This is a genomic window from Rhodopirellula islandica, from assembly GCF_001027925.1.
GTDB classification, from domain to species: Bacteria; Planctomycetota; Planctomycetia; order Pirellulales; family Pirellulaceae; genus Rhodopirellula; species Rhodopirellula islandica.
In genome coordinates, this window is the sequence record NZ_LECT01000005.1 from 1 (window position 1) to 47,237 (window position 47,237).

32 protein-coding genes and 1 pseudogene are annotated in these 47,237 nt (G+C 57.5%); 22 read left to right on the forward strand and 11 right to left on the reverse strand.

Translation table 11 applies throughout. From position 1 onward, the window contains the following. A partial coding sequence (locus RISK_RS32865; protein ID WP_236695930.1) for a hypothetical protein occupies positions 1–274 on the forward strand: 274 nt, incomplete at its 5' end. A gap of 365 nt (positions 275–639) precedes the next feature. Here RISK_RS32865 and RISK_RS01210 read toward each other — a convergent pair. Beyond that, positions 640–1,962: a DUF1552 domain-containing protein gene (locus tag RISK_RS01210; RefSeq protein ID WP_047812437.1), complete on the reverse strand. Its 1,323-nt coding sequence runs from the start codon at positions 1,960–1,962 to the stop codon at positions 640–642. After that, the gene (locus RISK_RS01215) at positions 1,959–5,066 is read right to left on the reverse strand and encodes a DUF1592 domain-containing protein (RefSeq protein ID WP_053061015.1); all 3,108 of its coding nucleotides are present in this window, start codon (positions 5,064–5,066) and stop codon (positions 1,959–1,961) included. Before RISK_RS01215 ends, RISK_RS01210 begins: the two co-directional genes overlap by 4 nt. A 272-nt stretch (positions 5,067–5,338) precedes the next feature. On the opposite strand from RISK_RS01215, the gene RISK_RS01220 reads away from it, so the two are divergent. From RISK_RS01220 to RISK_RS01315, 19 genes and pseudogenes are all read left to right on the forward strand, one after another. Continuing rightward, entirely contained in the window at positions 5,339–6,043 is a 705-nt protein-coding gene (locus tag RISK_RS01220; RefSeq protein WP_047812438.1) for a tetratricopeptide repeat protein, read from the forward strand. Beyond that, the gene (locus RISK_RS01225; protein ID WP_007326182.1) at positions 6,040–6,309 is read left to right on the forward strand and encodes a WXG100 family type VII secretion target; all 270 of its coding nucleotides are present in this window, start codon (positions 6,040–6,042) and stop codon (positions 6,307–6,309) included. The genes RISK_RS01220 and RISK_RS01225 overlap by 4 nt, the downstream gene beginning before the upstream one ends. 746 nt (positions 6,310–7,055) lie before the next feature. Then, a complete protein-coding gene (locus RISK_RS01230) occupies positions 7,056–8,111 on the forward strand; it encodes a sugar phosphate isomerase/epimerase family protein (protein ID WP_047812439.1) in 1,056 nt (351 codons plus the stop codon). Positions 8,112–8,331: 220 nt separating this feature from the next. Beyond that, on the forward strand, positions 8,332–9,465 hold the full coding sequence (locus RISK_RS01235) for a Gfo/Idh/MocA family protein (RefSeq protein WP_047812440.1): 1,134 nt from the start codon (positions 8,332–8,334) through the stop codon (positions 9,463–9,465). After that, positions 9,462–10,907, forward strand: coding sequence for an FAD-binding oxidoreductase (locus tag RISK_RS01240; protein WP_047812441.1), 1,446 nt, complete (start codon positions 9,462–9,464; stop codon positions 10,905–10,907). Before RISK_RS01235 ends, RISK_RS01240 begins: the two co-directional genes overlap by 4 nt. Then, positions 10,900–12,144 carry an FAD-binding oxidoreductase gene (locus tag RISK_RS01245; RefSeq protein ID WP_047812442.1) on the forward strand — a complete coding sequence of 415 codons (1,245 nt, stop codon included), beginning with the start codon at positions 10,900–10,902 and terminating at the stop codon, positions 12,142–12,144. Before RISK_RS01240 ends, RISK_RS01245 begins: the two co-directional genes overlap by 8 nt. A 5-nt stretch (positions 12,145–12,149) precedes the next feature. Next, positions 12,150–13,460, forward strand: coding sequence for a (Fe-S)-binding protein (locus tag RISK_RS01250; RefSeq protein ID WP_047812443.1), 1,311 nt, complete (start codon positions 12,150–12,152; stop codon positions 13,458–13,460). A 44-nt stretch (positions 13,461–13,504) separates the two neighbouring features. Further along, the gene (locus RISK_RS01255; protein ID WP_047812444.1) at positions 13,505–13,903 is read left to right on the forward strand and encodes a hypothetical protein; all 399 of its coding nucleotides are present in this window, start codon (positions 13,505–13,507) and stop codon (positions 13,901–13,903) included. Between the two features lie 572 nt (positions 13,904–14,475). After that, entirely contained in the window at positions 14,476–15,696 is a 1,221-nt protein-coding gene (locus RISK_RS01260) for a DUF1559 domain-containing protein (protein WP_047812463.1), read from the forward strand. Positions 15,697–15,825: 129 nt separating this feature from the next. Continuing rightward, positions 15,826–15,993 (forward strand): hypothetical protein, encoded by a 168-nt coding sequence (locus RISK_RS32055; RefSeq protein WP_160311384.1) that lies wholly within the window; start codon positions 15,826–15,828, stop codon positions 15,991–15,993. 566 nt (positions 15,994–16,559) lie between these two features. Next, on the forward strand, positions 16,560–19,721 hold the full coding sequence (locus tag RISK_RS01265; RefSeq protein WP_150122457.1) for an FG-GAP-like repeat-containing protein: 3,162 nt from the start codon (positions 16,560–16,562) through the stop codon (positions 19,719–19,721). 53 nt (positions 19,722–19,774) lie between these two features. Further along, on the forward strand, positions 19,775–21,643 hold the full coding sequence (locus RISK_RS01275; protein WP_160311385.1) for a tetratricopeptide repeat protein: 1,869 nt from the start codon (positions 19,775–19,777) through the stop codon (positions 21,641–21,643). Positions 21,644–22,584: 941 nt separating this feature from the next. Further along, the gene (locus RISK_RS01280) at positions 22,585–24,153 is read left to right on the forward strand and encodes an RHS repeat domain-containing protein (RefSeq protein ID WP_047812448.1); all 1,569 of its coding nucleotides are present in this window, start codon (positions 22,585–22,587) and stop codon (positions 24,151–24,153) included. 291 nt (positions 24,154–24,444) lie between these two features. Continuing rightward, positions 24,445–24,981 carry a hypothetical protein gene (locus RISK_RS01285; protein WP_047812449.1) on the forward strand — a complete coding sequence of 179 codons (537 nt, stop codon included), beginning with the start codon at positions 24,445–24,447 and terminating at the stop codon, positions 24,979–24,981. 195 nt (positions 24,982–25,176) lie between these two features. After that, positions 25,177–25,518 (forward strand): hypothetical protein, encoded by a 342-nt coding sequence (locus RISK_RS31250; RefSeq protein ID WP_150122459.1) that lies wholly within the window; start codon positions 25,177–25,179, stop codon positions 25,516–25,518. Between the two features lie 664 nt (positions 25,519–26,182). Beyond that, on the forward strand, positions 26,183–26,683 hold the full coding sequence (locus RISK_RS31255; RefSeq protein WP_150122460.1) for a hypothetical protein: 501 nt from the start codon (positions 26,183–26,185) through the stop codon (positions 26,681–26,683). 299 nt (positions 26,684–26,982) lie between these two features. Next, on the forward strand, positions 26,983–27,747 hold the full coding sequence (locus RISK_RS01300; RefSeq protein ID WP_047812452.1) for an RHS repeat-associated core domain-containing protein: 765 nt from the start codon (positions 26,983–26,985) through the stop codon (positions 27,745–27,747). 539 nt (positions 27,748–28,286) lie between these two features. Continuing rightward, positions 28,287–28,979, forward strand: a pseudogene (locus tag RISK_RS01310) (transposase); the annotation flags it as partial. Between the two features lie 1,156 nt (positions 28,980–30,135). Further along, positions 30,136–31,596 (forward strand): DEAD/DEAH box helicase, encoded by a 1,461-nt coding sequence (locus RISK_RS01315; RefSeq protein ID WP_047812465.1) that lies wholly within the window; start codon positions 30,136–30,138, stop codon positions 31,594–31,596. 193 nt (positions 31,597–31,789) lie between these two features. Here the strand turns inward: RISK_RS01315 and RISK_RS01320 are convergent, their stop codons facing one another. From RISK_RS01320 to RISK_RS01350, 7 genes are all read right to left on the reverse strand, one after another. Further along, positions 31,790–34,480: a prenyltransferase/squalene oxidase repeat-containing protein gene (locus RISK_RS01320; protein ID WP_236695934.1), complete on the reverse strand. Its 2,691-nt coding sequence runs from the start codon at positions 34,478–34,480 to the stop codon at positions 31,790–31,792. A 58-nt stretch (positions 34,481–34,538) separates the two neighbouring features. Then, positions 34,539–34,961, reverse strand: coding sequence for an ExbD/TolR family protein (locus RISK_RS01325; RefSeq protein WP_047812455.1), 423 nt, complete (start codon positions 34,959–34,961; stop codon positions 34,539–34,541). Positions 34,962–34,967: 6 nt separating this feature from the next. Continuing rightward, positions 34,968–35,885: a MotA/TolQ/ExbB proton channel family protein gene (locus tag RISK_RS01330; protein WP_047812456.1), complete on the reverse strand. Its 918-nt coding sequence runs from the start codon at positions 35,883–35,885 to the stop codon at positions 34,968–34,970. A gap of 38 nt (positions 35,886–35,923) precedes the next feature. Next, on the reverse strand, positions 35,924–39,265 hold the full coding sequence (locus RISK_RS01335) for a tetratricopeptide repeat protein (protein ID WP_047812457.1): 3,342 nt from the start codon (positions 39,263–39,265) through the stop codon (positions 35,924–35,926). A 51-nt stretch (positions 39,266–39,316) separates the two neighbouring features. Continuing rightward, the gene (locus RISK_RS01340; RefSeq protein ID WP_047812458.1) at positions 39,317–39,763 is read right to left on the reverse strand and encodes a DUF1844 domain-containing protein; all 447 of its coding nucleotides are present in this window, start codon (positions 39,761–39,763) and stop codon (positions 39,317–39,319) included. Between the two features lie 38 nt (positions 39,764–39,801). Beyond that, positions 39,802–41,457 carry a CTP synthase gene (locus tag RISK_RS01345; RefSeq protein ID WP_047812459.1) on the reverse strand — a complete coding sequence of 552 codons (1,656 nt, stop codon included), beginning with the start codon at positions 41,455–41,457 and terminating at the stop codon, positions 39,802–39,804. A 211-nt stretch (positions 41,458–41,668) separates the two neighbouring features. Beyond that, entirely contained in the window at positions 41,669–42,349 is a 681-nt protein-coding gene (locus RISK_RS01350) for a hypothetical protein (protein WP_047812466.1), read from the reverse strand. Positions 42,350–42,841: 492 nt separating this feature from the next. Between RISK_RS01350 and RISK_RS30570 the strand changes: the two genes are divergently transcribed. After that, the gene (locus RISK_RS30570) at positions 42,842–43,036 is read left to right on the forward strand and encodes a hypothetical protein (RefSeq protein ID WP_236695933.1); all 195 of its coding nucleotides are present in this window, start codon (positions 42,842–42,844) and stop codon (positions 43,034–43,036) included. 252 nt (positions 43,037–43,288) lie between these two features. Here RISK_RS30570 and RISK_RS01365 read toward each other — a convergent pair whose 3' ends face one another. Continuing rightward, on the reverse strand, positions 43,289–44,695 hold the full coding sequence (locus RISK_RS01365) for an outer membrane protein assembly factor BamB family protein (RefSeq protein ID WP_047812467.1): 1,407 nt from the start codon (positions 44,693–44,695) through the stop codon (positions 43,289–43,291). 244 nt (positions 44,696–44,939) lie between these two features. Here RISK_RS01365 and RISK_RS01370 point away from each other — a divergent pair, with 244 nt between their 5' ends. Next, positions 44,940–45,536 carry a hypothetical protein gene (locus RISK_RS01370; RefSeq protein ID WP_047812468.1) on the forward strand — a complete coding sequence of 199 codons (597 nt, stop codon included), beginning with the start codon at positions 44,940–44,942 and terminating at the stop codon, positions 45,534–45,536. Positions 45,537–46,047: 511 nt separating this feature from the next. Here RISK_RS01370 and RISK_RS01375 read toward each other — a convergent pair. Next, positions 46,048–46,956: a hydroxypyruvate isomerase family protein gene (locus tag RISK_RS01375; RefSeq protein ID WP_047812461.1), complete on the reverse strand. Its 909-nt coding sequence runs from the start codon at positions 46,954–46,956 to the stop codon at positions 46,048–46,050. Positions 46,957–47,237: the final 281 nt, after the last annotated feature.

The following is a 47,237-nucleotide window of genomic DNA, read 5'->3' on the forward strand; positions in this document are numbered from 1 at the left end:
CGCGAACCGGAGGAGCATTCGGCGGCAATCATCGCCCCGGATGGGGCCGGCGTTCTTAGCTCGGGGCGGAAGCCCCGAGACCGATGACGAAACCCAAGAAACCGCCCCGGACGGGGCTGGCGTGGGGCTTGCCGCGTGGGCCTCGCTGACGCGTCGGGTTTCCATTTCGGCAGGCTTGGAAGCCCATCGTACGGGGCGCGAACCGGGGATCGTTCGGCGACGGAACGGCAAACATCTGTCGTCGCTCTGCGACTTGGGGTTTGTCTCCGGTTGATCGAACAACCGCGGAGCGGTGACAGTTGTCAGCCTCGGGTTTTCAACCCGAGGTCTCGAGCGTTACCCCACACGCTCGGCAAGCCGCGGAGCGGCGACAGGCGAGCTGGGATGGATTGAAAAAGTGAAATTGGAAATTGTAAATTGATAAATCCGGGTGGTTGGGGCGGTGACGAGACGCGAACCGGAGGAGCGTTCGGCGGCAATCATCGCCCCGGATGGGGCCGGCGTTCTTAGCTCGGGGCGGAAGCCCCGAGACCGATGACGAAACATGAGAGGCCGCCCCGGACGGGGCCGGCGTGGGGCTTGCCGCGTGGGCCTCGCTCACGCGTCGGGCTACCAAGGCCTTTCGATTCTTTCAGCGGCCTACAGTCTGGCGAGCCGTTTTTCTGCGTCGCCGAAGTCATCGAGTTCGACTCCCATGCGATCCATGATCGACAGGTACATGCTGCACAGTTTGCGGTCGTCGTCGGATTCTTCGAGGTAATCCAGGACGCGTCCGGTTTCCAAATTGCCTGACAACCCACCGGTCAGCAGCACGGGCAGTTTGCTGGAATCGTGAGCGTTGCCTGACCACATGCTGGACAGGAACAGCAGGCATGAATGGTCCAGCACGGTGGCGTCCCCTTCCGGCATCGCGTCCAGTTTTCCAGCCAAGTACGCGTATTGGCTGCAGTAGTACCGCGAGATTCGCTCGTAGGCATCGGAGCGATCGCTGTGCGAGGCGGAGTGGTGCGTCGATTTCACGTCCAGGAATGGGTAGAACAAACCGGACAAGTCACGGTTGAGCAGCAGCGTTGCCACACGGGCTTTGTCCGTTTGGAATCCCAACGCCACGATGTCGCACATCAATCGCATGTGCTCACGAATGTCCTCGGGCAAGCCATCGTCCGGGCGTTTCATCGCGTGGATCGGTTTGCCCTGATCTTTGGCGCGGTCGCTGGCTTTGGAGTGAGCCGCTCGCATCGATGCGGCGCGTCGCTCGACTTCGCGAACGCTGCTCAAAAACTCCTCCAGTTTGGCGCGGTCGGCAGAGCTGACTTGTCGACGCAGGGAGGCCGCGTCTTCGCCGACCCGGTCCAGAATGCTCTCGTTGCGACGACTGCCTTGATTGTCAAACAATGCATCGAAGGCGAGTGACGGGTAGACTTCCATGGGCACCGGCGACGTCGCGTTTTGCCACGAGATGTGCGAACTGTAAGCCATCGAGAAGTTGGTTTCGTGGTAACCCGTCACGGGCTGTTCGCAGCCGAGCACCAAGCTGGGGACCGCGGTTTGATCTTGGAAGTGGTTGGCCAGCATTTGGTCCATGCTGATGCCGCCGCGAAGCTCCGAGCCTTTTTTTAGCGAAGCTCCCGAGAGGATGTTGCCCGTTTGTCCCGGGTGAATACCAACGCCGGTTGCGTTCTCATTGAACAATCCGGTGATGAAATTCATCTTGTGTTTGAGCGGTTCCATGGGAGCCAGGCTCTTGCCCAGTTCCATGTCTGTGCCGGCACCTTTGGCCCACCAGTGATCGGCGTTGATCCCGCAGCCCATGAACAACGCCGCAAAACGCTGAGGGGTTTCGGCGGCATCGTTCCCAACCATCGTTTCGCGGCCCCAGACCGGGATCGATTCCAACCAAGGCAATGCCATGGCAACGCCGGCACCACGCAGCAGTGTTCGTCGGTTGACAGCAGGGTTCATGGGGAAGGTTCCGTTTCAGAGGAAGGGGCGGAGTCGACGGAGGCAAGTTGAACGCGTTTGTTGCGGAACGCGGGGCTGGTCACGATCGTTTCGATCATGGATGAAAAGCGGTGCTCGTTGGCTTGCAGATTCGATTTCATCTCGGCCACCAGGGATTCATCCGAAAGTTGCAGCGATCGTCCGAGAGCGTACGCCAGCAACTTGCGGCACAGGTGTTCGACAAAGTCGTCTTCGCGATCGCGGCGGATGTAATCTCGCAGACCTTGGATGCCGTCACCTTGGCCGCCATCAGGAAACACGACGCTGGCGTCGATCGAACGTCCACCCAGGTCGGCGTCTCGCATTTCACCGACGGGGCCGTAGCCTTCGAAGACCAGTCCCATCGAGTCGATTCGTTCGTGGCACCCGGCGCAGCTGGGGTGTTCGCGATGCCGCGCAAGGGCCTCGCGAATCGTCAGGTCGCCCAGTTTGGATTCGTCTTCGGGAAGCTCAGGGACTTCGGCCGGAGGAGCCGGGACGTGCTCGCCGAGCATGCGCTGCACGACCCAGTTGCCCCGCTGCACGGGGCTGGTTCTCAGACCCGGTGAATTGCGAGTCAGGAAGACTCCCATCGGTAGCAAGCCACCGCGTCCAAACTGGTTCGCGTTGGGAAGTTGAATCCAGCCATCGGTGGAGGCGGAGGCTTTCAACAGCGAGTCGAATTGCTGTTCCTCGACCCCGTAGTGCATCGCCAATTCGCGATTGACGAAGGTGTGATCTGCATACAACAAATCAAGCACCGATCCATCGCGTTCGATCACGTCGGTGAAGAAACGCAGGGGTTCTTCCAGCATGGATTGCCGTAGGTCGTCGGTGAACGTCGGGAACCGTTCTCGGTCAACGCCGTTGTGCTGGTCAAAGCGGCGGAAGTTCAACCAGTTGCCCATGAATTCGCGAAGGAAGCCTTGGCTGCGATCGTCCTGCAACATGCGGCGCGTCTGTTCGATCAGGACGCCAGGGTCTTGCAGCTGATCCTTCGACGCCAGCGCCATCAGCGTTTCATCCGGCATGCTTGACCATAGGAAGTAGCTCAAGCGATTGGCCAGCGAGAATGAGTCCAGCGGTTCAACGCCGGTGGGCAATTTGGGGTTGTCCTGGGCTGACGTGTTCGGGGCCGACGTGTTTGGGCCAGATTGGGCTGGACGGGATTGAGTTGGGTCGACGCGATAGCAGAAGTGCGGCGACATCAAGATTCGCACGATGCAGTCGCGAATGGATTCCTCGTGATCCAGTTCGCCTTCGGTTCGCAAGTATTGATAGAACGCGAGCAGTGAATCTTGGTCGGTTTGCTCGAGTGGGCGGCGGTAGGCTCGTTCAGCAAACTGCAGCATCGCTTCGAGTTGGACCGGTTCCGATTCTTCGCGAATTTTTTCGAGCGAACGGAAGGTTTTGGAGAGGTCGTCGAAGTAACGCCGAATCGCGGCCAAGGCCTTGGGGCTGGCCCCGACCCGTTCCGCTTTTTCGGCGTAGGTGTCGCGTAGGCCACGGACCTTTTCTTCGGCGATGCAGTCCTTGTCTTCAGCACGGTACCGGTCGAAAACTCGGTCTCGCATGAAAGCGGAGTCCGTGCGGTCAAACCAAATGAAGCCCGCATATTGACGCATCGGAGCGGAGGTGACGAAGTCCAGTTCCAGCCAGAGACGATCGAGCATTTCTCGCTGGGCATCCGTGAGCATCAAGTCGCAAAGCGGTTCGTCGTCGCGAAAGTACCCCATTTGGCTATGGAACCCGGCACTCAAGAAACGTCCCTTGAGCTTCTTCTCGTTCTTTTGATCCAGGTACACGCGAGCCCGCTCGGAGACCAAGAACTGATCCGGAAAGACGTTGCAGAATCGATCCAGCTCTTTTGCATAGGTCGCTTGTTCGGATTCCGATTCCGGGATCTGCATGGATGCGACGACGGCGTCCTTGGCGGGCAGGTCAAGCTGACTTGGGTCAAAGGTCTTCATCAACTCCGGCAGTGGCGGAAGTTGATCTGCTGCGAAGCGTCGTCGATTGGCAATGAATTGACGGTTCTTCCAAAGCACCAACGATTGCGAGCCCGAATTCATCTCGGGCGCGGTCAGGTTGGGCACGTCCGGGATCAACGCTTGGCGAAGCGACTCGATGAAGGTCGCCATGGTTTCACAATGTTGTCGGGCTTCTGAATCAGAAGCGTTCGATTGGGCAACTTCATGCCAAATCGTTCTCAAGGCGAAGATCGGGCCGATGGACGCTTGGTTCAGCTCGTTTGTTTCTTCGCTTTGCAACCGGTCTTCGTTCAGCAAGTTGCTCAACAGCTGACAGTAACGAACGCTGACGCCCTGTTGGGACGCCAGTTCCTCAAGTGAATGCTGTGTCGGCGATTGGTGGTGTTTCCAAACCACGAACAAGTGGTCCGAGACACGGGTGTTTTGTTGACGATAGAAATCGATGATGCGATTGACGCAAAACTTGTCGCGATCGGTTTCGGTGATCACGGGATGCGGTGCGAATTCGAGTCCTGCGGGCGTGATCGCCATGTGCTCGGAGACGCGTCGAGCCGCCTGCAGGTACTTCTTGAGCAGCGCGGGTGACATCGTCAGTGATTCACCAGAGTTGTCGAACCCGGCTTCGTTGGCGGGATCGATGGGGAAGTCGGCTGCGGGACGAATGTCGACGCCGGTGAGGTCACGGATGGTGCGGTCGTATTCTGCGCTGCTGAGTCGCCGCGCCAGCACCATCCCCGGGTCACCGCTGGTTCGCTTGGCTTCCGCTGCTTTCAGGGATTCGATCCAAGCGATCACCGCGTCTCGCTGCTCGGCGTTTGGTTGGATGTCCGAGTCTTCGGGTGGCATGTCACCCACTTCCAAGCGGTCCAAGACGACTGCCCAGTGGCGGAATCGTTTCACGACATCGTCGATGTTTTGGTCGACGCTGAGGTCCAGGTCGCCTTCGGCGGATTGGTCGTCGTGACACTGCAAGCAGTTCTGCTGCAGGAACGGTTGGACCGTGTCTTGGAACACAGTTTCCAGTGAGTCGGAGCCCACGGCGCTGACACAGAAATTGCCAACAAGAAGGGTCAGGGCGAATCGCATGAAATGCATGGCCGCGTCGTTGTAGGAGGGAACGCGAATCGGAGCATGAGGGGGCGGGGGGGACCGCGGCGGGTTCGGTCGAGGTTCGGCAACCAACGATCGAGCCGTCTATCATAACTCATTCCTTTCACGAGCGAGTGGGCAATCCAAGTGGGGGTTGAGATTTTGCAATCTTGGTCCCCTTCACCCATAATGAATGGTCTCTTCTGAGCCACTGGCGGTGCATCGCCGCTGTGTTGGTTACGCCCTTGCCTCATGATTCTCTTCCGCGAGCGATTTCAATGACCGCCGTTCCCACCAATGAAGGAAGCGAATCGGCGACCGTGTCGACGCGTCGCCAGCAACTCGAGCACCATCTGAAAACTTGTCCCACGGATCGCGAGGGGTACCTGGAACTGGCCACGATCTATCGCGAAGAACATCGTCCCTTGCAGGCGGCGAAAGTCTTGCGTCAGGCACATGAGTTGTTTCCGGACGACATGTCAATGTTGTGGGAATTGGAAGAAGCCCAATTGGCTCGGTCGGTCCAGCAGTTGGTGGAGGTGCGAGATTTGGCGACTCGGTTGGGGAATTCCTCCGCCGATCATGAGCTGGATCGTGCGACCACGGACTGGGCCAATTGTCGGCTGAAGGTTTGCCGGGCCCGACTCGCGCGGGATCCTTCGCTGACCTACCTGCACATGGTCCTGGGCGAAGCCCTGTACGACCTGGAACGATACGAGGAAGCGATGGAGGAGTTGGAACCGCTGGTGGATTCTGAAACCCATTCGCCCGGTGCCTACCTGTTGATGGGGCGTTGTCAGTTGTTGCTCAGTCAAGACATGGCGGCGATGAAGTCGCTGCGTCAGGCATCGATCCGGCGTGCGGTGGTCGGGCCTGCGAAAACTCGATCGGCGGCGCTCCGGTTGCTCATTGATTTGGCCGAGCGTCATGGTTTGCATGCCAGTTTGCAATTTTATCAACAATCTCTCCAGGCGATTTCATGAATCAAGCCATCGGTGACCCGGATCAAATTCGCCAGTTCGCATCTCAATTGGCTCGATTCGCGGAGGAGCTGCGGCAACGCGGGACAGGGCTGTCGGCTCAAATGAACCAGCTCGAACAAAGCTGGCGAGACGACCAGCAGAGAAAATTCAATCAAGAATTTCAGGATCAACTGCGGCAACTGCAGCGTTTGGTGCAGGCCACCGACGAGCATGTGCCCTATCTGATGCGGAAAGCAGATCAGTTGGACGCCTACCTGGGACGCTGATCCCGCGATCGCGTTTCCGTCGCTCTGCGACTGCGGGGCGGAGGCGTCGCGTGAGGGAACCGCGGAGCGGTGAAATTTGCCAGCCTCGGGTTTCAACCCGAGGTCTCGGGTGGCGTTCCCGAAACCGGACAGCCACGGCGTGGCGACAGGTGTTGGGAGCGCGTGTCCGGCTGTCGTCGCTCCGCGACTGGGATGATTGTCGGGCGTCGGCGGGCCTTGGGTTGAAACCCAAGGCTGGCGGCTTCCGTCGCTCCGCGACTGGGGTGCGTTTCGATGTCAAACCCATGCTCATTGGGCAGTCATCGCTCTGTGACTGTGGGGTGGAGGCGTCGCGTGAGGGAACCGCGGAGCGGTGGCAGTCGCTAGCCTCGGGTTTCAACCCGAGGTCTTGGATGGCGTTCCCGAACCAGGACAGCCAGGGAGTGGCGACAGGTGTTGGGAACGCGTGTCCGGCTGTCGTCGCTCCGCGACTGGGATGATTGTCGGGGGTCGGCGGGCCTTGGGTTGAAACCCAAGGCTGGCGGCTTCCGTCGCTCCGCGACTGGTTTGCTTTGCGATTAAAAAACAAGGGTTCTTGCAACGAGCGGTCGCAATGTCCACCCTAGGGAAGCGGGAAAGCAGAAATCTCACGCCCCATTCGTCCAAATGACCCTTCAGGCCACTTGGTGAATCGGTCGATACTTCCCGTCTGAACTTGCGATTCAACCTGATAGCGACCCCACTCTGATCAAAGGCACTTCCCAACGATGAGCCAGCACCCGAACTCGTTTCCAAAATTGCACAACGCTGCTTGGCCCGGAGTGGTCGGCAAGGGCGACGACGATGCCAACCCCATCATTCCCTTGGATGAAATGCTTGACCTGACCGCTGCGGCGGAAGTGGACGGGCGGAAATTCGACGGCGTCGATCTGTTTCTGTTCTCGCCTCACGTGTCCATCGACGCGGACGATGCGGAACTGGAAGCCTTGGCCGAAAAGGTTCGCAGCCGATCGCTGAACATCGGCACCGTGGTCGCTCCCGTTTGGGAACCCACCGGCGGCGGAAGCGCTGGCGGCAGTCCTGAAGAAGTCGAAGCGTTCTTGAAGCAAGTTCGCAAGGGCTGCGAGATCGGCAAGAAGTTGCGTGAACTCGGCGTCCGTCCGTATGGATGCATTCGCTTGGACAGCGCGATGGGTGTGGCGGATTGGGTCAAGGATCCTGAGGCCAACCAAAGCAAGATCGCCGACACGTTCAAAGCCGCATCGGATATCGCCGAAGAGTACGACGAACGCCTCGCCGCGGAAGGTGAAATCTGCTGGGGTGGCATGCAGTCTTGGAAGAAGATGGTTGACTTGCTTGAGCGAGTCGGTCATCCCGAGCGATTTGGTTTCCAAGCGGACATGGCTCACACGTTGCTGTACCTGCTTGGTTACAACGCACCGGAAGATGCGATTTTGCCGCAAGACTTTGATTGGGCCGACAAAGAGAAAAAGGCGGCGGCATTGAAAGAGTTGACGCATGCCTTGCGGCCATGGACGATCGACTTTCACGTCGCACAAAATGACGCGACCGTGCACGGCACTGGCAGCCACGACAAAACGGGACGGCACTGCTTGCCCAACGATCCCAACGGCAAATTGGACATCGCCACCGACGCGGGCCACTGGTTGCGTGACGAGCACGGGGACGTGTTGCAGACCTGCAAGCACATTTGCTGGGACGGGTGCATGTTCCCCAACGACGTCATGCACAAGCCTGAGACCTGGAACGAAATCCTGGCAGCGATGCTGAGCGTGCAAGACGCTCACGGCTGGAACGAGTGATTCGAGGTGGTCCCTCGCTCACGCGTCGGGTTGTGGTTTTTTCACGCGTCGGGTTGTGGTTTTTCGTGTGAATCACTTGATCAAGCGACGGCTTTCGCCACTCTGCCAAGAGTTTCATGTCGCTTGCGAAAATGGATTGTCTTCCTGCCGAACTAACTTTTGTGGCGGAAGGGCGTCTGCCCTCCATCTACATCAATCTCCTTCTTCCCCTCAATAACGAATGAAACCTCTGAACATTGGCCTGATCGGCTGCGGCTTCATGGGCCGAACGCACACCAACGGGTACCGCCAAGCTCCGCGTTTCTTTGACCTGGAATACCATCCCGTCTTGAAGGCCGTTTGCGCTCGCAACGAAGAGAAGGCCAAAGCCTTCGCGGAACAGCAGGGTTACGAGTCGGTGGAAACCGATTGGCGCAAACTGCTCGAACGCGATGACATCGACGCGGTTGACGTTTGCACGCCCAACAACTTGCACAAAGAGATCTCGATCGCCGCTGCCGAAGCCGGCAAGATGGTTCTGTGCGAAAAGCCCTTGGCGATGAACACCGCCGAAGGCATCGAAATGTGCGAAGCGGTTGAGAAGGCCGGCGTTCGCAACATGGTTTGGTACAACTATCGTCGTGTCCCCGCCGTGACGTTGGCCAAGCAATTGATTGACGAAGGTCGGCTTGGCAAGATCTTCCATTACCGTGCCAACTTCTTGCAGGACTGGACGATCAACGCCGACGTTCCTCAAGGCGGTGCGGCAACCTGGCGTTTGGATGCGGAAGCCGCTGGCAGCGGCGTGACCGGTGACTTGTTGGCTCACTGCATCGACACCGCTCTGTGGCTCAACGGCAGCATCCAAGATGTTTCGGCCATGACGGAAACGTTCGTCAAGGAACGGGTTCACGCGGAAACCGGCAAGAAGACTCCGGTCAAAATTGACGACGCGTGCTCCTTCCTTTGTCACTTTGACAATGGTTCGCTCGGGTTGTTCGAGTCGACTCGTTATGCTCGCGGTCACAAGGCGTTGAACACGTTGGAAATCAACGGTGAGTTCGGCTCCCTGCGTTGGGACCTGCACGACTTGCATCGCTTGGAATTCTTCGACCACAACGACGACAGCATTGTCCGCGGTTGGCGCAGCATCCATGTCAGTGATGGCGATCACCCTTACATGGCCAACTGGTGGGTTCCAGGGTTGCAGATCGGCTATGAGCACACCTTTGTGCACCAAGTGGCCGACTTCTTGAAGTCGTTGGAATCGGACCAGCCCGCTGCGCCGACTTTCCGCGATGCACTGGAAACCCAGCGTGTTTGCGATGCCGTGTTGGACAGTGCCGCGACCCGCAGCTGGAAAGACGTGAAGTGAATTCCGTCGACCTGGCTGGTTTAGCAGAGTTGTTTCCCGCCGATCGGTTTCGGACCGACTCAGCGGCTCAGGCGGCCTTCGAATCAGACGGGTTGCTCGCTTATACCGCTCGACCTCGCGGGGTGGTCTTTCCCGAGACCGCTGACGAGGTCGTTTCCGCGGTGCGTTGGTGTTACGAGCATCACGTGCCGGTGGTCGCTCGAGGCAGTGGCACGGGCCTCTCCGGAGGCGCGATGCCGCATCGCGACGGGATTGTGATTGCGCTGAATCGGCTGAACCGAATCTTGCACGTTGACCCCGTCGAACGAACCGCGACGGTCCAGTGCGGGGTGGTGAACCTCGCCGTTTCCCAAGCCGCTCGGCCGCATGGTTTGTACTTCGCGCCGGATCCTTCCAGCCAATCCGTGTGCACGATCGGTGGCAACATCGCGTTCAATTCCGGGGGTGCTCACTGCCTGAAATATGGCATGACCGCCGGGCACACCTTGGCGATGGATGTGGTGCTGGGCGATGGGACCGTGACCAGTATCGGTGGGTCGTCGTTGGAGCATGCTGGCCCGGACACCACAGGTTTCTTCTGTGGCAACGAAGGCATGCTGGGGATCGCTTTGCAAGCGACGTTGCGATTGCTGCCGTTGCCGGAAGTCTTTCACACCGTTTTGGTGGGGTACGACGACATCCGGGCGGCCGGGAATGCCGTCGGGGCGATCATCGCTGCGAATCTATTGCCGGGTGCGATGGAAATCATGGACGCGATGTCGATTCGCGCCGCCGAAGCCGCGGTGGCCTGTGGCTATCCCAAGAACGCCAACAGTGTGTTGATCGTGGAGCTGGAAGGTTCTGCGGAACGCGTCGCGATGGAAAGGGAAATTCTGGCCGACGTGATCGACAGCACTCACCCGTCCGCGGTCGAGATCGCTGCCAACGACGCCGAGCGACTGGCGATATGGAAAGGCCGCAAATCGGTGTTCTCAGCGGCGGGGCGATTGAGCCCTGACTTCCTGGTTCAGGATGGCGTTGTGCCGCGGCGGCGATTGGGAGAAGCCCTCGAGCGAATCGAGGCGATGAGCCGCGAATGTGGCGTGCCCGTTGCAAATGTTTTTCATGCGGGCGATGGCAACTTGCACCCGCTGATCATGTACGACGGGAAGATTCCCGGTGCCTTTGACAAGGCCAATGAGTTCGCTCATTCAATCCTTCGGTTGTGTATCGAAATGGGCGGTTCCATCACGGGCGAGCACGGCGTTGGAGTCGAGAAACGGGGTGTCTTCGCCGAGATGTTTGACGAACCCACGATTGATTTGATGCACCGCGTGCGAGCGGAAATGGACCCTCACGAGATTTGCAATCGAGGCAAGATGTTTCCGGATGCCGAGTCCCCTGCCCTGTCCACCTCCGGGTTGCATCCCTTGGAAAAAGCGGGAGTGATCTTCCGTGAGTGAATCCGAATCCACTTCCACATCTGCCATGCCAGCCAGCATCGAAGCTCCCGAATCCGTGAGTCACTGGGTCGAACTGATCCGCGATTGGAATGCTTCGTCGGCCGGGGAGCGTTTGATTCCGGTCGGTCGATGCAGCAAGCCTGGGTTGTCGCTTGCCAACCTTGGACAGGATTCTGGCTCGAAGATCGATTCACCAGCGAGTTCGCTGCGGCGAGTTTCCACGCGAAATTTGTCTGGGATCCTTCAGCACGACCCTTCCGAGTTCACTATCTCGGTCGCCTCAGGAACGCCGCTCAAAGAAGTCATCGCTGCGCTCGCGAAGCACGGTCAAACCCTGCCCTTCGATCCACCCCGAGCAGGAATGGGAGCGACGATTGGTGGCTGCGTCGCCTCGGGATGGAGCGGTCCCGGTCGCTGGCGATACGGAGGCCTACGCGACTTCATCTTGGCCGCTTCGTTCCTGGATGGATTGGGCAACGAAGTTCACACCGGCGCCCCTGTGGTCAAGAACGCAGCCGGGTTCGACTTTCCCAAGTTGATGGTCGGAAGCCTCGGTCGATTGGGGGTGTTGACGCGATTGACGTTCAAGGTCTTTCCCCAGTCCGTCGATCCGCAAACGTGGGCCGTCAAATGTGGCGACCTCGCCATGGCCACCCGGCACATGCAAACCTTGACCCGACTGCCGATTGAGTTGGACGCGATCGAGTTGTGCCAGCCCGGCATGACCGATCCAGAAGACTGGTGCATTGTATTGCGAGTGCCCGGACCGCCGTCGGTGGCGAAGTCCATCATGGATCGTGTACGGGAGACAGTGGGTCAGGCGGGGTCACTTGAGTTGTCGGAAGAGCATGCCCAAAAATCATGGTCGAAGTTGCTGGATGTCCCCGGAGAAGTGTCGGTTCGTATTCCGATCACGCCGCGGCAAATTGAAACGGCGGTTCAGTCGTTTCCCCAAGAGTTGACGCAACGAGGGTGGAAGATGCATTTCGGTCTGGCGGGCAATGTCATGTTCGTGACGGGGGCGGGTGACCTGACGGTGTTGGATGCTTGGTTGATGCAGCATTCCTTGGCTGGCTTGGTTCTCGACCCAGGCGAAACAAACCCACTTGGAACTCAGATCGGAATGTGGCGGCACGACGAAGTGGTCGTGCGCGTGTCTCGCGCGATCGATCCGCATCGATGCTTTGCACCGTTTCAGTTTGGCGAGCCAAAGCACACACAACGCACGGAGGCCTAATCGCCATGCAGCATGACATTCCCTTGGAAAGTTCTGGACCCAACGCGGATGCGATGGCGGAAGCCGTCAGCACCTGCATTCGTTGTGGTTTTTGCTTGTCGGCCTGTCCGACCTATGACGTGTTGCAACGTGAATCGGATTCGCCGCGGGGACGCATCATTCTGATGAAAGAGGTGTTGGAAGGTTCGATGTCGGCCGACGAAGCGGCGCCTCACCTGGACGCTTGTTTGGGTTGCTTGGCGTGTGAGCCCGCTTGTCCTTCCGGGGTGTCGTACCGACACCTGCTGAGTCCTTATCGTTCGCTCGTTCGAGAACGCATTTCTGTCGCTTGGCCACAAAGGTTGCAGCGCTGGTTGACTGCTCAAACGTTGCCTTACCCCAAGCGGTTTCGCTTCGCGGCGCGGATGGGATTGATAGGCAAAACGTTCTCTGCCTTGGTTCCATCGGTCCTGCGTCCGATGTTGGATTTGCTGCCAGAAACCTTGCCTGCTGCAAAGGAACTGCAGTCTCGTTACGCACCGCTGGGTGACCAAGTCGGCCGTGTCGCGTTGCTGGCCGGATGCGCCCAACAGGTCCTGGCACCTTCAATCAATGAAGCCACGATCCATGTGCTGCGGCACATTGGTTTGGAAGTGGTGGTGCCAACCGAACAGAGTTGCTGTGGTTCGCTGGCTTGGCATGTCGGCGACGGTGATCGAGCGGCCAAGTTCGCTCGCAACAACGTGCGTGCGTTTTCCAGTGACTCTCAGCCGATCGATGCGATTGTCACCAACGCCGCCGGTTGCGGATCGGGCATGCAAGAGTACGGCATGATCTTGCGTGGCACGGACATCGAGTCGCAGGCGATGGCATTGGCCAACACGGTGAAAGACGTTTCGGTGGTGGTGTGCGAGCATGCGGATCGGTTGCGTTTGCGACGGCCTGGGTTGGTTCACGAGGGCGAGGCCGTGGTGCGGGTGGCCTATCACGACGCGTGTCATCTGGCCAACGCCCAAGGCGTGCGAGTGCAACCACGTGAGTTGCTTCGCCGGGTCCCGGATGTGGAGCTGGTGGATGTTGCGGAGGCACACTTGTGTTGTGGCTCAGCGGGAACTTACAACTTGGATCAACCCGAAACCGCGGATGAACTTGGACGTCGGAAAGCCAAGGCGGTGATGGCGACGGGTGCCCCGATTGTGGTCAGTGGCAACATCGGTTGTTTGACGCAGTTGCAGACGCATCTGAATTCAATGGCGACCGAAGCTCATCCGGCCCCGCGGGTGATGCACACGATGGAATTCTTGAGTGCGTGCTTGGACGAGTCCCCGCTGAATTGAATCCCATTCTGATTCCCAAATAACCCCGAATCCCAGCGGCCACGATGAGTGCAAACGAATTGTCTTTGAACGAATTGGAAGCGTTGGCCCGTCAGGAGAACGTCCACGGGAAGACCGTCGACTGTTTGCTCGCACTGCAGTCCGACGACGAGGAAGTCCGGACTTGGGCGAGCGAGGTTCTGTCGGGATCGGTCGAGCCAAGTGCGGATGAAGAAGAGGAGATGGCAGGCCTGCTGGAGTCGGTTTTGTACGACGGCGAAGAAGGCAACCGCTGGGATGCTTTGGCGGTGGACCAGCTTTACTGGACCGCCACGATGCTCGGGCGTTTAAGCCAGTTGGACCCCTCGACCTGGAAGGTTCTGCGAGAACTTGCCGAATCCCAGTCCACCACGCTCGCCGCTGCCGCCAAACGTGCCCAATCGGTCATCGAGCGCTTGGGGTGAGTGACGATTGCTCGAATCAGTGAGCCTGGTTGAGGAAGGCTTGGGACGTGGAGTCCGGCAATGCTCTCCACAACGATGGAGGTTTGCACCCTGTCATCGACGGTATTGGGGCAGACTCATTCACCTTAAGCGTTTGCAATTCCCAAGACGCTGAAGTCCGAGATGAGCCCGTCTGCGGTTGCTTGCCGGAAGTCACCGCTCGATCGTCACCTGGCAAAATTTCATTTTGCCCATCCTGAGAGTGGGGTGTCGAGACGCTTGGATCCAGGCATTTCCCAGCTGGAACCGCCAATGATGCCGTGGCGAATGTCGTCTCAAGCCATCGCCCAATTTCCATTTCCCGTTGAGCCAGCCCATTTCGAAATGACGGGGGTGGAGCTTGAAGCCAACCGTCTCGCGACGAGATCAAAGCACGCCTAAGGGTGCTCGTTTGTTCTTAGTTGTGTCTTAATGTTGATTATATTGACGCTCAGGTTTTGCGTCTATATGTTATTGATTCGGGGGGTGCGGCCGGTATTTCGGGCACTTTCTCGTGTTTCTTAGACGTGACATATTTTCCCAAGGACTCAATGATGAAGACGAAATGTCGAAGCTCAAGTGGTTTCACGTTGGTGGAGTTGCTGGTGGTGATTGCAATTATCGGCGTGTTGGTGGGATTGCTGCTTCCGGCTGTTCAAGCCGCTCGCGAAGCAGCACGCAGGATGAGCTGCAGTAACAATTTCAAGCAAATTGGTTTGGCATCGCACAACTACCACTCTGCCTATGACCAACTGCCACGGCACTCGACTGGCACCTGGCGCGATGATGCTCCCAATGCGTGGACACCTTATGACACTCACAACTCGGGCTCATTGAGTGCGATGGTTGGTTTGCTTCCGTTCATGGAACAGCAAGCTTTGTGGGAGATGATCAGCAACCCATCGCAACAGCGAGTCGATGGTGGAGTTCAAACGCCGCCGTGGCCCGCCATGGGGCCCGCACCACGGATCAATGGTGGACGCAACCAATACATCCCTTGGATGACAGAAACGCCCGCGTTGCGATGTCCCAGTGACCCAGGGGTGGGACTTCCTGCAGGTGGTCGTTCGAACTACGCCTTTTGCATCGGTGATGCGTTTCAGGGGACGCCGTTCACTCGTCCGATTCGTTGGAGTAACTCGGGAGGCAGTCCCTTTGACGAGATTTCAGGAAGCAAGACCACTCAAGGTCGCTATGCCCGCGGCATGTACACGCACCGGACCGATCGGAAATTTCGTGACGTCTTGGATGGCTTGTCCAACACCATCGCAATGGGTGAGATGATGACGGACCTTGGCGACAACGACAATCGAACCACGCTCAACCGAACCTTGGACACCGTGGAGCAAAATGTTTCGATTTGCAAGGAGACGGGGCATATCGATCCGCAACGACCTTCTTTTTGGTGTGATGGAGTCGATTGTCCCGCACCGACAGGACCCGGTGCGTTGCACAGTCCGAACGATATCTACAATCGTGGGATGATGTGGATGATTTCGCTGCCGACCTCCAGCTGCATGTTCACCAACCTTCCGCCCAACTCGGAACTGTGCGTGGATCGCTGGACCGAAGGTGGTGGTTCGATCAGTGCCAGCAGCCGACATCAAGGCGGCGTGCACGTCTTGATGGGCGACGGAGCTGTCAGGTTCATCACGGACTCGATTGAAGCTGGGAACAGCCAAGCGGGACCTGTCAACGCTGGCCAACGCAGTCCCTATGGATTGTGGGGCGGCCTGGGAACTCGCGGGAACAAAGAGACCGTGTCGCTCGAGTAGTCCGTTTTTTGCTGCACTGAATCATCAAAATGTCCAGGGAGTTCGACTCCCTGTGCGGTTGCCATTTGGAATCGAGTGTTCCAAATGGCTTTTTACTTTCCGACGCTCCCCTTTTTATGAATGATTGAAATGAAATCGTTGAGTTTGAGTTTTGTAGTGTTCTCGATGCTTCTGTTCACGGTTGGTTGCGGTGAGTCCAGTACCGTCATCCAGCCTGCTGACGATGCACCAATGACTGAGACGGACCAAGAAATGGAATCGGATGACTACGAGAATGAAATGAAGAAGATGCAGTAGTTCAGCTTGCGTCGACGGTGCCTTGTATGTTTCTGATCAACACTGCTTCCTTGTTGGAGGACATTGCTCTTCCCAAGTCAGGCCTGCTGCTTTCTGGCCGCTCTTTCTGGAGAGGTCGAGCAGTTGATCGGCACCGTCTTTCAGCTGAGTTCCGCATGATGCACCTCCCCCAGAACGAAGTTTTGGGGGAGGTCGAGCGACCCCGTTCAGGCGTCCGTGCGGGAGGGAGCCCCAGTATGGGAAGCGGCGCGAATTGCCCTCCCCCGGAAATCTCGCTGAACGCTCGCTTTCCGACCCCTCCCAACTTCGTCGGGCGGGGTTCTCAAAACGCTGCTGGCACCGCATTTAAAAACTGCACGACCTCTTCACGGGCGGGCGTCTTCAGTTCACTGCTGGATCGGCACTTCAAAGCCGCCCGACCGCTGCGCAGGCGGGGTTTGCAAGATGGGCGAGCAAGGTATTTCAAAGCCGCCCGACCGCTGAATGGGTGCAGTGTGAGTGTGCGGGCGAATCAGGAACAGCGAGGCGGTCGTCGTGACCAGCGAGGGTGGTGGGCGGTCTGTCGCATGGTCTCGTTTTGTTTTGCGTGCCTGGGTGCTGCGATCGGCTGTCAGCCAAACGTCTCGCCACCTGACGCCCCACTTCGAGCGGAGTCCAAAGCAGAAGTATCCGCGAGTTTGCAGCGGGAGGTTTCGCATCCCAAAACGACCGAACGGCAGGACGCCCAATCCGACCCGCCTGATCGCCAAGCCTCTTTGGACGAATTGAATCGGATCTTAGATGGTTCTGTGGTCCACGACGCTGATCGGAATTCAGACAGCGCTGTGTTTGAAATCGTCGAGAAGTCGCTGGATCAGTTTCCAAACGATTCGGCGGTTCTGTATTTTTCCGCACTGGTTCAATATCATCGCCTGGGGCTGGTTGACGAAGCCATCCAGACACTGCGGCGAATCCAATTGGATGAACCGGAAGTGGGACCGGCGGCGTTGGGGATGCGATCCGATTGGCTCGCCCAAACGGGCCACTATGAGGAGGCGATTGCCGGCTATCGGAATCTGCTGGATCGCTTTCCTGAGGCGACCGAGGCACACCGTCAGTTGGCGGCCTTGTTGAATCGATTGGGGCGACGTCACGAAGCGGCGCGATACCTTCGCAATCTGGTGCGTTTAGGGGACGTTCGACAGGCTGAGCTGGCTTCTTTGCTTTCCATTCAAGATCCGTCGCTGACTTCAGCAGTGAACGGAAACCAGCCATCCAGCGAAGGTCTGTCGGGTTGGGTTGGGCCCATTTCCCAGGCTCATCGGTCGATGGCTTCTCACCAGCCACACTTGGCGGTTGATTCACTTGCGAGTTTGATTGGTGACTCAGAAGCACAAGCTTCGATCGGGTCAGGATGGGATGCCGCCTTGGCGCTGCTTGGCCGCGCTGCCGTGGACGCGAACGACAAGGAAAATCTTCGTTTGTGGTGGGAGCACCTCAATCCAGATCAGCTTCTTTGGGCGGATCATTGGTTTGCATTGAGCAGGCTTGTCAACGATCAATTGCGTGACACCGATTTGGCGATCCAGCTGATGGTGGAAGCCATCCATCGTGATCCAACCGATCGAGTCGCTCTCGGCTTGCTTGCAAACTGGATGAACCAAACGCAGAGATATGATGTCGAGGACGAGATCACACAGCGAATGGAACGGCTGAAAAGAACCGTGGTGCTGGGCAACCGAATCGGCGGTCAGGGGGCAAGTTCTCCGCAGAATGCTTCCGAGTCATTGGCGGCTTCGATGCTGCAACTTGCCGAGCACTTGGACCAAATTGGACGAGAGCTGGAGGCCAATGCGTGGCGAATGATCGCGGTGACGCAAGGATCCAAGGTGGAGAAGGCAAGTGTCGGGGCTCTTCAAGAACGTTATCAAGCCTTGCAAAAGAGCCGGTCTGGATTCCCAACGGTCAGTGACAATACCTTTGGGCTGCGAAGTGACGATCCGATCGCTACCCATCAGCGAGCGATCGAGAAGCTTTCGGAAATGCTCGAAAAGACGAAGTCCGTTGGTCCTGCCCGGCCGGTCGAGACCGACCCATCGGCAGATCCGGAAGTTGTCGTTCGGTTCGTTGATCGAGCACGCGAATGGAAGGTCGATTTTCGCTATCGGAATGCGGATCCACCCCGTCCACAAGATTTGAGCATCTTTCAACAGTTTGGTGGCGCCGTGTGTGCGACCGATTTCGATCGTGATGGATGGATCGATCTGTTCTTGGGCCAGGGTGGCTGTCATCCGAACGATGCAGCGACCACAGAGGTGTCAGCAGAATCCTCCAACCGGCTATTCCGGTCGCTCGCTGGCGCCTTCCAGGATTGTTCCGAGGTCGCTTCGGTCGAGGATCAGAGGTTCACAATGGCAGTTGCGGCCGGTGATTTGAATCAGGATGGATGGCCGGATTTGCTGGTCAGTAATTTCGGAAACAACGAATGTTTCATCAACAATGCAGACGGGACGTTCTCGCATTCGGAGGATCCTGCTTGGAACAGTCATCACGCCTGGTCTTCCGGCCACGCGATCGCCGACCTCACTGGGAATGGGATCCCGGATGTCTTTGAAATTCGGTACTTGAATGACCCTCGCGTTTTCGAGACGCTGCCAACGAATGAGCATGGGCGAGCGATCGATTACCGTGGACCGGAATCTTACCAGGCAGCGGGGGACGTTTTGTATGTGCGGTCACCCACAGGTCACTGGGACACGCGAACACTGGGGCTTGAGGAAGGTGCTGCGCCCAGTTTGGGCGTGGTGGTGGGTGACTTTGACAATCAACCTGGCAATGAGATTTTTGTTGCCAATGACACGGAGCCCAATCGATTTTGGAAACGTGGTCCTGCGCGAGGGGGGGATGGTTTCACCGGGAAAAAACAAATGCAATGGAACAACTTCGCGAAGCTTCGTGGTTGTGCGTTCTCTTCGCTCGGTGGCAGCGGAGCGTCCATGGGAATCGCTACCGCGGACTTTGATCAAAACGGCCGGATTGACTTTCATATCACCAACTTCCTCCATGAACCTGCTCACCTCTATTTGCAGAACGCAGACAGCTTCTTCAGTGACCATGTGACCGCGAGTGGACTTGCGAGGGACAGCATTCCGGTGCTCGGATTTGGAACCGTCGCGTTCGATTTTGAGAACGATGGGGATGAGGATATCGCGGTGCTCAACGGGCATATCGAAAATCTGGAGTATCGGGGGATGCCTCACAAAATGCCGGCTCAATTGTTCGTTCAGGAATCGACTCAATTCCAGAGTTTGGATGTCGACAACGACTGGGCGAAGCCCTCGATTGGGCGAGGGCTCATACGAACGGATTTGAACCGAGACGGGTTGGTGGACATGGTGGCGACTTTTCAAGATCGCCCCGTTTCACTCCTCGAAAATCAAACGATCTCTCATTCTGAGCGTGACTGGTTGAATGTTCGATTGGTCGGAGTCGAGAGCGAGCGCTCCGCCGTCGGTGCCAGACTCACGGTCGAGTATGACGGAGGGCGACAATTTCGGTGGCTGACTAGCGGTGGTGGGTACGCGTGCCAAGACGAGCCAACACTCTTTGTTGGCGGGATTCCACAAGGGCTCGGTGTTGATCTGATCGTCGCATGGCCATCGGGACTCAAGGAGACGTTCAAGAATGTCGAAACCAATCAGGTTTTGCTTGTCGTCGAAGGACAAGCCAGGTTGACGACCCTCCCGTGAATCCAATGCTGCCTGCTAAATTTCATCGGTGTTTGCACTCGCTTTGGTTCACAATGTCAGTGGCTTTGATTGCTGGCAGCAGCGTCGGTTGCGGACAAAAAAAAGCGGTGGATCCGAGTGGTTCGCCGACATCGAATTGGCAGGATTGGCTGTCCTCTGAGTCAGCGACGTCGGTCGCTCCGAGCACCTCGCATGACTGGGGAACTTTGCCCGCCGGGATGATCGGCTCGGATGCTTGCATTGAATGCCATCCGAAACAGGCGGAGGCTTTCAGTCAAACGACGCATGCCAAATCGGCGCGACGAATCCAGCGTGAGGAACTCCCATTGGGCAGTGACTTCGTCGATGGCAAATCTGGACGCCTGTATGAAGCTGAGATGACCGACGAGGGAATGCGGCATCGAGAATCCGTTTTGGGAACCGATGGAGAGTTGATTGCCCAGGATTCTGTCGACTTGGTTTTGGAACTTGGGTCTGGCACTCACGCCCACACCTACCTCGGAAAACGAGACGGGTATTGGATCGAATCTCCACTGACGTGGTATCAGCAGACAAGTCAGTGGGGACTTTCACCGGGATTCGATGGCGAGGATTCTGCCATGTTCGATCGTGTCGTCACCACCACCTGTGTTTTTTGTCACGTCGGAGAAGTGCGTGCTGACAAAGTTCAGCCAAGTCAATTTTCAATCACTCACGCCAGCATTGCCTGCGAGCGTTGCCATGGATCGGGAGTGCAACACGTTGCCGATCAAAAGAGCGACGAGAACCTCTCACCGTCTGAGATGAACATTGTTCATCCCGGCAAAATCGCTCGGGAAAATCGCGATGCCATCTGTAGCCAGTGTCATTTGCAAGGGATCGTTTCAAGCTCGTCGAGCGACTTTGATCGCTGGGACTTTCATCCCGGCGAGTTGCTCTCGGAGCATGTCACCGAATTTCAACTTGATGAGGGGGAAGAGAGTTTTCGGATTGTCGGCCATACCGAACAACTGCATCAAAGTGAGTGCTACCTGCAAACGGAGGTGCTGTCTTGCGTGACCTGTCACCATCCTCACCCAGTCTCCGGTGAAGCCGTCGCGTACCGGGATCTCTGTATCGGATGCCACGCGTCCCCTGCCTCGTGCGATGTGCCGCTTTCGGTTCGAATTGAAACACAGCAGGATCAGTGTCAGGCATGCCACATGCCTAAACGGCCAACCAACGTGACACATGCCGCGTTGCATGATCATCGAATCGCGGTTCACGACGAATCCTTCCTGCTCGCTGAGCTTTCTGTTCCAAAGTCAGCCTCGGCCCCGGCATCTGAAAAGCCCCGTCTGGTGGCGATTTCGGCAACGGACCACTTGGAGGAAACCGAGCGTGAACGCCGTCGCTTGCTGGCCTTTCACTCGCTCGCGAGTAGTGGCGGATTGCCAGGGTCGATGAAGGATGATTTCAAAGTTGCGCAGCGGGAGTTGGTCGAGCTGTTCAAGTCGGGTGTCAACGACGCGAGTGTTCGAACCACTCTCGCCAATTCGTACTTTGCCGCAGGGAAGTGGTCGACCGCGGAGAATTTGGCTCGGTCGGTTGTCGAATCGGAGTCCGTGGGGTCGCACACTTACGTCGGTGCGGTGGATGTGTTGGCACGGGTTGCATTGAGGTTGCAGGACAACGAAGCAGCGAAGTCCTGGTACCGTGAACTGACTCAAATGCGTCGGGTCTCTGGTGACCACTTCATGCTTGGGGTTTGTGAACTCAATGCCAATCGGATTGAGCCAGCGATTCTTGCGTTTGAGCAGGCACTTCGAATTGACTCGACGCTCCTTGTCGCTCATGAGTACCTCGCTCAGATATTCCAGGCGGAGAACCGGATGGATCGCAGTCGGTTGCACCAGCAAGCTGCTCGACGACTGCGTGCTATTTCGCTCGATCAACAACCTTGATCAGTCTGAACCTCCTCCCACACGCGTGCTCCCGCCGCCAAACGAGCCCGCTCGGTCGTCGAACGAATGCGCAATTGAGCATGGCCCCACCTCGCAAGGAGGTCGTGCAGTTTTTAAGTGCCGTGTTGCCAAGCATTTATCATTGCCCTCCCTCTGGGAGGGTCGGGCGAAGCGAGGGGAGGGGCGAGCATCGGAACCAGCGCGTAACCCTGGGCTGCGAAATGTTTGCTATTGGCGTTCTGATCACGAATGCAATTTTCTTCCGGCTTCTGCCTTTCTTCATCCCGGTAGGGATTTCAGATGGTAGCCGGGGGTTGCTGCGTAGCAGCGTACCCCCGGAAAGCGAGCTCCCATAAAACTCTTCATCCCGCCGTGGCCAAAGGCCACGGCGGGATGAAGAGTGGCGGCGTGGGGGGCGTGTCCATCGGTGGCGCTATCGCTTACCGACGGCTACCATCTGAAATCCCTGCCGGGATGAAAACTTGCGCAAACGCATGGCCGCCACAAGCTCAAAGAGTTAGCAGCCCAGCGTAACCCTCCCCGGTCCGAAGCGGGCTGACCTTCCCAAGAGAGGGTGGAGGAAAACTGCTCCACCTCCAAGTTCTGAGAAGCACTGAGTGCTCGGTAAAAAGAAGGTTGGAATGATTCAAAGGAGCGTTCAGTGAGGTCTCGCTTTTGCCGGCATCGACTGGGGCGAAGAACTCGCGTCCAATCGAGCTCGATGGGCTCAATGGCGGTCGAGTAGCCGTAGGGAATGGTTTGCGATGGCCTAGTGCTCCTGGAGCTCTTTTTTACCAGTTTTTCCTTGCTCTTCGGATCCACGCCATGCATAAATGCAGTCGAGCAGGCGGCTCACTCAGACTGACAGAATGTCTGCGGCACTTGGTTCTTCTCTTCGGAGGCTGATTCAGGGACCGCACTCGATTGGAAAGGATCGATGAGTGACAGCCGACGGACTGACCGAGCAGTACCTTTACGACGATGACCTGACCGATGGAGTCGGCCTGGACAACGCCACCGGCGTGACACCTCTGATCGGCAGCGCCGCGGTCTCGCTGGCCGATGCCCTGACCAAGCTGGCTGGCACCACGGCCAACGGTGGAGCCGGTGTGTCGTTCGACTCCGATGCCACGGGCTCCGCCCAAGTCTCGATCAACCCCGAGGGCGAGGTTCGCTTCTCGATCTCCGACGGTGCCGGCCGTAGTGTGATGAGCGGCATGATCGACGACAGCAGTGACCTGATCACCTGGAACTGCACCGTCCATGACCAAACCGAATCCATCGCCGGTTACGGAACCGTCCTGGCCTCCCAGAGCGTCAACGCTCTGGGGCATGTCCGCAAAAGCCTGACCGACGCGGCGGGACGCACGATCCAGAGCATTGATGCCCTGGGCAAGATCACCAGCTACGAATACGACGCTTCGGGCAACCGGCTCAAGGTCCGCGACCCCAACGGAGTCGGCCAGGACTGCCTCTACGATGCCCTGGGGCGTGACACCCAGTGCACCGACACCGCCAGTGGCGTGACGCAGAGTGGCTATGACTTGGCCGGCAACAAGGTCTCCTCGACCGATGCCAAGAGCAACACGACGACTTACGTGTTCGACGCACGCGGACGCCAGATCAAACAGGTCGATCGCCTCTCGGGTGAAACCGAGTTCGCCTACACGGACACCGGCCAGCTGGAATCGCTGACCGATGCCGAGGACCAAGTCACCAGCTACACCTACGACGCGGCCGGCACCAAGCTGACCGAAACCTACCCGGACCACGTGCCCAGCAGCACGATCGGTCAAACCGGTTACGGAATCGTCTCGTTCACCCCGGACGCCACCGGACGCACGGTTCAGCGAACTGACCAGCAAGGTGACACGTGTGACTTCACCTACGACCTGGCTGGTCGCCTGAGCAGCAAGGCCTACACCGGACACGCCAGTGGCCCGCTGTCAGGTCAAAGCCACACCGACACGTTCACCTATGACGACGCCAGCCGGATGCTGACAGCCGTCAGTGGCCGCTACAGCAACACGGTTACCTACACCTACGACGATGCGGGTCGCAAAGACAGTGAGTCAATCCAGATCGGCGGCCAGACGTACACGATCCTGACCGATTACGACGCGGCGGGCCAAGTGTCCAAGCTGACCTACCCGGACGGCAAAGAGGTCGATCGCAGCTACACCGACCGCGGCCAGCTTGCCGGGATCGACTTCGACAGCACCACGATCGACACGCGAACGTACGACGATGGCGGCCGGATGCTCACCAGCAGTTACAATAACGGTGTGAGCGAAACACGGGCGTACAACAACGACAACACGCTAGCGAGCATCAGCTTCAGCGGCGCGTCGATCGGGAACCTCAGCTACGGCTGGGACGCCAACAAGAACAAGACCAGTGAGGGGATCATAGGAACGATGAGCGGTTACGGGTTCGATGTCGGAACGAGCGGCTACGACGTCAGCCAATTCCGTGTCCGACACCTTTTCCAGTTTCGACTTCGTCGCTAATCACATGAGGTAGGAAGAGCCGCATGAACAGAACTGATTTGATCGCTTCGCCAACGAATACTTTGCTGCCAGCCTTCAGTAACGTGCTGTCGAGGAATCACGTTTTTTGCGGGGTCAATCAGACGAGCGAGGAAAAGGAATGGGAATTTACTTGCATCCACCCGACGAATATGGACAATCCTGGGCGTGAACTAACTCCGCCGAAACCCCCTGGGGCAGTTGATGGGTTCTAAGCGAAGACGCCGCAAAGTCGATTCCACGTCGAATTCGCAACCAGTTGCTGCGACGGTCGTGAAACGTGGTCACTTTGCCTTTCCACTGATCGGTGCTTTTCTTCTCGGCGTTGGAGGCTCTGCAGTAGTCCTGGTGGGAAAGCACCCACCAGCAACCGAGTTGTCAGCAATCGCGGACAAGCCATCGCCAACCCTCGGTGAGTTGTCGATGATGGCTTCCGACGATCTGAAAACACAAGACATTGCGTTGCTCAACTTGCGGTGCGCAGAAGGACTGCCAGGAAGTGAAGACCTGGATATTTCCCGTTCGTTAAAAACGCTTGATCGATGGGCGAACAAGGTTCGGCAGGAAACTGAGCGAACGATAGTGAACTTCTACACCGAACCGGATAAGTATGAAAACTCCATCGCTTACTACCGCATGTTGATGTTGGTGACGGTGTTGCAGCAGGACTTCGGCGTCCAGTACAACCCGGATCGAATTGAGAAGATCGACTTCACTCGCAGCAAAGATCTCTTTATTCATGGGATGATTAACAGCGACAACGGCGGTACTTGTGTTTCAATGCCAGTCCTGTACACAGCAGTCGCTTAGCGATTGAATTACCCCGTTTTTTTGGTCCAAGCGAAGGCTCACGTGTTTTGTCGATGGGACGGCCAAGGTGAATACATCAATGTTGAGGGGACCAACCGCGGGCTCAACAGCTATCCCGATTCTCATTACCTGACATGGCCACATCCAATCGCTAGGTCTTCCGTTGAACGCGGGCACTATCTGAAATCCCTTCCGATGGATGAAGCGTTTGCTGTATTCCTCGCATCGCGTGGGCACTGCTTCGAAGATAACTTCAATTTGCCCGAGGCCAGCGTCAGCTATGCGCTCGCTGTCAAACATGCATCACGCCATCCGATGTACAGGTCCCACTTGACGTCGTTGGTACGGCCACCACGGATCGAGGATCATCCTGACATCATGGCCCAGCAACGTCGGTTGGCACAAAAAAACCAGCAACCGTTCGACGCCTTTGGTCATCCAGTCAATCTCATGGCCCCGAATTCTCAGCCCGATCCGTTTGCCTTCCCCGAAATTTCACTCAGCCAGCCGCCGAGCAGTATTGGCGTTCAACCTTAAGAGCCTACTTCATGTCTACGAAGTTCTTGATGCCCGCGATGCTGTTGGTCGTGATGTTGAGTATTTGCGCTCAGGACGCGTCTGCAATGTACAATTCACGAGTGGGGAGTTTCTGCTCTAGAGATCCAATCGGGTTCAGAGGCAGTCCTTTTGGTCTCTACGAATATGTGTCCTCCAACCCCTGCAGGTACAGTGACTTCTCTGGGTTGGCTGCCAACGGCACAACAGAATGTGACATTGAAGGTGGCGGACCTTCAATCGTAGACATCCCAGGCAATTCGCCAACGAGACCATGTACCAAACGACACGAAGATGTTCACGTAGAGCAAAATAAAGGAACTGACAGCTGCTGCGGCAGAGCCAAGGAAGCTTACCGAAATGCCACTACCGAGAACAGTAAAGCCTACGTGCTTCGTGAGTGGCGGCAGTGGCTAGCGAGGCCATTGGTAAGAGGCAAAAGAGAGTGTCCCGCATATCAGGCTTCTGTTGATTGTGCTGCAGAAAACATCCTTAAGTTTTGCTTCAGCTGTCCCGAAGGCTCTGATTATCTAGGCGAAAAGTTTGTCTATATAGTTAGCTGCGGAAAATTCAAAGATTACTACGAAGCAGCGAAGAAGAAGAGAGATCGGCATTGCAAAGGCGCGGAGGGCTGGCGAGATCCACCATGTCCAATCTGACATTACATCGTGTGACAACAGCTATTCCCAGAGAGGGATTGGGCATTGTGAAGGTGACCGCACTGGCAACCGTTTTGATGCTTCTTTGCTCCGGGTGCAGACCGACACCCAAAACCGATGTTTCAGCTAATCGCGACCTTGAATCTCACAAGCCTGGTAAGCTATCGAAGGAACAGGCTAGGCATGTCGTGGACTTTATTTCAAATCATCTCACTTCTATTGATCAAGTTGTTGAAGTTATTGGAGAGCCTCGGGTTGGAAGCGGCGGAGTCTTCACGTACACCATCGAGCCTGCTTCTGGATTGCGTTTGTGGACCGATGACTATCGGTACGGAAATCTAATTTTGAAAGCAGCAGTGGTTGAATTTACGAACGAAGACACAAGCGGCAACGGGGCAACCTATCGAAGTGTCGACGTAGTTTACAAAGGCAGGCTGGACCTCGCGGATGAGAAGCTTCATGACTTACGCATGATGATTGGTCGCTAGCTGTTACCACCCGAATTTTGGCCGTGGAGCAATCAAACTGGCTCGCTCACTTTGTTAAGCCATCCGATGTGCAGGTCCCACCTGACGTCGTTGGTGCGGCCACCACGGATCGAGGATCATCCTGACATCATGGCCCAGCAACGTCGGTTGACACAAAGAAACCAGCAACCGTTCGACGCCTTTGGTCATCCAGTCAATCTCATGGCCCCGAATTCTCAGCCCGATCCGTTTTCCTTCCCCGAAATTTCACTCAGCCAGCCGCCGAGCAGTATTGGCGTTCAACCCTAAGAGCCTTCTTCATGTTCGCGAAGTTCTTGATGCCCGCGATGCTGTTGGTCGGTATGTTGAGCATTTGTGCTCAGGATGCGTCCGCAATGTACAATGCACGGGTGGGTAGTTTTTGCTCCAGAGATCCGATCGGGTTCACAGGGAGCAAGTGGTCTTTGTACAGGTACACGAAATCGAACCCAACGGTTGGTGTCGACCCAACCGGGATGATCGAGTTTGGTTTGCCAGATCCAGACAAAAATTGGGAAATCAAGAATTTCGAAAAATGCAAACAATGGTCAAGCGGAATCGCGGCAGCATTGCCTCCATCGTGCGCAGCGAGGTACTCACTTAATCTCAATTGCAAAAGATCAAGTTCGAAGTCTGAAACTAGCGGTGCAGTAACAAATGCAACCGGAGAGTCCATTACGATAGATGTCTTCTATGACGACCCCGACATAAAAGCAAAAGGGCTTACGATAGACACTCTTGTGAAACATGAGCTTCAGCACGTCTTCGATATCTGCGACAGCTGTGAAGGACATGAGATTATCTACCAACAACTTTTCGAGCCGGATGCGGATTTTGCCGAAGAAGTAATGTGCATGGAGATCCGCGCAATTATCGCTGAGGGCTCGTGCGATGCGTTTACCGACCCAAGTTCTCGCCGGGAGTGTGTGCGGAAGTCGTTGGAGATATATATTCCTCGCTACGGCACTATTGCGTTTATGCACGCGCTGGAAAAATGCTATTGGGACTCCACGTACCATACAGCACCACCTGTGTTCCCGTACTGACAATGAAGCATTGGAAGCTACAATTCTCGTTGCGAAACCTGCTGATTGCATCTTTTTTTATGGCCGTAGTGCTGCAGATGCATATCGGAGCGCTCTCCCACGACAAGTTAGCGATGCGTTGCGAATTTGACGTGGAAAATATGCTCTCGGGCTTGGGTGTTGCGTCTGAGTCGCTCCCGGCCATCTGTTGTCAACCTCACTATATTGTCCCAGGGTTCGCAAGAGTCGATGTGACTGTTGGAGAGGGACGAGCAAAGGATTATTTTTCATGGTACTACATCTGTGTCGCTGGCGATTTTTGGAAGCTTCCATTCAGCGGCCGGTACATCCCGTGGAGAAATTGACACTTCGTTCGAGTCCCCATGAGAGCGTAGCTGCATTTTGCCGCCACTTATAATTTCCTGGCAGTAATGCCCAGTGCGAATTCATGAAAAAAATGATCGCGCCGGATGGTGCCACCCACCAAACCTTGACTTCCAATCGCCGCTGCGTAGGATCGCTTTGTCTTGTCAGTCGGTTCCGAGATAGAGAGCTCAGCCATGCCGCGGCCTCAGCGATGCGAACAGTTTGATTCCAGCGAAGTTGGGATCGTGCATGTCGTGCAGAGATGTGTCCGCCGGGCTTTTCTGGCTGGTGTTGACCAGGCGACCGGCAAGGATTTCTCGTTTCGAAAGGAATGGATTCGTCGGCGGATGGAGGCTCTGGCCTCGGTGTTCGCAGTCGATGTGCTTTCCTACGCGGTGATGAGCAACCACATGCACCAGATCCTCCGCAATCGGCCGGACGTCTGTGCTCGGTGGAGCGACGAAGAGGTCGCGATTCGCTGGCTGCGAGTCTTCCCCGGCCGACGTCTCGAAGAACACTTGGCCGAACCCACCGAAAATGACGTTCAGATGCTGGTTCGAGATAAAGAGCGACTGGCTGAAGTTCGCCGTCGCTTGTCTGACATCTCTTGGTTCATGAGAGCCCTGGCCGAACCGATCGCCCGGATGGCCAACAAACAAGACGAATGCACCGGCCGGTTTTGGGAAGGACGCTTCAAAGCCCAACGAATTGTCGATGAAGCGGGCTTGCTCGCGTGTAGCATGTACGTCGACCTGAATCCAGTTCGAGCGGCCATGTCCACCACGCCCGAGACCAGCCCCCACACCAGTGCCTACGACCGGATTGAAGCTTGCAAAGGAGAACGAATCCCTTCAGCCGCGTTTGATCTCAAGCCGATCCCCACGGAAGGGGACCGATCAAAGGGGACGGGGGTAGTTTCGGGCGTCCAATCAACAGAAGAATAGGAAGCAGCCAGTTTTGGACGGCGAAGAAAAGGGGGGACAGGGGCACAAGCAGGCGCATCCTCTCAACAATGACCTCCGTCCCATTGATCTCGCTCGGTTCTGGAAGAAGTTGACGCAGAGGCGGGGAGTCGCAGAGACGCAGGGGAGAGTCGTAACGTCTGATCCCTCTGCGCCTCACCGCCTCTCGCGACTCTGCGTCGAAATCCTTGTGCGGGACCGGGAACGATCGTTTGTGGGTGGGAATCCAGCGCGGCTTGGGAACATAAGTCGGATGGCAGACCGGCGGGTCGGTTGCCTGGCATGACGGGCGGCTCCCCGCGCAAGTCGGCGAGCATGAGGATCAACCACGGCATGAAGTGCATTGCCTCGGCACCCGTCCGTCGGCCTTGCACCGCCATCGGAGTTTGGACAACGCCATTCGTGTCCGACACCATTTCCAGTCCAACCGTACCGGCGTATCCAGCCCAGTGCTAAGCACGTGAGCGGGAGTCATTGGGTTTGGTCACGTAGCGGTGTCTCTCCGAGACGCTGCTATTTGCGAGTCTCAGAGAGGCTCGCCTGCGTGAGGTTCTACCCAGTCATTCCTGCCTGCCCGCTTAGTCATTTCGATCACCGCACCGAGGGCTATCGCTAGGAGCCAACCGAGAAGAGTCGGGACGCGGATCTTCCGCAAGATTTTCGCTTGTTCAGCTCAGCCCAATGCGGGCTGTTTGGGCGGTTCATCGTTCCGGGGCCTGACGACCCCGGCAGTGGATCTGGCGACCCTTCGGGCTTTGTTGAGCCGAGCGATTGGGGGAGTGAGGATTGCTCCGCTGGTGAATCGCTGGGGGGCAGAAAGTCGCATTCCATGACGATCGAGCCGATTTGCAATGGACTTTTGGGGACGGAGAGCTAGTCTTTCAACACAAACCGCCCGCGACGATTGTTTTCGCGAAATGGCGGGCAACGCATCCGGGTTCATTGGGTCCCTGTGTCGATCACATGGTTGTGAGCGAGGGGAACACCATCTTGGTCCTGGGGCGAGTTCTTGAGCAACCTGGAATGGTTCTTGGGATTCGCTGATTGCATGGGTCACGCTTCACGTGATTCGAACCCAACCTTGGACCCTGTTTTGAACAAATTTGAAGATTTAGGGCTGTCTGGCCCTTTGCTGCAAGGCCTCGAGCAAGCCGGCTACGAAACTCCCACCCCGATTCAAGCTCAGTCGATCCCCGAAATTCTTGACGGCAACGACGTCCTGGGTGCCGCGCAAACTGGCACGGGAAAAACGGCGGCGTTTGCACTGCCCATCCTGCAGATCATGTGGGAAGACGATCAGGAACGGCGAGAGCCGTCCAACCGTCGTGGTGGTCGCCCCGGAAGGCGCCCCATCCGCACGCTCGTGCTGTCCCCGACCCGCGAATTGTCGGCTCAGATCGAGGCGAATTTCCGGATCTACGGCAAGAAGACTCGGCTTCGCAGCACGGTCATTTTCGGAGGTGTCAACCAAAATCCACAGGTTCGCGAACTGCAATCCGGTGTGGACACCTTGGTGGCCACGCCCGGTCGATTGTTGGACTTGGTCAGCCAAGGGTTTGTGGATTTAAAAGACGTCGAGATCCTCGTTCTGGACGAAGCGGATCACATGCTCGACATGGGGTTCTTGCCCGATGTCAAACGCATTTTGAAACTGCTGCCTCGCGATCGGCAGAACCTGTTGTTCTCCGCGACGATGCCCGGCCCGATTCGCAAATTGGCCGATGAGATCCTGGTCGATCCGATCACGATCCAGATCGCACCGCAAAAGCCAACGGTCGAGCGCATCGAACAGTCGATTTGCTTTGTCGCCCAAGCTGACAAGCCGCGATTGCTGAATCACTTCATCGAAACGAAGGCCACTGGGTCGACGTTGGTGTTCACTCGCACCAAGCACGGCGCCGATGCGGTGGCGCGTCGATTGGTCAAAGCCGGTGTCAAAGCGGCGGCGATTCATGGCAATAAAACGCAAGCCAATCGTGTGCGGACGCTGAATAAGTTCAAGAATGATGAACTGGATGTGTTGGTGGCCACCGACGTGGCCGCTCGCGGCATCGACATCGATGGCATTCAAACGGTGATCAACTACGACACCCCCAACACTCCCGAAGCCTACGTGCACCGCATTGGTCGAACGGGGCGAGCGGGCCGTGAAGGCGAGACCGTCATGTTCTGTGGCGGCCACGAGACCAAGTTTTTCATTGCGATTGAACGCGAAATCAAGCTTCAGATTCCGGTTGCGACTGGACTGCCCGGTTGCCAGCCTCGGCCGCTTCAGGACCCAGGTTCGGGCGATAAATCGAACTCTCGTTCGGGCGGCCGATCCGGCGGCGGAGGTCGTTCGCGATCTTCTTCCGACCATCAAGGTGGTTCGGGCAGCGGTGGATCCAAGCCCGGCGGCGGACGTCGCCGTGGACGTGCTGCAGGCAGCGTCAGTGGTCGTGGCAGCACGGTCGGACGCAAGTCCGCAGGCGGTGAAGCCAGCAAGTCCGGTGGCGGTTCCAAGAACGGTCGCGGACGTGGCGGACGACCTTCGTCACGCTGAGTCTCACCGGCTGTTGATTCAATCCATTTCGCCGGATGGAGAGTGGCGAGGCGGGATTTGCATGTTCGTCGGTGGCGCTATCGCTTACCGACGGCTACCATCTGACATCCCTACCGGGATGAAGAAAGGCAGAAGCTGGATGGGAAATTGCATCCGCTATCAAAGCATTCATAGCAAAATTTTGCAGTCCAGCCTAAGGCGTTGGTTGAGCGCCGGTCTCTTCGTAGATCGGCAGATGCCGGTAGTAGACTTCCAGGTTGAGCAAGTTCATCGCGGTGACGTACAAGCGCCCGCCGTGAGCGCTCCAGCGATCGGGAACGGGTAGTTCTGGATCCCAGCTGCCTGCTTCGGGACCGCGTTTGATTTGGCTGTCAATCAGGACCGGATTGAGATACTGATTCCAGTTCTCCCAGTGCTCACCGCCCATGTGGAACATGACTTGGGTGGCGTAGTACCAGTAGTAAGTGTCTCGCTGCGGGACTCGGTTGGTCCCAACGCTGGGTGGGAATTTGGCGATGTAGTCTGCCGCCGATTGCATGTCTTCATTCTCGCGGCTCCAGCCGGAATACATTCGCATCAAAATGCCCACCGCAGTCATCGTGGGTGATGGGCGGCGTCCGTGAGCCTGGGCAGGCGTGTCGGGAGCAAACGGGTTGTAGCGATAGCGGTCCCGTTCCGTGGGGCTGGCTTTGGCCAGTTCCAGCCAGCGATTGATCCCAGCGTAAGTGTCCGGGGAAACATCCAGCCCGGACAATTCGCCACTCTTGAGGGCCATCATCATCCAGCCCGTGACGCTGGTGTCGCTGCTGACCTGCGGTGTGTAACGCCATCCGCCGCGTTGTCGGTGCTGAGTTGCTTCGATGTAGTTGAGGCACATCTGGGCTGGTTCACGCAGTTCGCTGTCTTGGGTCATGCCGTACGCTTCGCACAATGCCAAGGCTGCGATTCCGTGGGAATAGAAGGCAACGTTTTGGTCGCTCAGCGGATTTTCACGACGGTACAAATCACCGTTGGTGCGTTGGTTGTCGATCAAGAACTTCAGGCCCTTGGCGACAACAGAGGCGTACTGATGTTGCCGGTGGGTGTAGCCAGCACCTTGAAACGCCAGCAGGCACATGCCTGTCGCGGCCGTGTCGGATTGCAGGATCACGTCTTCGCCGTGCCCTTGGAGTGCCCAGCTGCCATCTTCGTTTTGCAGCGAAGCGAGGAACGCGAGTCCAAGTTCAATGGCTTCTTCCGTGGCGGGGCCGACCATGCCTGCAGGCGCGGGCGCGGCGCCGCCGTTGGTGCGTTGAACACGCCGGCTGAACTGTTCCACGGCTGCGATGGACAGACCTGCGGGAGTGACTGGTCCACCGACATCGCGTCGTTGACGCTGGCCCCGGGTGAGATCCAACGCGGCCATTTCGACTGGTTCATCGGATGGGACGATGCCCGCTTTGTCCGCTCGCTCGATGGACAATCCCGCTGGACCCTCCGGAGCGTTGAGATCAAAGACAGGGTCCGCCGTCATCGCCAATTCGTTCCATGACGATTCGGCAGAGCGGGCCACGTCACGCGACGGGCCATCGTCGTTCTGCATCCGGTCCGTGGCCGCATCGGACGCTTCGCCCGGCGCGGAGCCGTCGTCGGTGGCATCGGCCAGCATCGCGGCGATGGCTCCCGAATCGGGGCCCGGTCCGGTGGAGCCCGTGCGTTGGCCAACGCTTCGGCGTTTGGCGGATCGTGGCCTGCTGAGTGCTTGGTTGGTTGCCTCGGGCATCCCCGCCATCGTGGCCAATCTCGCTGCCTGAGGCAGGTTGCCCTGCCCCGTTTTCGGCGCGTTGTCGACCGCGGCCATGGCGGATTCACCGGGTGAAAGCGTCACGTTGGCGCCCACCGCTTGGCTGGTTCTTTGAATCGGAGCCAGTTCCGGTGTCAGCATGCGTTCCGCGTCGACTTCCACTTTCGCGATCGAGACGGTTGGTGGCGTGGGGGCAGCTCCGGCAGCGGATTGCCGCGTGGGACGCTGCCGTTGGCTGCGCTCACGAGCCAGCCCTGCGGACCCAACCGTCGGCATCGATTCCGCCATCGCTCGCATTGTCGGGGTCGGCATCGGTGTCGTGTCTTGGGTGGGAGCTGGCGACATGTCCGCTGACATCGCGACGCTGGCGCCGCTGCGTTGACGCTTGGCCGCCGCAGACGTCGATTTCTCGGCAGGCATTTGCTCTGCCGTCGGCGCCACTGCAGTGTCGATCTCGGGGGCTTGAGGGGCAGACTGTGACTGAGGCGTCGGCTCGGTCGGTTGTCGTCGTCGAGCCAAGCGAGATGGCGACTCCGAGGGCTGCGGTTTGGCCATCTCCGGCTGAGCGCGTTCCATCAAGAACTTTTCTGGCTCTCGCGGTTGCTCTTGATTGGGGCGAGGGATTTCCAGTCGCGGCGCGGAACGTTTCACCGGTGGCATCTGCCGCTGCTCGAGCGGAATGACTTGGGATGTCGTCTCGGCATCCACGGGTTGGGACCAGTCAGGCGTCACCGCATTGGATTCATCGGGCTTCTGAAACAGGTACTCCGGAACTGTTTTGCGGATCGGAGAACGATCGGGTTTGACCCCGGCGAAGGCTTCCGGGAAGTAATGGGGGAAGATCACCCAACGCACCGCCAGCACGATCAACAGCAGGTGCACGAAGATGCTGAACAGGAACCCAAGCTGGAACGATTTCTGAACGTACTTGGACGCGACCTGGTGCAGGCCAAACGCAAGTCCAGCACCGACCAGCGGCACCGCGATCACGTAAGTCCAGGCGTTGTACAGCGGTCTTGGGTCATCAAATGAGAGGTAACCCAAGATCATGTACAGGATCAGGCCGGTCAACGAAACCAAGGCCAGGTCGAGCGGCCACATGCGCTCGTCCTCGGGATCTGCAATCTCGTCAAAGAAGGTTGGTTCTTTACTCACCAGATCAGCCCGCTGGCCCGTCTTTGGTGGAGACCGAATAGTCGCTCACTCCAGTGCGATTGCACACGTCCATGACGTTCACCACCGGTTGAAAGCTGGCGTTTTGGTCGGCGCGGATCACCACCGTTTGGTTGGTCGGGTTGCTGGCGACCGCTTTTTGAAGCAGTCGTTCGAGTTCTTTCAGCGGGGTGGATTTGCCGCGCAGGTAAACGGTCCCATCGGCATCGATGTCAACCACGACTTCGCGTGGTTTGCTGGTCATCGGAACGGCGCTGGTCGCTGACGGCAGCACGATGTCGAGCCGGCGTTCCTCGTCTTCAAACTCACTGGTCACCAGAAAGAAAATCAGCAGCAAAAAGACCACATCGATCAATGGGGTCAGACTGAGTGTTCCGGCAACGTTGGAGCGTTTGAGTTGAACAGCCATGATCGATCACGAGGTGGTGACAGGGGGCGGTGAGTGGACGGTCACCGGCGGTGGTGCCCCGTTGTCGAGTGGGCGGAGTTGACCTTCCGCGTCCATTCGCGAACGGCCTACAAAACGCACCAATCCGGGCGCGATGGTGAACGCCAATTCTTCGATGCGATGAAACAACTTGGCGATTCGGTTTTCAAGGTACTGGGCGAGGATGGCGGCAGGGATCGCGACGGTCAGTCCAGCCAGCGTGGTCACCAGGGCTGTGTAAATCCCTTCTGACAATTGTTCGCTACGGCTGCGGTCTGCCGTCAACGTGCTGGATTCGTGAAAGGCCACAATCATGCCCCACACGGTCCCCAGCAATCCCATCAACGGGGTCGCGGCAGCGGCCAGCGTGAGCCAACGCACAGGGCTGGCGTAGCGATCCGCTTCCCGTTGCAAGGCTTCGCCCGCGGCGCGTTCGATGTCGCCCAGTGGTTGCCCCGTGCGCATCAGCATCGACGAGATCACGCGCGCGGCAGGAGACGGGTTCTCGGTGCAAATCTCTTGCGCGGTGCTGGGTGGAAATGTCTCGTGCGTCGCGGCCAAATCGCTGATTTGGTTGACCAGTGATCGCGGCAGGATTTTTTCGGTTCGCAACGACAGCGTCCGTTCCACCGACAACGTCACGACCAACATGCTCATCAGTCCGATGGGGATCATGAACCGTCCGCCACGCGCGATCAGTGACAGCAGGTCAATTCCGGAGGGCTGGTCCGAACCGGGTTGCTGCGTGGGTTCGTCGTTCATCACGGACTGGATGTCCGCGGCATCAACGATGCCTTGCGTGGCACCCGTCGGTTCGGCGCCTTCTTGAGCGGACACCGATTGCGATAGGAACGGACTTGGTACCGCGGTGATCAGCAACGCGGACCAAAGGACAGCGATGCCCAACGTGGTGCGCCGGCGTCGTCGGTCGTTGGGAAGAAATCTCACGGTGCTTTCAGTGCCTCCGCCCGTTGCTTGGCCTTGGCAGCCAATTCATGCCCGGGATGTTGATCGATCACGTACTGGTAAAAATCCTGGGCGAACTTGGTGGCTTTCGCTTTGGCGGCATCGGTTTGTGCGGACTGCGTCAGCAGTTCGGCACATCTTCCCGCCTCGAACCCGCTCTTGGCTTGCCAATTCTTGATCACAGGATCGGCTTTGTCCGCCCCAAAACCAAACATGACGCGTTGGAATTCTGGGATCGCTTTGTCGAACGTTTTGTTCGCAAAGTGAATCTCACCCATCATGAACCGAGCGCGAGCAGCAATTTCGCTTCGGAAATTGTCCGCGACCTCGGAATAGAATTTCAATGCCTGTTCGTCATTCCCAGCGTTTTGAGCGGCGAATCCGATCTCATAGAACACTTGGGGGAGATAGGTAGTCGCGGGGAATCGTTCGCGGAGTTCGTTGTACCAATCAATGGCGTCCTCAAATTGACCCAGCTGAGCAGCGCTTTGTCCGCCATGCAGCAAAATCAATTCCCGGACCTGACGCTCGGCTCGGTCTCGGATTGACTTGGCCGAGTCGTTCTCGGCAACGATTTTTTCACGGGCTTTGGAGTACGCCCGCAGCGCTGTGTCGTACTGCTCTTGTTTGAAGCGAGATTCACCGATCATCATCATCGCGTCCAGCAGCAACCCGCCCTGCTGCACTTCGACGTACTGGCGTTTGAAGGCGGCTTCGGCTTCGGCGTACTTTTTCTGCTTGTAGTGAGACCAGCCCAAGCGATAAAGCGACTTCTCCTTCAGATCCAAATCGGCCGTTTTGTCGGCTGCGATTTGAAACGCCTTCGCGGCTTCGGTCCAGCCTTCCTTGCGGTAGTGATCTTGGCCGACGAAGTAAGCTGCATCCGCCACCAAGGCGTTGTCGGGGAACTTTGAAATCAGTTGTTCAAACTGGGCCAACGCTTGTTCGTCTTGCCCGCTCTCGCGAAGTGACCAGCCCAGTTCGTAAAGAACTTTGTCCATGTCGGGGTAGTCAGGGACCTCCTCGACAATTCGTTGCAGACTCTCGGCTGCCTTCGCGGTTTGCGAAGCATTCTGATCCAGCAACGCCAGTTCGTAGAGTGCGTGGCCGAGGTTGTTGCCGGTTGGCTGGGTTTCCAAAAACGCGGTCAAGTCGTTTCGTGATTCGGTGTCTTGGTCGAGGTGACGATAAGCGATGCCTCGCGAGAGCAGTGCATCGTCCATCAAAGCGTGGTCGGGGGTTTCCTTGATCAATTCGGAAAGAGTCTTCACGGCTTGTGCGTGTTGTTGCGATTGCAGTTCCGCCATGCCCTTGGCGTAGCGAGCAAATGGCAACAGGCCAAGGTCACGTTGGGAGGTCAGGATGGGGGCAAAGTATTCAATCGCTTCGGCGTACTGTTGTTGGCCATTGGCGAGTTGCCCGAGTTTGTAACGGGCTTGGTCGGCCATCCGGCTTTCGCCGTTGGTGCGAATGAGTTCTTTCCAGATGCCCGCGGCCGCGTCGCGATTCCCGGCGGCCAGTTGGGACTGACCCGCCATCAGGAAGGCTTCGTCGGAACGGGCCCACTCAGGGGCGGCTTCCCGGCTGGCTTGAAACGACTTGGCGGCCTGCGCTGCATCGCCACTGGATAATTCCGCTTGTCCGGCCAGCAGCAAGGCTTCGGCTTTTTGTTCCGGCGTTTGCATCGCCCCCAGGTTTTCGCGAATCAGGGCGGCGGTTTTCGTGGGCTCGCCTGCGGCCTTCCAAGCGGTCGCCCCGCGAAGAATCCAGGTCGGCCGCTGGGGGTGGTCGCGATGTGGTTGGCTGTCGACCAATGATTGGTAGCGTTTTGCAGCGGCCTCCGCTTGGCCCGATGCCAGCAGGGCTTCGGCACCCACGAATGACGCGTCCGGTGCGAGTGGGTCACGCGGGTACTTGGCGTCAAAGTCATCCGCCAACTTTGCCGCTTGTTCGGTCTCACCAAGCTGCAACGCCACGAATGCGGCGTTGTACAGAGCCCGCGGTGCGAGAGCATGCTCGGCATGGTCGCTGGCGATGGCTCGGTATTGATCCAGAGCGTCTTTCAGTCGGTCGGGTTGCAGGGAGAGGGCCTCGGCCGCATCCAGTTTGAGCGCGACAGCAAAGTTGCCCTGGGGACCTCGCTTGATTTGTTCCGACGCCACTTCATAAGCGGACTGGGCCGCCTTCAACAGCTTGGTGGGGTCACGATTCGCGGTGCCAAGTTCGATGCGAGCCAACCAGTGTGCCGATTCGGTTGCGGCCTCAGGATCGGTGCCTTGGAGCACGTCTCGAAAGCGAGCGGCCGCGCCGGAAAGGTCCCCTGCTTGATAAAGCGTTTGGGCGGAGGCCAGAGTTGCCGCGGCAGCGTAAGGAGATTTTGGGAACTGCGTCAGCAGTTTTTCGTAGGAAGCGGAGGCCTGGCTCGGGTCGCCGTCTTGAGCGAACGCGTACCCTTGCCGGAACAAGGAATACGCTTTGTCCTCGGGAGTTGCGTTGGCATGGTTTGCAACCGAATCAAAGCGTTTGACGGCTGCCTGCATTTCGCCCTGCAACAAAAGCATGTCGCCCATCCGGATCTCGACATCGAGGACCAAGTCCGAATCGGCGCAGGCTTTCAACAGTTGTTGGTACGACGACTGGGCTTGGTCGTACTTCTTTTGTTCTTCCAATGCGACACCGCGAGCGTACAGCGCGTCGCATCGCAAGACGGAATCCGCGATGCCATCCAGTTTCATCATCGCGTTGTAAGATTCAATCGCTCCGTCCAGTTCGCCCATCGCATACTGGGCTTCACCTCGATAGAAATACGCCCGGTCCAGCAATCGCGAATCGGGGTTTTCTTTGATCAGCGTGTCGTAGGTCGCGATCGATTCGCGAAGCAGTTTGGGGTCCGCTTCTTCGCCGGTTCCCGCCGCGGCGTACAAGCACCAACCACGGTTGGACAAGCTTTCTTCGCGGAGATCGTAGTCGGTGTCTTGAAGGGCGACCTGGAAGGCGTCGGCCGCGGCTTTTAAATCTGGGGTGTCTTGCTGCATGTAGCAGACGCCGAGGTAATGCGAGGCTTTGGATGCCAGTGCACTGTCGGGGTACTTCTTCAGGAACTGGGTCCAGGTGTCGACGGCCAGCCCAATTGCACCGTTGGTTTGGAAGTTCGCCGCGTCGGCATAGAGCGCGACAGCGGCGGAATCCTGTGTCGAATCATCTTGAGCAACCAGACGATGCGCTGGCCCGTTCAAGACCAAGGTCATCACCAGCAACAAACCAGCAACGCGGGGGAAGCACGAGAGGCCGAACAACGGTGTTCGAACGATGGTTGGCATGGCAGCAGAATGCAAGTGCGAGAAGCGAATCCAAGAAACCAGCGTTTCACTCTAACCGCGTGTGCTGACGTAGGCCATCCTCAACGCGTGCGTCGCTTCGCCCAACATCTTTGATTCGTCGTCCGACAAGTTGCCTTCGGTCTTCCCGACCAGCATTTCCAGGGTGTCAATCGAATGCTTGGCCATTGCCTTGTCGACGTGGCCTTCCGTTTGACCTGGCATCGGGATTTGGCCGAGTGCACTCATGCCTTGCGTGAACAGCATGGAGACCAGGACTTCAAAGCTGGCTGGCGGAAGCTGAGCCCCGCCGGTGGGCATTGCGGTCGCTTCCGTCGATTCATCCACGGGTTCGCTGCTGGGGGCGACTTCGGTCGGATCGGCATCGGGCTGGTCGGCCAAGGCTTCTTTCTCTTTGGCGACCTGTTCTTTCCAATCCGAGTCCACCACGATTTGAGGCGACTCGTCTGGTTCGTTTTCTTTGGGATCAGAGTTTGTCATGGCAGATCAGGTAAACAGGGGAAGGAGACAGAGTGGATTCAGGAAGCGTTTGGCTTCTCGGACTCCGAGGCAATCTCTTCGGTTACGCGTTGTTTGCGACGGTTGATCGCTGCTTCGATGAAATCGGTGAACAGCGGATGCGATTTCAGTGGCTTGCTTTTGAATTCAGGGTGGAATTGCGCCGCCAGGAACCAGGGGTGCGCGTCGATTTCGACGATCTCCACCAGTCCGCCATCCGGGCTCAGGCCGGTGAAACGCATGCCAGCGTCTTCAAAGGCTTTGCGATATTCGTTGTTGAACTCGTAGCGGTGCCGGTGACGTTCTTCGATGTCTTCGCGGTCGTAGGACTGCATGGCTTTCGAATCAGCGACCAGTTTGGTTGGCTGGCTCCCCAGTCGCATTGTCCCACCCAGGTCGGTCACGTTTTGTTGGTCGTCCAGCAGACAAATGACGGGGTGCGGGGTGTCTTTGTCAAATTCAGTCGAGTGGGCTTTTTCAAGCCCCAGCACGTTTCGGCCATATTCGATCACGGCCGTTTGCATGCCCAAGCAAATGCCGAAGAACGGCACGTTGCGTTCGCGAGCAAACTGGATCGCCTGGACTTTGCCTTCGACACCACGTTCGCCAAAGCCACCTGGGACGAGGATCCCGTGGTATCCACTGAGCAATCGTTCGGCACCTTCCCGCTCGATGTCACTGCTTTGAATCCGCCCGATCCGGATCTGCGCGTCGTGGTGCATTCCAGCGTGGTCAAGCGATTCGTAGATCGACTTGTACGCGTCTTTGTGCTCGGCGTATTTGCCGACGACGGCGATCGAAATCTCGTGTCGTGGATTGCGCAAGCGATGCAGCAAATCGTTCCACGGGGTCATGTCCAAACTGCCTGCCGATGTCAGGCCCAGTTTCTTGACGATCAATTCGTCCAGTTTGTTGTCGACCAGTGACAACGGGACTTCGTAAATCGAAAAGTCCTTGTCCTTTTCTTCGATGACCGCTTCGGGTTCCACGTTGCAGAACAACGCGATTTTGTCTCGGTCGTCGCGGCTGATCGATCGCTCGCAGCGACAAACCAAAACGTCCGGCTGGATACCAATTTCCCGCAGTTGACCGACCGAGTGCTGGGTCGGTTTGGTTTTCAGTTCGTCCGCAGCCTTGAGGTACGGCACCAACGTCAGGTGCATGTACAGGCAATTTTCGCGACCGGCGTCGAGCGAGAACTGGCGGATCGCTTCGAGGAATGGAAGGCTCTCGATGTCGCCCACCGTGCCACCAATTTCGGTGATCACGACGTCCACATCGTCGCCGCCCATTCGCTTGATGACGCGTTTGATTTCGTTGGTGACGTGCGGGATGACCTGCACGGTCTTTCCCAAGAACTGGCCACGCCGCTCTTTTTCGATCACCGACAAATAAATTTGCCCGGTGGTGTAGTTGCAATCGCGATTCAACTCGCCAGAAGTGAATCGCTCATAGTGCCCGAGGTCGAGATCGGTTTCGGACCCATCGTCCAAGACGTAGACCTCGCCGTGCTGGTAAGGGCTCATTGTCCCAGGATCGACGTTGATGTACGGATCCAGTTTCTGCATTCGAACTCGAAGCCCGCGGCGTTCGAGAACCATGCCGATCGATGCACTGGTCAGGCCTTTGCCGAGAGAACTGACAACGCCGCCGGTAACAAAAATGTGTTTAGTCATGTCCGAAAATGATACCGTGAAGGAATGTTTTCGGAAGCGGAGTTGACGACCCGAAGGGACGATTGCCGGGGATTGTGCCGAGAAGGCCCGCTAGAGGGTGTGGGGACGTGATCCTGGATGCGGGTTTCGACCCCAATCTCCCGCAAATGTTCCCCGTTTTCCGCAGACGTCCATTGGCGATGCGTCGGTCGGTCGGTTTGTCACAGGTCGTTCAAGTTGTCCCGTTGGCATCGTCGTCGGGGCTTTCTCCGTCATCTCGGGCGACGGATGCCGAACCCGTGGTTCCTGGCTTGGGATCGAATTCCAGGGGCTCCCCGTCGGCCAGGCAGTCGTCCAGTTGGACCTGGATCTGGTCCAGCAGATCCTCCAGACGCTTGATCGTTGGCGGAATGGTGAACTCAGGCCGAGCCCGTTTGGGGGCGGGCGTCTTGTCCGTGCCGGCGTTTGGAATGGTCTTGCGCGTATCAGGATGAGACGAGCGTGGGGGTTCCGTTGAGGCGGAGCCCTCTGAGGCAGGCTGCTCCTCGAAAAATTCCAGGGCCGCATCGTTGTCGGACAGGATCCGCAATCGAAGGCGATGGGTGTCTTGAAGCAACTGCTCAATCAAATTCGCGGTGGGCAAATGCGAGATGGGCAAGCATCCCTGGTCGGCAACTTGTTGCACCGCGGTCTGCAAAATTGTTTCTAAGTTTTGCGATTGGGCCACGATCGCGGTCCGGTTCGTTGCTTCCGCATCCAGACGGATGGACCGGATTGTGGTGAACGCTTTGCCGACAAACGCGGCATCCAGCGGGGCGCTCATTGTCCTGAATTGAAGCAACTGGTACTCAAACACGTCCAGCTGAGAAAGAGAACGCTGGGCAAACCGGTCCAGACGGGAAGGGTCGTTCATCGAATGGAAACGCGTTTCTTGGATGCCGACGCGGTGCAAACGCTGTTCGAGTCCATGCCGAGTTTCAAATTTCAGGAGACGGGAGGTTGGGCAACATGCCAAGGTGAAAATCACTGCGTTTTCATGACCGGTCTTCATACCTAGGCCGTAGGACTCGGGTGCCACGCAGTTTGTTGTTCATTTCGATCGGAACGGACCGTCCGATGCGTTCACGCTTGGTTTGATCCGTTTGATCACTACAACCGAAGTCATGACCGGGGCGTTCACTCTGGAGACGGAGGCGATTGCCGTCCGAGCCTTGGGCCCGCCCATGGCCCGCTGCTCGCCCATGGGCGGCGAGGATCTGATCGAGAATTCAGCGTGGTCCATGTGCGGAAGGCCAGCTTTGGCACGCGACGTGCATCCTTTTTCTATCGTTGTCGACGTCGCCCGAAATGATCTCGCGACGCTCTCACTCGCCTCTTTCTCAAAGCAAGTTCAAGCATTGATCTCATGAATCCCGCATTCATCCAAACTGTTCACGGTTTCACGCACCCCATCGTCGCAAGCTCGTTGCTCAATCGCAAAAAGCAAGGCAGCGAAGATCGCGAAACGACGACGCAGCTCTATCGCGAGGAAACGGCTCGTCGATTGGAGGAAAACAACCGCCATGCCAAACGAGTCACCTCGGTGGCAAAGCCCAGCTAGTGGTGCGGCAACGCCTGACATGAGGGTTCTTGGTAGTGGACGAGGCGACGAGTCCTTCGTATCTCACCCGCTCAAAAGGACTCGTGACCTCGCCCACTACTCTCAGTCTCGATTTTGACGGGCCACTAGCGGTCTGTCAGGACTTATTTTTAGGGTAGTGGACGAGGCGACGAGTCCTGAACTGGCGTCAAATCCAAGGACTCGTGGCCTCGTCCACTACGATCAACCCTAACTTTTAGCTGTAACAGCCCACTAGCGGTCGAAGCGATACAGAGCCGTGTCCGTCCGCAGGATCAGAGCGTCGCCGATGACCGCTGGTGACGCCATGATTTGGCCTTCAACCTGATTGGTCACTTTGATGTCACACTCTGTCCCAGGTTTGATCACGAAAACCTCGCCGCTGTGATTGCAGAAGTAGATCCGGCCCGCCGCCAAAATTGGTGAGGCAGAAAATTTTCCGCCCAGGCGTTTCGACCACACGTTGGATCCGTCTTCGCGGTCGATGCAGGAGGCGACTCCGTTGTCATCGACCAGGTAGATCAAGCCATCAACCAGCACGGGCGATGGTTTGGCTGGGATGCTTTTCTTGACCGCCCACAGCACGTGGGATTCGGTCACGTCTCCCGTTCCGTCCACTCGGGCTGCCCAGAGCTGTGGCTTGCCAAATCCGGTCGCGAAGTAAACAGCTTCGCCATCGAAGATCGGTCGCGGAACGACCGAGAATCCTTTGCCGTGATACAGCCGCCAGAACTCCTCGCCGGTTTCCGAGTTGTACGAAACCATCCACTGAGAACCCATGCAGAGCAATTGCTCGCGACCGTTTGAATCCGTGATTGCAATTGGCGTGCAGTAAGCCTTCTTCTGATCGCCGGTGGGAGCGTCCATTGGAGGGCGGTTGGTTTCCCACTCGGTGGATCCCGTTTTGGCATTCAACGCGATCACATATTGGCGTTCCATCCCGTCCTGGATCAAGATGACCTTTTCGTTGTGGATGATGGGGGAACTGCCCGGGCCGACCGCGTGCTTGAGCGGCAGCGTCCGCTGCCAGATCAGTTCGCCGCTTGCGCGATCGAGGCAGAATGTGCCGAATGTTCCGAAGTGGCAAATCAGGCGTTCGCCATCGATCACCGGGGTGGGCGACGCGTAGCTGTTGAGCGAATGGATCGCGTCGGGCTGCTCGATGGTGGCCAGCTCAATGGTTTGTTTCAATTCGCCAGTTTCGAAATCAACCGCGAAGACTTTCAACTCGATTGATTTGGCGATCGCGAGTTGTTTGAACTGGCGTTCTGTGTTTTCGGTTTTCTTCAGCAGTTCGAGTCGCTCCTCTTCGGACGGAATGATCTCCACGGCCGAAGTCAGCCAAATCGTCCCATCCGCGATCACGGGAGAAGACCAGGCCTTGCCGGCGAGCTCGGTTTTCCAGGTCCGGTTGTTGTCCTCGCCAAATTCAACCGGAGGATTGCCCTCGGTGACGATCCCGTCCCCCCGCGGGCCGCGGAATTGTGGCCATGAATCCGCCGAGGTGATCGAGGGAATGGAGGCCAGCACGATCGCAAAGGCGGCCGAGGAGAGGGCCCTTCGACGCAGGGCTGAGCGAAGCGATCGAGTCAACCGTCGGGATGGCCGAGACAGGTCGGCAGGGCAGCAAAATCGAACCATGAAGTGACTCAAGCGGGGGAGTAGGCGGGACGTCGCATTCTAGCAAAAGCGTCCGTTGGGGTGCCGCAAAGTTTCTGTGAGCGTTGCAAACCGGTCCGGTATTGGCTGCGGATCACCTGGAAACCATGAATTCAGGGCTTTTTGACCAAACGTGTCCGGGCACTCGCGAACAATGCAGTGCAAGGCGCACTGAGAGGCCAACGTTTCTGAGCCAACGCTTCCTCGGTCCCGAAGGAGACAATTGATGTTCGAACCCAATGATGAAGTCGAGCTGACCTACCCCGAATCGACCTTGGTCGAAGCCAACACCACGTTCCGGCGACGGCGTTTGCAGATCCGTGAGATTCGCGATTTGATCACCGATCCGATCACCCCCGAAGAATACCTGCGACGTCCGCTGACCCAGCGTTCTCGCTACCTGCTGACCGCATACGACAAAGACTCGAAATCTTGGCGGCAATTCTATGTCGGATCCAGCAAAGAGTTTTTGACCGATGGACGGTTGCGGATCGCGCTCTATGAAAAAGGCGGCACATCGCCCCAGAAAATCGTTTCGCGTTCCTTCGAAGCCACGCGGCGAGATCGAATTGCGCTCGCTCGCGCGGTGAAGGAGATGCAGGAAAAAGACCTGGCCGGATTGGAACTGCGCATCGTGCCTGACGAAAGCCGCGTGCTGAAGCAGCAAGCTGACAAGCCCAAGTCAGCCCAACCAAAAGCTGCCAAGCCAAAGCTTGTCAAAGAGGCCTTCGCTCGCAAGGACTCGGCCGCATGTGCTGTCAAAGCCCCGGCGATGTCGCGACGAATGACTGCGTCTTCGCCGTTAGTCGCCCCGCCGTTTTAAGCGGGCAGGCAGATGTCATCGGGTATGTGAGCCGTTGGGCGTTAGGCACGGTTCCCACGCACAACCGGGGCTAACGCTGGACTGTCAAAAGGTTGGGATTGACACGGAAAATGCAACGTTGATTTTTGTTCTGTCCTACGCCCCAACGGGGCAGCTCTATGATAGCCCCAGGCATCGCCTGGGGTTCATTTTTTACGTGTCAGTGAAGCAACGTCTTTCGGGTGGACTGCGAAATCTTTGGTGATGTGACGCCATGTGCTTGCGCAAGTTCTCATCCCGGTAGGGATTTCAGATGGTAGCCGGGGGTTGCTGCGAAGCAGCGCACCCCCGGAAAACGAGCCCCAAAAAAAACTCTCCCTCCCGCCGTGGCCATCGGCCACGGCGGGAGGGAGAGTGGTGACGTGGAGTTTGCATGTCCGCCGGTGGCGCTGACGCTTACCGACGGCTACCATCTGACATCCCTACCGGGATGAAGAAAGACGGAAAGCGACTGTCCTCTCGTTCGCATCAATCACACGATGCACTGAGCGACCGCATTACGCAGACCTGCGATTGGGTCGCGCGCGGGAATGAATTCGTGAGCGAAGTAGCCGTCGTATCCGGTCTCCGCGATCGCCTTGGCAATGGGCGGGTACAGCAACTCTTGGTTGTCGTCGAGTTCGTGACGACCGGGGTTGCCGGCCGTGTGGTAGTGCCCAAAGTATTGATGGTCGTTTTGGATGGTGCGAATGATGTCACCTTCCATGATTTGCATGTGATAGATGTCGTACAGCAACTTGAAGTTGTCGCTTCCAACTCGCTTGACCAGTTCGACGCCCCAGGTGCTGTTGTCGCACATGTAATCCGCGTGATCGACTTTGCTGTTGAGCAGTTCCATTTGCAGCGTCACGCCTGCTTTCTCTGCCACCGGAGTGATCTTCTTCAGGGCGTCGACACAGTTCTTCATGCCGGTTTCGCGATCGATCCCGCGAGCGTTGCCGCTGAAGCAGATCACGTTCTTCCAACCTTCTGCCGCGGTCGCTTCGATCGCCACGTTCATCTTTTCCAGGCACTCGTCATGGAACTTGGTGTCGCACAATCCGTTGGCAAGCGAATGCGACTGGACCATCGTGCAAACCAGACCGTGCTTTTTCAGGGTCGGAAAGTCTTTCGGGTCAAGCAGGTCGATTCCAACCAGCCCCATGGAGGCGGCTTCTTGGGCCATTTTCTCCAGGGAGATCTTGGGGAAGCACCACTTGCAAACCGATTGGTTCAAACGACCTTGCTTGGCATCCACGGTTCCGGCGGCAACCGCCGATCCGGTTGCGTCTTGGGCGTGCGAAGCGGAGGCGGCAACGGCGGTGGTCCCAGCCGCAATGGCTGCTGCACGAGTGAGCATTCCTCGCCGGTTCAGCGACGATTCGGGGTTCTTGTCTGACATGATGGCTATCGGAGAGGAAGGGAAGGATGGTTTCGCTCGCCAGTTTAACTTCTGAGCCCACCCCTGTCTCCAAAACCCCTTCGGAGAACGGGATTCGCTCCCGGTTGGCCGAGAAAAGGTCGTGCCGTTTGCTTCACCCTCTGTTGGGAGGTCGTGCAGTTTTGAAGTACCGTGTTGCCAAGCGTTTACTATCACCCTCCCTTGGGACGTTCGAAAAATAAATGGTGGCGGGCGTCTGGGTATCGCCCCGGATGGGGCCGTCATGCTTCGCTCGGGGCGGA

What these genes read in the sequence shown, in the direction of transcription:
- RISK_RS01215 (WP_053061015.1), bottom strand. Translation starts at nt 5,066, where the DNA reads ATGCATTTCATGCGATTCGCCCTGACCCTTCTTGTTGGCAATTTCTGT.
- RISK_RS01225 (WP_007326182.1), top strand. Translation starts at nt 6,040, where the DNA reads ATGAATCAAGCCATCGGTGACCCGGATCAAATTCGCCAGTTCGCATCT.
- RISK_RS01350 (WP_047812466.1), bottom strand. Translation starts at nt 42,349, where the DNA reads ATGAACGACCCTTCCCGTCTGGACCGGTTTGCCCAGCGTTCTCTTTCT.
- RISK_RS01235 (WP_047812440.1), top strand. Translation starts at nt 8,332, where the DNA reads ATGAAACCTCTGAACATTGGCCTGATCGGCTGCGGCTTCATGGGCCGA.
- RISK_RS01220 (WP_047812438.1), top strand. Translation starts at nt 5,339, where the DNA reads ATGACCGCCGTTCCCACCAATGAAGGAAGCGAATCGGCGACCGTGTCG.
- RISK_RS01345 (WP_047812459.1), bottom strand. Translation starts at nt 41,457, where the DNA reads ATGACTAAACACATTTTTGTTACCGGCGGCGTTGTCAGTTCTCTCGGC.
- RISK_RS01275 (WP_160311385.1), top strand. Translation starts at nt 19,775, where the DNA reads ATGTCAGTGGCTTTGATTGCTGGCAGCAGCGTCGGTTGCGGACAAAAA.
- RISK_RS01370 (WP_047812468.1), top strand. Translation starts at nt 44,940, where the DNA reads ATGTTCGAACCCAATGATGAAGTCGAGCTGACCTACCCCGAATCGACC.
- RISK_RS01320 (WP_236695934.1), bottom strand. Translation starts at nt 34,480, where the DNA reads ATGTGGCCGCTCGACCTGGCCTTGGTTTCGTTGACCGGCCTGATCCTG.
- RISK_RS01255 (WP_047812444.1), top strand. Translation starts at nt 13,505, where the DNA reads ATGAGTGCAAACGAATTGTCTTTGAACGAATTGGAAGCGTTGGCCCGT.
- RISK_RS31255 (WP_150122460.1), top strand. Translation starts at nt 26,183, where the DNA reads ATGTCCAATCTGACATTACATCGTGTGACAACAGCTATTCCCAGAGAG.
- RISK_RS01210 (WP_047812437.1), bottom strand. Translation starts at nt 1,962, where the DNA reads ATGAACCCTGCTGTCAACCGACGAACACTGCTGCGTGGTGCCGGCGTT.
- RISK_RS01365 (WP_047812467.1), bottom strand. Translation starts at nt 44,695, where the DNA reads ATGGTTCGATTTTGCTGCCCTGCCGACCTGTCTCGGCCATCCCGACGG.
- RISK_RS01375 (WP_047812461.1), bottom strand. Translation starts at nt 46,956, where the DNA reads ATGTCAGACAAGAACCCCGAATCGTCGCTGAACCGGCGAGGAATGCTC.
- RISK_RS30570 (WP_236695933.1), top strand. Translation starts at nt 42,842, where the DNA reads ATGAATCCCGCATTCATCCAAACTGTTCACGGTTTCACGCACCCCATC.
- RISK_RS01300 (WP_047812452.1), top strand. Translation starts at nt 26,983, where the DNA reads ATGTTCGCGAAGTTCTTGATGCCCGCGATGCTGTTGGTCGGTATGTTG.
- RISK_RS32055 (WP_160311384.1), top strand. Translation starts at nt 15,826, where the DNA reads ATGAAATCGTTGAGTTTGAGTTTTGTAGTGTTCTCGATGCTTCTGTTC.
- RISK_RS01325 (WP_047812455.1), bottom strand. Translation starts at nt 34,961, where the DNA reads ATGGCTGTTCAACTCAAACGCTCCAACGTTGCCGGAACACTCAGTCTG.
- RISK_RS01335 (WP_047812457.1), bottom strand. Translation starts at nt 39,265, where the DNA reads ATGCCAACCATCGTTCGAACACCGTTGTTCGGCCTCTCGTGCTTCCCC.
- RISK_RS31250 (WP_150122459.1), top strand. Translation starts at nt 25,177, where the DNA reads ATGGATGAAGCGTTTGCTGTATTCCTCGCATCGCGTGGGCACTGCTTC.
- RISK_RS01265 (WP_150122457.1), top strand. Translation starts at nt 16,560, where the DNA reads ATGGTCTCGTTTTGTTTTGCGTGCCTGGGTGCTGCGATCGGCTGTCAG.
- RISK_RS01250 (WP_047812443.1), top strand. Translation starts at nt 12,150, where the DNA reads ATGCAGCATGACATTCCCTTGGAAAGTTCTGGACCCAACGCGGATGCG.
- RISK_RS01260 (WP_047812463.1), top strand. Translation starts at nt 14,476, where the DNA reads ATGAAGACGAAATGTCGAAGCTCAAGTGGTTTCACGTTGGTGGAGTTG.
- RISK_RS01340 (WP_047812458.1), bottom strand. Translation starts at nt 39,763, where the DNA reads ATGACAAACTCTGATCCCAAAGAAAACGAACCAGACGAGTCGCCTCAA.
- RISK_RS01230 (WP_047812439.1), top strand. Translation starts at nt 7,056, where the DNA reads ATGAGCCAGCACCCGAACTCGTTTCCAAAATTGCACAACGCTGCTTGG.